Source organism: Tissierella praeacuta, assembly GCF_040396155.1.
Taxonomy (GTDB): Bacteria; Bacillota; Clostridia; order Tissierellales; family Tissierellaceae; genus Tissierella; species Tissierella praeacuta_A.
In genome coordinates, this window is sequence record NZ_JBEBOY010000020.1 from 1 (window position 1) to 57,671 (window position 57,671).

Consider the following 57,671-nt stretch of genomic DNA (forward strand, 5'->3'; position numbering starts at 1 on the left):
AATATGCTTAGAAGACTTAATAAAAAGTGCTTCTAAACATATTATACGAGGAGGGGTATTATGAAGAAAATAGTATTATTTTTACTTATACTCACACTAGTTTTTCCTAATATAGTCATGGCAGAGACTCAACTAGATAATAATGATGATGTGGATCTAAGATTGCTTTTAGAAGTATATGGCTACATAAAACAGGAATATCCTCTAGAATATAGTGATAGCCATATTATAGAGGGAGCATTGAAGGGTATGTTAGAATCATTAGATCCACATAGCTCTTATTATAATGTGGAAGAATCTGAGGATCTATTGAAACAACTGACAGGTAGTTTTAGTGGAATAGGGATTTATATAGAAGAAAAAGAAAGCTATATAAATGTACTAGATACTATAAAGGGGCAGCCAGCAGAATTAGCAGGAGTGAAAAAAGACGATTTAATTATTAAAGTAGACAATAAGGATATATCAAATATGCCATTGGATCAAGTATCTAAATTAATTCAAGGGCCAATAGGTACAACTGTTAGATTAAGTATAAAAAGAGGAACAAAGCTTCTGGATATAGATGTAAAAAGGGATGTTGTAAGTACGCCATCAGTGCAATATAAGATAATAGACGGGAAAATAGGATATATAGAGATTTCAGAATTTACGACAGATGTTACTAAAGAAGTAGAAAATGTTCTTAAAGAATTAGATAAAAAAGATATCAAGAAGATAATATTAGATGTAAGGGGTAATCCAGGTGGTTTACTAACAGAAGTAGTAGATATGGCTGATTTATTTATAGAGAAGGGACCAATAGTCCATATAAAACAAAATAATAAACCATTGATAACTCATGTTTCAACCTTGGAGAAACCAAAATATGAAATAGTAGTTTTGGTGAATAAAAAATCAGCTTCTGCATCAGAAATATTGGCAGGAGCAGTTAAAGAAAGAAATGCTGGTAAAGTAGTTGGCACAACTACCTATGGAAAAGGCACAGTTCAATCAATCATAACATTAGATAATGGCAGTATAATTAAGATGACAACAGCAGAATACTTATTACCAAATAAGACTTCGATTAACGGAAAAGGTGTTGAACCAGATATCAAGGTGGAAAACACAGAAAAAGAAGATTTGCAACTCAAAAAGGCAATAGAATTACTAAAATAAGTATCAAAAACGGTGCCTGGCACCGTTTTTGATACTTATGGTTGAACTTAACAAAAAAAGGAAGAAGGGATATAATTTGAAAAAAAAATCTATAAGTCTAATATTAGCCTTTATAATGCTGGCTACACCAATAATTTCTTTTGCAGAGGAAGCTAAGGATAGTATAAAAACAACACTTTCCCTAGAAGAAGCTATAGAAATAGGAATAAAAAATTCCCCAGAGATTAAAATAAATGAAGTGGAAATTGAGATAAAAAAAGTAGAACTAAATGAAGCAAACTATGATGAAAGAAAATATAGAAAAAGTGATATTGGCATAGGAGGAGTAGAGGGATTTCTATTAGACGAGAATATGCTATCAAAAAAAGCAGACTATGCTTTAGAAGAAGAAAAACTAAAAAAGAATTATATAATAGAAGATATAAAATATAATGTTGTAAATGCTTACTATGGAGCATTAAAGGCAAAGGAGCATGTAAAAGTAGTAAATAGCAATTTAGAAAATATCAATAGACATAAGGATATTATAGAGAAAAAACTTGATTTAGGTGTTGCTTCTAAGTCAGACTTTATAATTACAGAAATTGCTCTAAATGAAGCTAAGATAAATGCGGAAAAAGCTAAAGAAGATGAACAAATGGCATTAAGAGCATTGAATATGGTTTTAAACTATCCTTTAGATACAAAATTAAATTTAACTTCTGACTTTAAAGAAGAAAAGTTTTCTGCTAATTTAGATAAGGATATTGAAAGCTCATATGAAAAAAGATTTGAAATGATTCAAATGAAAAATAGTTATGACCTTGTGAAATTAGATTTAAAAACAAATGCCCTAGTATACCCTCCAAATACCTTTGTGTATAAATATAAAGAAGGTAGCATGTTAAGGGTAGAAAATCTACTTAACAATGCTAAACAGAATGCAGAATTTGATATTAGAGGAAAATATGATGCAATAAAGACAGCAGAAAAACAAATAAATTTGGCTAAAGCAAATGTAGAAAAGGCAGAAGAAGGTCTAAGACTTAGGGAAATTTCCTATAATGTAGGTATGGGAACTATATTAGAAGTAAAAGAGGCTATAACTCAGTTATATAATGCAGAATTAGCAGTATCAGATGCTATATCAAATTATAACTTAAGTATAATTGAATATAATAAAGCTGTAAATATAGGATCAGTTAGATAAAAATAATTACAATTTTAAAAAATAAATGCACCTTCAAAAGTTAGATAATAGATTTAACTTTTGAAGGTGCATTTTTTAATTTTAAAAAGATTAATGAATACTTGAATAAATATTCATATAACTATTGACATTTCAAAAATATGGTAATATAATAAAGGCATAATATATGAATGAATGCACATGCGTTCAAGTGATGTATTTTAAAAAGAGGTGATAATATGATTAAAAACCTTAATTCAATTGAAAGATGCGACTGCAATGTAATTCATGAAGATGTTGTGAATAAGGTGAAAGATAAAATGCCTGAAGAAGAAAATCTTTATGATTTGGCAGAATTATTTAAGGTATTTGGAGACTCAACGCGAATTGAGATATTATGGGCTCTAAATGAAGCTGAAATGTGTGTCTGTGACATTGCTGCCTTGTTGAACATGACTCAATCGGCAATTTCTCATCAACTAAGAGTTTTAAGACAGGCTACTCTAGTGAAAAATAGAAAAGAAGGTAAGGTAGTATATTATTCTTTAGATGATGAACACGTAAAACAGATATTTGATCAAGGCTTGATTCATATCAATGAGAAGCGGTAATCATCATAATGAAATATTTTTTTATACTTAATATGAACACATACTAATGTATTCATATTACTGCTCAATGATTTAAGAGAATTTCAAAGTCATACAGTAATAAGAAAAGCTTCTAAGAAAACATTTGACGCAGATTTTCTTGAAACTTAATGAGGTTATAACAATTTATAAAATAATAATATTTAAGGGGGAAGTAATAATGAAAAAGAAATTTGTACTTGAAGGTTTAGATTGTGCACATTGTGCATCAAAAATTGAAACAGCTATTAGTAAGCTTGATGGTGTTAAGGAAGCCAGTGTTAATTTTATGATTAAAAAACTTATTATTGATGGTGAAGATGAAAAGATATCCGAAATTATACAGGAAGCAGAAAGGATTATTAAAGACATGGAACCAGACGTTGTCATGAAAAAAGCGTAAGGAGTTGAGTGAGGATGAAAAGGCGTCTTTGGCGGATAATCATTGGTGCAGTAGTTTTTGTTGCAGCAGTGGCTATTGATTTAAATATTGAATGGTTGCAGATTGCTTTGTTTATAATTAGTTATATCATTGTAGGTAGAGATATAGTTAAAAAAGCTATTAGAAATATTTCTCGAGGTAAGGTTTTTGACGAAAACTTTTTAATGAGTATCGCTACCATTGGCGCATTTTTAATTGGTGAGTATCCTGAAGGTGTTGCGGTTATGTTATTCTATCAAGTAGGTGAGCTATTTCAAAGCTATGCTGTTGATAAGTCGAGAAGATCGATTTCAAATCTTATGGACATTCGACCAGATTATGCAAATTTAAAAAGAGGTGACGACATTATTAAAGTCGACCCTGATGAAGTACAAATTGGGGATATTATTGTAGTTAAGGCTGGAGAAAAGGTTCCTCTGGATGGTAAGATTATTGAGGGAAGTTCAATGCTAGATACTGTAGCCTTAACAGGAGAATCTATTCCTCGTGAAGTAGGAGTGGGAAGTGATATATTAAGTGGGTGTATTAATATAAACGGAGTTCTTACAGTAGAGGTTGATAAGGAGTTTGAAGAATCTACTGTAAGTAAGATTCTTGATTTAGTTGAAAATGCAAGTAGTAAAAAATCAAATTCAGAACAATTTATTACTAAATTTGCTAGATATTATACACCAGTGGTTGTAATTATTGCTGCTATTCTAGCTATTGTACCTCCTCTTATTATAGCAGAAGCCACCTTTAGTGACTGGATATACAGAGCCTTATCATTCCTTGTAGTATCCTGTCCCTGTGCTTTAGTTATTTCAATTCCTCTTAGTTTCTTTGGGGGGATAGGAGGGGCTTCTAGAAAGGGAGTTTTAATTAAAGGCAGTAACTATCTAGAAGCATTAGCGAAAACTGAAATCGTTGTATTTGATAAGACTGGAACATTGACGAAAGGTGTATTTAATGTACAGGAAATCAATCCTGAAGAAGTATCAAAAGAAGAGTTATTAGAATTAACTGCATATGCAGAAGGCTACTCTAATCATCCCATATCTTTGTCATTGAAACATGCTTATGGAAAAGAAATAGACAATAGGCGTATTAAAGATGTAGAAGAGATATCAGGTCATGGTGTTGTTGCAATAGTTGATGGAAAGAAAGTTATGGCTGGAAATACTAAACTCATGAAAAAAATGAAAATTCCTTATTTTGAGGGAGAAGTAATTGGCACAGTAGTTCATGTTGCAATTAATGATCAATATGCAGGTTATATTATAATTGCAGATGAGCTAAAGAAGGATTCAGCCCAAGCAATCAAAGAATTGAAGGGAGCTAATATTAAGAATACCGTTATGCTAACAGGTGATAATAAAAATATTGCTTTAAAGGTTGCTGAAAATGTAGGCATTGATAAAGTTTATGCAGAATTATTACCAGCTGATAAAGTGGGTAAACTAGAAGAACTGTTTTCTCAAAAATCTGATAAGGGGAAACTCGCTTTTGTAGGTGACGGAATTAATGATGCTCCTGTATTGGCTCGTGCAGATATTGGAATAGCAATGGGCGGATTAGGATCTGATGCAGCCATTGAAGCTGCAGATATTGTAATTATGACTGATGAACCGTCAAAGATTTCAACTGCAATGAGAATTTCTAAAAAAACATTAAAAATTGCATATCAGAATATAGCATTTGCAATTGGAATAAAAGTAATAGTTCTTATTCTCAGCGCTTTAGGTATAACTACTATGTGGGCGGCTATATTTGCAGATGTAGGTGTAACTATTATTGCAATATTAAATGCTTTTAGAGCGCTCAATGTACAAAATTTATAATACTATAGCCAAATGTTGTGTAACAAGAATTCTTTATGTTTAATACTGAACGTAAAGAATTTTGTTATATACATAAAATATATTAAGTTTCCAATAATGCTTTACCGCAAATATACTTAACATATTAAATATATCCTAATTAACTATTTACATATTGATATAAATCAGTTATACTAAAATTATTGTTAAAATATATATAGGTGGTGAGGAATTGGAGAGATTGGAAAAGTTATCCGAAAATTATAAGTGGATAGAAAAAATAGCTAGTAAAATAGCTATAGAACTTCTAAAAACTAAGGATATGCTGGAAGAAGTACATGATAGATTTTTCCAAGTATATGATTTATCCAATACAAAGTTTAATGTCTTAGTTATTATTTATAAAGGATGTAAAGAAAAAGAAGAAATGTATATGTCTAAGATAGGAGAGAGGATGCTTCTGTCCAATGCAAATATTACAGGCTTGATTGATAGATTAGAGGAGCAGTCCTTGGTGAAAAGAGTTAGAAGTGTAGAAGATAGAAGAAAAATAGTTATCAAAATAACCAAAGAGGGTATTGTATGTGTAGAAACGATTACGAAGGACTATATTATATGGTCTAAGAGATTGATGGAAATATTGAGTACTGAAGAAAACGATCAATTGATATGCCTACTAAAAACATTTCAGCAAGGGATTATTGAAATGGAAAGATAATATTTTAAACATAATAGAAAGGAGTTAAAAAATGAAAGGAATAAAGAGAATAATAATTTCTGCCCTTATATGTACAATGACTTTAGGGTCTGCTGTGGAAGTTTTTGCAGAAGATGATAAGGTGCTAAAGTTAACAATGGAAGAAGCTGTACTTATGGGTATAGACAATAGTTTAGCATTAGATCAAGTAGAATCAGAGATTAAACTAGCAGATATAACAAAACGAAGTGCTCATTATTCTACAAGAAAATTAAGGCGAGGAGATAAAAGCCTAAGAGATGCACAAAAGGAAATAAATCAGGCAGAGAGACTTTTAAATCAAGGAGTAGTTCCAGGCGATGTATCTTTAGGAAATGGTCAGACAATTAAAGCTGGAACTAAGATAGATAGTTTGCCTACTGAAATTCAAGACAGTATAAAAAATGGAATTAAAAAATCAATTGATGATTCAAGAGATAGGCTTAGTGATGGAAGTCTAAAGATAATCAATGCATTACAAGAAGCAGGAGGCACTATATCATCAACTCTTGATTTTGCAAGTTTAGATGCACTGAATGTTGATTCTACTTCTGATGTGCTAAACACCATGGCAGACATTGGTTTTGAAGTTACTCAAGCATCCTTCGATATATATAAAAATAGTATTGCATTATTGATACAAAAGAACTATTATGATGTACTTCAAGCTAAACAAATGGTAGAAGCAAAAGAGAAGGCAATGGAACGAGGCAGGATTCAGTATGAATTTGCAACTGCCAGCTATAATGAAGGGCTAAAAGCTAAAGATGATATGCTTGTAGCAAGCACATATTATAAATCTACCAAAATACAATATGAAAAAGCTAAAGGAGATTTAGAAAATGCAATAGTAGAATTGAAGAAAAATCTAAATATAGACTTTGATAAGGAACTAGTTTTAACAGATGTACTTGTGGAAAAAACAGAGGATTTTGATTTGGAAAAAGGATTAATTAATGGTATGAAACAAAGGCTGGAAATAAAAAAGGCTTTAGGAGAAGTAGTAGTATATAGTACAAACTTCGATGAAACTAAGAAAAAATATCCATCCAATACATTTCAATACCAAGAGTCTGAGGCATTAAAGGAAAAGTCTGTAATAAATTTCAATCAAGCAAAATTAGAAGTTGAAAGTTCAATACGTCAATCTTACAATAGTGTTAATACAGTAGCTTCCATGCTGTCATCTACTAAAGAGATGATAAAAGAAGCAGAAGGAAACTTAGAGATTGCAACATTAAAATACAAAGAAGGATTTGGAGTACAAACCAGTTTACTAAAGAATTTAAATCTAGAAGACTCAGCTGGAACTATAATAGAAGTTTTAGCTGCGGAAGAAAAACTAGCTGAAATTGAAGAAAATGTTGTGAAAATAACATATGCGTATAACTTAGCACGTATGCAGTATTTAAACAATACTGGAAACTTTATCTACTAAAATATCTTATATAATTTATATAACTGGAGGGGGAAAACATGAAATCACGCAAAACAAGTTTGTTAATACTATTAGTGATTTTAACAACCATGCTTTATGGTTGTAAAGAGAAAGATGTAGAAGTAGTGGCAGAGCCATTAAAACCTGTTCAAATACTGGAAGTAAAGACACAGGATTATTCTGATGATGTGGAAATCAGTGGTAATGTAAAGCCGGCACAATTAATTAAACAAGGCTTTAAGGTTGCAGGAGTTGTGGGAAATGTTCATGTAAAAGAAGGGGACCGTATATCAGAAGGCCAAGCACTTATGAGTTTAAATTCTCATGACTATGAACTAGGGGTAATAGCAGCTCAAGCTCAATATGATTCTTTAAATATGCAGCTTAGTTCTAAGATAGATTCTTCTATAAATCAAGCTAAGGCAAATTTGGATTTTATAAATACTCAATTAGATAGAGTAAGAAGATTACATGAAAAAGGAGCTGTAGCTACAAAAACAGTAGAAGAATTAGAAGTATCATTAGTAGTTGCAGAGAATAAATATCAGGAAGCCTTAGATGCAAAAGAAACTGCAGAGGCACAGCTTGCCCAAGCAGGTGCTGCCCTTGAGTTAGCCCAGTCCCAATTAAGTGATACTGTAATTCATAGTCCAATAAATGGAACAGTGGTGAAACAAATTTTTGAAGTAGGAGAAACTATAGCACCGGGATATCCAGCTTTTGTATTAGGACGATTAGATACATTGGAAGTAGAGATAGGTGTACCTGATAATTTAATAGATTATATAAAAATAGGTAAAAAAGTAAATCTGTTTGTCTATGGTGTAGATAAGGAAATGGAAGGAGTAATATCAAATATAGATACTACAGCGGATTTGGAAACGAGAACCTTTGGAGTAAAAATAGATATAGATAATAAAGATGGAGATATAAAACCTGGAATGATAGCTAATGTAATTTTAAATATGGATAAAGTAACTACAATAATGATGCCTATAGATGCAGTAGTAGATGATGCCAACAAATCTACAATATTTGTATATGACGAAAATACTAAAACTGTAACTAAGAGAGAAGTTGAAGTTGGAGCAGTATTCGGGGATAATATACAAATTGTAGAAGGACTAAAGGATGGTGAATTGGTAGTTGTACATGGACAATTCGGTCTTTTAGAAGGAGAAGAAGTAAACGCTAGGAGAGTTGAAGAAAATGACTAAATGGTGTATAGAGCATAGAAGCATTATAGCTATATTAGCAATTTTTACAATTTTATCAGGAGTATATGTATATATCCAAATGGAGAGACAGGAAAATCCAGATGTTGTATCTCCAGGTGCAAAAATACAGGCTATTTATCCAGGTGCTACTCCAGAGGATGTAGAAAGATTAGTTATAAAGCCATTGGAGGATAAAATAAATGAAGTTCCAAATATAAAACTTATGACTAGTTATTCTTTGGATAATGTAGGGGTTATAGTAGTTAGATTAGTGGATTTAACGGATGAGGAAATAACAGAAACATGGAATAAATTAAAGGATAAAGTAGATGAGGTAGAGTTACCAGAAGGTGTCTACGATCCAGAAGTAGATACTGAATTAGTAGATACCTATGGTATGCTGTTTACCATAAGTGGTGAAAAATATAAATATAAAGATTTAAAACTTGCAGCAGATGAATTGCAGGAAAGAATAGAGAAAATAGACGGAGTATCCAGGGTTGAAATAGATGGACATATAAAAAATGAAATACACATTGATTTAGATTTATTGAAGATGAGGAACTTTAAGATATCAATGACTACCATAGGTACAGTTCTAAAGGCTAGGAATATAAATATTCCGGGCGGCAGTCTTAAACTCCAAAAGTCTAATATACCTATTACAACTACAGGTGAATATAATGACATAAATGACATAAAAAATACAATAGTTGGAATGTCAGAGGCAGGTAATATCATATACTTAAAAGACATAGCTAATATAACGGAGCAAGAAGGAGAAAGAAATATTTATGTTAGTGCCAACGGAGAGAAGGCTCTTCTATTAACATTAAAATATTCTGAAGGAGAGAATATAGTTAAAATAGGGGAGAAAATAAGACAATCACTAAAGGAATATGAAAAAACACTTCCAAGTGGAATGCATTTAAATATAATAACGGATCAATCAGAATATGTAAATGATGCTATAAAGGATTTTGAAGAAAACCTAATATCAGCTATAGTATTGGTAGTTGTTGTAGTCCTTATAACCATGGGGCCAAGGTCGGCTTTAGTAGTATCATCTTCTATACCTATAACAGTTATGGCAACCTTTGTATTTATGAAATTCTTTGGCATCATACTTCACCAAGTATCCATTGCTTCATTAATAGTTTGTCTTGGGCTGTTAGTATCCAATGCAATAGTTGCCAATGATAATATGGATTTACATCTATCTCAAGGTAAGGAAAGAAAGCTTGCAGTTACAGAAGGAGTAAAGGAAGTAAGAATAGCAATCCTTACATCTACATTAACAACAGTTGCATCCTTCTTGCCACTGGCAATGATGAAAGGTGTTGCAGGAAAATTCGTCAAGGACTTACCTGTAATGGTTACAATAGCTTTGATGTGTTCATATTTAATATCATTAACAATAGTTCCAGCCATGGGATATACTTTCTTAAAGGAGAAGAAAGAAGAAACTTCAACAAAGAAAAGGCATATATTGACTAATAAACTTGGAGAAGCTTTTCTAAAATTTTATGAAATCTTCTTAGACCAAGCACTGGGAAAACCAAAGACCACTATATTAATTGCAGTTGGTGCATTGGCTTTAACTAGTTTACTTATACCAACTCTTGGACTTCAACTATTCCCATTTGTGGAAAGGGATCAATATGTAATTGACGTTACTCTTGCAGAAGGAACTACAGTGGAAAGAACCCATGAGGTTATACATGATATAGAATCATTACTTCAAGAAGAGGATTCTATAACTAATTTCCTTTCTAAAGTAGGAGATGGTATTCCTAAGTTCTATCCTTCATTCTTTGGAAATCAAATCGCAAGTAATAAGGGACAGTTTGTAGTAAATGGGGAAATAGCACAGATAGAAAATATTCAACGTAAACTAAATGAAAATATACCGGGAGCGAGAATTGAAGTAAAGCAGCTTGAGAATGCAATTCCAGTAGAATTACCTGTACAAGTTAGAGTATCAGGAAAAGATGTAGATGTATTAAAGGATATATCTACTCAAATAAAAGAAATATTATACACAGTAGAAGAAGGACAGCACGTTCAAGATGATTATGGTTCAAAAACACTTAAGATGACCATAGACGTAAATCAAGATAAGGCTAGTATGGTTGGACTTACTAACTATGATATATCTTCTACAGTAAGAATGGCAGTAAATGGAATAGAAATGACAAAGCTAAGACCAGATAATTCTGATGATGACGTACCAGTTATGCTGAGAATACCTTCTGAACAAAGAAGAAATGCAGATATGTTAAACAATATATTTATAACATCACGAATAACAGACAAGAATGTACCTATTAATCAAGTAGCAGATATAAAATCTGAATTTAATTTAAATAGAATAATAAGAAGAAACAGAGATCGTACTATAACAGTAGGTCTTCATCCAAAGGCAGGACATAGTGCAGCGGAAGTTCTAGATATAGTAGAAGAAAGAATGGAAGGATTTGAAGTACCAGAGGGATATACCTATGAATTTGGTGGGGAAAATGAAGATAGGGTAGAAGCCTTTGAATCTCTTATAGCACCTTCTATATTGGCTATAGTATTAGTTTACTTAATATTAATGTTCCAGTTCTTTGATTTGAGACAGCCACTTATAATCATGGGGACTATACCATTATCATTTATAGGGGTTATACTGGGGTTAAAGATAACAGGATATCCTCTAGGATTTATGGCATTAAACGGAGTAGTTAGTTTGATGGGTGTTGTAGTTAACAATGGTATCGTTCTTTTAGATTATATAAATATCTTAAAGAGAACAGGACTTGAAACATTAGAAGCAGTAAAGACTGCTTCTCTTGCTAGACTAAGACCTATTACAATAGGTATGGTTACAACAGTTATAGGATTAGTTCCTATGGGAATAAGGGGAGGAAGCCTTTGGGCACCATTAGCATATACCATAATATTTGGCCTTATGGTATCATCTGTACTGACAGTACTTGTAATACCAGCAGCCTTTATGATATTTGCAAGTAAGAAGGAAAATAAGAAACCTATAGAAGCACAATAAAGAAATTAAAATGTAACATAACTGTAATGGTATTTTGGAGAAAGACCATATATAATGTAATATAAAGAAGTTAAGACTCTGAATTATTACAATATTACAGTTATGTTACAACTTCTTATAATCATTGACCTTCAGAAAGGTTGATGCTATAATAATTAATATGATGTGGGGTAAGGGAAAACTTTGCAGTTAAACCAAGCCTTTACAAGTTTGGTGGATTTTGTGAAGAGTTTGCCATCAAGCTAAGAACAAAACTACTTCAAAAAAAGTAAATAAAAAAAAGGAGGAAATACAGCATGAATAAGATGAAAAGAATTTTTTCATTTTTACTAGTATTTGCTATGATACTAGGAAGCTTTGCATCTGTATTCACACCTGCTTATGCAGCAGATGTTGAAACAGCAGATAAAGCATTAAAGGAAGTTCCAAAAGACGTAGCTGGAACTGAATATGAAAAAGCAATATCAAGATTAGTTGCTTTTGGTATTATAGGAGGATATCCAGATGGAACCTTCAGACCAGAAAATGATGTTACAAGAGCAGAATTTGCTAAAATATTAGTTGAGGCTCTAGGATTAGGTTCAGCAGCAAATGCAGCTGTTGGTAGAACTAATTTCTCAGACGTTCCAGCAAGTCATTGGGCAGCAGGATATATCAATGTTGCTTCAGGACAAGGATTACTAAAAGGATATCCAAATGGATCATTCCAACCAAGTAAACAAGTATCACATGCAGAAGCATTAACTATGCTAGTTAGAGCATTAGGATATCAAGATAGTTTCCTAGGAATAGGTACACCAGGTGTAAACTGGGCAGAAGCTTATACAGCTAAAGCGGCTCAATTAGGTATCTCTACAGGAGTTAAATTTACACCAAATGCAGCATCAAAAAGAGGTACAGTTGGTATATTAATCAACAATACATTAGATTGTAAAGTTATAAAACAAGTTAAATATGGTAGTGCTTTCGAATGGGAAGAGCAAATGATTACTCTACTTGAAGAAAGACTAAAAATCAATAAACTAGATGAAGTAGTTGTAGTAGCTACTCCAAAAGTAGAAAAAATTGAAAAAGACCAAATAAGAGTAGAGTTTGAAAAAGACGTATACTACACAGATGCTATAAGAAAAGCAGACAAAGAAAAAAGATATGAAAAAGGCGATGACGAAACATTCGATATCGACGAAAGAGCAGTAGATGTAGAGGCAATAGGCGAAAAGTTAGGTGAATCATTAAATGTCTATATTAATGATAAAGATGAAATCGTTTACTTCGAATTAAGCGACAGACCATTTAAAGTATTCTATGATACTATTGATGGAACAGAATATGAAACATATGAAGACTACGAAATACTATTAGTAAACGAAGATAAAGCATATGATATTCAACATGGTGCAAAAGATGTTAACGATGCAGTTTTCTATATTGATAATACTTCAATTAAGAATTTCAAAGATTTCCATGAAACTGCATACAAGACAAGTGATAATAGCAAGCACTTATTTGCTAAAGTAGTATTAAATAGAAGAGGGAACGTTAAATTAATTGATGCTCATCAATGGGAAGGAAACCCAGGAGTAGTTCGTAAAGCAGATAAAGATGAAATCGTTTACTTCGACAATGACGAAGATGACGAAAAGAAAATTAAAGCAAAAGATTATGACAAAGTTCAAATCTTCGATAACAAAGGTCAATCAATGAAGATGGAAGACATCAAGAAAGATGATGTTGTTTATCTAAATGACAAATTCAATACAGGTTCAAAAGATGGAGATGCCTTAGAAGAAGCATCATCCAAAGACGAAGTTGCTTATGTATTAGTTGTAAGAAACAAACTTGAAGGTAAACTTGAGTCTTACAGAGAAGGTAAGAACGATAATGTAATAGACGTTGAACTTGATGGTAAGAAATATGATGTAACAAGTGGCAGAATAACAACAGTTTCTATTGATAGTGATGCAACTATTGAAATGGTTGATATGGCTAAAGATAAATTAGATGATTTATCAGCAGATAAAGCAGCAGTTACATTATTAATGGATGCTTCAGGTGACGTAAGACATATTAGAGGCGGAATCGAATCAGCTTCAGGTACTCTATATGGTGTTGTTACAGGTGTAGATAGAAAATATGGTGACATCTATGTTAAGTTATTAAACTACGAAGAAAAAACAGTAGAATATGAATTAGACTTAGATGACAACAAAGCATTCGGTTACAAAGGTAGAACTCATAAGACTCTAGCAGCAAATGATAATAAAGCTGATGGAAACGGAGTAGACGTAAGTAAAGGAGATATCGTAAGATACAAAGTTAACAGTAAAGGCGATATCAAAGAAATCGAATTAATTGCTTACTATAACGGATCAGACTTCAAGAAAGCAGAAGGCGAAGCAAGTAAGGATATGAGCATAGTATTAGCAAATGCTGACCAATCTTATGATATAGCTAAGAAAGGTATCAGATTAGAAAAAGATAGTAGCTATACTATGGTAAAAGATGACGTAGCAGTATTTAACTACTCACCAGCATTTGGTAAAGATGGTAAAACATTAGAAGATGCTGCAGATGTAGAATATGCAAAATGGACTGACATAGTTGACAAGAGCATAAAGAAAGAAACTCCAGTAGTAATAGCAAAAGATACTAGAAGAGATGCAGCAGAATTAGTAGTATTCTTAAAGAACTTCGAAGAAATCGGTGACGATTCATTCGTTGGATATGTAACTTCTATGAGAAAGAATGATGGAGACGGATTCGCAGATATCGTTTATGCTGGAAGCGACAAAGAAGTTAGAGTTGAATTAAGCAACAGCAGCGATTACGAAAAAGAAGGCGGATTTGAAAGAAGAAATATAGCTCTATTCGTTGAGAAATCAAATGGTAAAGTAGAAGCTAACTTCAAACATAAAGATTTACAATCAGTATCAGGTAAAGTAGATAAGATAGCAGGTAAATATATAACTCTTATCGATAGAGAAGATAGTAAAGATGCTAAGACAACTGTAGTAAGAGTAGATAATGAATCTGTATTCTACAGAAAAGGTACTAAATTAACTCTAAGTGATATCAACGAAGGCGATTACATCAGAGCAGGTATTAAAGAAGGTATCGCAGGTGTAGTTAAGAAATATGATATCAACGAAAAAGACGTTAAAGCAGGTACAGATACTGAAGTTAAATTATTCTTCAGAGACTTCAAGTTTGACAGTGGTAAGAACTGGTCAACAGATGGTGGAACAAAACCAACAGATGATAAAGGTAAAGTAACTTATATCAACATTGCTGAAAACTTAATAGAAGTAGATGGAAAAGTAGTAGAACTTCATAAGACAGTTAAACTTGTTGACAAAAACGGAACTGTTGCTATAGGTAAAGATGCAGTAGTTAAAGCTTTAAAGAAGGGTGACAAAGTAGAAGTTACTTTCGATAAAGAAGGATTAGCTACAGAAATCAAATTAGAAGAAGTTAAAGATCCAGTAGATCCAGTGGACCCAGTAGATCCAGTAGATCCAGAAAAAGTTACAGCTGAAGCTGTTGTTAGATCAATAGCAGGAAGAACAGCAGTTAAAATTACTTTAAGCAATGCTGAAAAAGTATCAGAAGTAAAAGCTGTAGAAGTTAATGGTGAAAAAGTAGATGGAGATAAACTTCAAGTTAAAGATGATATAAGATTTGCACTTGATCATGTAAATGAAATTGAAAAAGTAATAGTTGAATTAAAGGATGGAAGTACTATATCCGCAACTATCACTAAGTAAGATTTAAAGAATTAAGTAAATAAATAATTAGACATTTATCTCCATTCGGAGATAAATGTCTAATTATAAAACAATATGAGCGAAGATAAAATAGAATAAAGGGGGCAAAAGAATGAAACCTGTGAAACGAATAACCTCATTGGTTTTAGCATCATCAATAGTATTAAGTTCTGCATCTGCGCTTGCAGCTGATTTCGATTTAAAAGTTAAAGAAACGGGTACACAAAAAGAGTTTCTAGAATGGATATTTGATGATGAAATATTTTTAGATGTGGCTTTAGGAGAAGAAGGTAAATATTTAATCGAATATGATAACAAGTTTTACAAAGCAGAAGAAGTTGTTAAATCATCAACAGAAAATCCAAATGCGGGATTAGGAGAATTAGTTAAGGATTTAGCACCAGTAGAAGAAACAGAGGAAGAATTAAAAGTTGTAAAGGTAAGTGCTATTAGTAAAACAGTTGATAAAAATGGAACTTTAGAATTTGCTATAAATGGAAAATCAGAAGCAGCTAAATTACAAGATGTTATTGATGCTGGATATGAAGTTAAATTTATTGCAAGTGCTAAAGTATTTGGCAATTTATCAGAATCAATAGATGATGCAAAAGTTAACATTACAGGAGATGTAAAGAAGTTTGAATATCAAGTAGTAGTGTCTAAGGAAGGCAAAGAAGTTGCTAAATCCGAAAGAGTTTCTGTAGATGTACAAGAATATGCAAAAACAGTTACTTCAATAGAATCTATAAAAGTAGTTGCGGGAGGAGTAGAACTTGCAACTGGCACAATTGGATTAGGAACAGGTGCTAAATTCGAAATAAAAGGCAAAACTAAAGATATGAAAGCTGAAGATGAAGCTGTTAAATTAATCAATAGTATATTTGAATTTAAATCAAATAGACCAGGAGTTATATCAGTTGATGCTGATGGAAACTTAACAGCTAATGCTAAAGGCGAAGCTACAATAACAGTTAAATCTGGAGATTTTACAAAAGATGTAAAATTAAATGTTGGTGAAGCTGGACAAATAAGTGCAGAAAAGTCAACAGTAAGCACAAAAGCATTAGAGATATCCTCAGGAAAAGCTGCTAAATTTACAGTAGTATTAAAAGATCAAAATGGAAATCCTGTAACAGGAGTAGAAGATTCATTTGTTTTTGCTAATGAGACTGTTATAGCTAGTAAAACAGTTACAGAAGATGATGAAGTAAAAGGAACTTATGAAGTTGAAGTAACAGCAGCAGCTAAAGCAGCTAGTGCAGATGTTGAGTTAAAAGTAGATAATGTAGAAATAGCTAAAATTCGTGTATCAGTAAAAGAGCCAGGAGATATAGTTAACTATGAGCTTGAATTAACTGAGAAGAAACTAGATATAAAAGGTGTATCTAATGTAGCTGGAAACTTTAAGCTAAAAGGTTTAGATAAAAATGGTCTTGTTAAAGAAGAAGATTTAATTAAGGCTGATGAGTATGTTTTAGAAGTAGAAGGAGATAATAAGCAAAATGCAGTAGTAGCTAATAATAAAATAACTTTTGATAAAGCTGGAAGTTATGCAGTAGTAGCTAAAAAAGTAAATGGTTCATTTAAAGATGAAGTTGATAGAATGACAGTGGAAGTTATAGATACTACACCTTCTATTGAAAGTGCTAAGTTTACTACTGTTAAAAAAGTAGAAAAAGAAGAAGCTATTAAATTAGAAGATATCTTAACTATAGACGCAAAAGGTCCAGAAGGAAAAGTTGAAACAGAATTTGTGTTAAATAATGAAGATATTGTTGAAATAAAAGAAAAAACTTCTGATGGTACACCAAGTGTTGTAATAGGTAAAGTTAAATTAATCGCTGATAAAGGCGTAACTGCTGCATTTGATGATAAAGAAATTAGAATTACTGCAGGAGAAGGTAAGGTAAACTTAACTGTTGTAAATCATAATGATGATTTTATAGCAGATACAAACATTGAAGTTAAAATAGCTCAATAATAAAAGTGCGAAACGTTACTCAATAAGTTAATAAAACGAAATGAGTGGGGATAAACAGATCCCTAACTCCTTTACTAAATAGTTAGGTGAAAATCCTATCTAGGAAAACAGCTTTTAAGTCCTATGCCTAATCCTCCTGCATGTCTAGTAGAGCTGCTACTTTACAGATGTGAAGCCAGGTGAAGACGTAATAGGTGAAACTCCTGTGCGGGGCTCCTTAAAAGACTGCTATGGTCAAGATATCCTAATCCATGTAAAGGCGTTATAGAATTAGTTCATGCTGTTAAAATAAATACCAATACCTTGAGCTTGGCATGAACCAGTAGGAATGAGATATCCTGCTGAATTAGGAATAATTTAAGCTGTTAAACCTGATTTGTCTATATCGTTAGTGGAGATCTAAGGCAGTCAAAAGTAGGGATAAGTAAAGGGGAACGTTTGATGCTGTATAAGAGGAAGATTAGCAGATTTAATGATACTTATACAGGCTCAGCGGGTTCATAGTAGTGTAGATGGCTTGCCGATTGTATCTTTATGGTAACATAAAGAGAGGGTAAAACAAGTCGTAGCGAAGGAACCTAGTCGGTAATATATATGTGTAAAATTGGAATGAAATATATTTGAATGTATACCCCCATATACATTCGTTATGAAATTAAATTTAAATGATAATATAGTTAAGTAATATTATCTATAAGATAAAGGCTTCAGATGATGAAGGGAAACCATAAGTCACTGAAGTCTTTTTTTATTTTTTGAAATTATTATAGAAGATATCCATCGGTCAATTATAAGGTTTAGTATAAGTATAACATATAGTACTATTGATATATATAGATGAATTTAATTTAACACTAAAGTATAAGTATGATATGTTATAAAAGGACAGCTTAGTTGTTGGGGGACAATTAGACTACATATAATATTATCGATGGAACGCCGTATGCGATAAAAGTCGCATGTACGGTGTAGACCTGCCAAAATCCAACGGGATAGGTAAGGAATGGCATAGTAAAATGGGGAGTAAAAGATTTTACTTACTCAGGTACATCTATAACTGGTTTTTCCAATATAGGGAAAGAAAAGTTTAAGAGTAATAAAAATTTAATATTACCTTTAGTTAATGAAAAAGGAGAAGCAATAACAGAAATTGGAGATGGGGCATTTTTAATAGAAGATTTTAGCAATAAAGCAGATCCAAAAGTAGGTATAAACTCTGTAAAGTTACCAAGTACTATTAAAGTCATAGGAAAAGATGCATTTCGATACAATGCTTTAACATCTATAGATATTCCAGATAGTGTAACTACTATCAAAGGATCAGCATTCAATGGTAATAAACTACAATCTTTAGTTATACCAGATAGTGTAACAGAATTAGAAGGTGGGGCATTTACTCTTAATGAAATATCAGAGCTAAAGCTTTCTAGTGGACTTACAGTTATACCAACGACTTTTGGTTTTAACAAGTTAAAATATGTAGAAATCCCAGAGGGAGTAACTAGAATAGATGAAAAGGCTTTTAGTGATAATGAATTAGTTGAAGTTAAATTACCTAATACATTAAAATATTTATCTGGATTTAATAACAATGAGTTTAGAAATATAACAATTCCTGAAACTGTGGAAGAATTAGGCCCTCGTGCATTTGCTAGTAATAAAATAACATCAGTAACCATACCAGGAAATGTTAAAATCATAGGGAAAAGAGCTTTTAATAATACATGGCATGATCAACTTCTAAATTCAGTAATTATTGAAGAAGGTGTTGAAAAAATAGATGACTCTGCTTTTGCAAATAATCAATTAAAAGATGTAGAGATTCCAAGAAGTCTAAAAGAACTTCATAGTAATGGTTTTTTCAAGAACTTAGGACATGATGGCTTAGTTCATTTATTTACACCAAGTTATGATAATACAAATGAGTTACAAGAATCTAAATACCATGTAATTAATCCTGCAAATTTGATTATAAATTATGTGTTTGAAGGCAATGTTTTAAAAGAAGAAACTATGTTTAAAAATCCATCAACAGATGAATATTTACACATAGGAGATAAAGGTATAGAAATAATTCCTCAATATAGCGATAATCAATATGAGCCAAGTGATATAAATCCAATATCTATAGATTTAGACAATAAAGAGAACACACTAGCTATTCCATGTAAGAAGAAAGATATAGTGGAAGAAGTTACTATTAAATCTATAGGAAAAGTAAGTTCAATTGCAGTAAATTTTGGCACAGCTAAAGATATGGTGATTGATAGACTGGCTACAAAAACTTTTATAATTGACTCTAATAATAAGGAACATGAAGTAGAATTAAATTGGTCACTTGACAATTATAATGGAGAAATATCAGGTAGTTATACAGCAGTAGGTGTATTTGAACTACCAAATGGAATAATTCAATCAAATCCTGAAATAAAGCTTGAAGTAACAACAAACATAATAGTAAAAGAAGAGTCTGAAGATATACAAGATGATGTTTGGACAGTAGAAGACTTCACTTATGATGCAACAACTATAACAGGATTTTCTGAAGGTGGAATGGAAAAATTAGAAACTAATAAAGATTTAATTCTACCTAAGACAAATCCACAGGGGGAAAACATAACTCATATTGGAACGACAGCATTTGCAAATAAAGGATTAACTAGTCTTATAATTCCAGAAGGCTTAAATGGTCTAGTAATCGATGCAGGTGCATTTAGAGAAAACCAATTAAATAAAGTAAAAATTCCTGAAGGTGTAAGAGAAATATTGACTTATGCATTTTACAAAAACAATTTAAAATATGTAGATTTTCCAGGAACTTTACAAAAAGTAGGAAATCAAGGATTTGCTGATAATGAGCTAATATCCCTTACATTCCCTGAAGGAAATGAAAAATTATGTTTAGATAGTCTGTCATTTCATAACAATAAGTTGATATCTATAACTATACTAATGGAAGTAAATAAGATTCATGAAGAAGCTTTTAAATCTAACGAAGGATATGGAAATGATAATAATAAAGTTCATATATTTTTATCTAAAGTAGACCCAGAAAATAATGGTTTATTTCAAAACTCAAACTATCATAGAATAATTATGTTATCTGTGGAATCTATAAAAGAAATACAAACAATAGAGGTAGATTATGGAACTATAAAAGAAAGTATAAAGTTACCAGCAACTATAGAATTAAGACTAAACAATGGTGATACAGAGAAAGTAGAGGTAGAATGGTCAAATGATGATTATAATTCAGAAGAATCAGGAGAATACACTTTCATAGGTTCATATGATTTGCCAAAAGGAATGGCAGGAGAAAAGCTAGAAATAAAAGTTGAAGTCATTGTTAAAGAAAAACCTGACTTTGAATTTTCAAATGGTACAATTACTAAATACAATGGAACTGCAAAAGATGTAGTTATACCAGAGATGATTAATGGAGAAGTTGTTACTTCCATTGGGAAAAGTGTATTTGCAGGAAAGAAATTAACTTCTATAACAATTCCAGATACTGTAGAGACTATAGGTAAACAAGCATTTGCTAATAATCTCTTAACATCTGTTGAACTTCCACAAAATTTAGTGGATATAGGACCAGGAGCATTTTTAAAAAACCAAATAACTTCTATTATAATACCAGAAGGGGTAGAAAGTATAGGGCTAAGTGCATTTGCTAATAATCAGTTACAGTCCGTAGACATTCCTGATAGCGTTACTTTTATAGATGCCTATGCATTTGAAAAAAATAAATTGAAATCTATAAAGATTTCCGATAATCTTAAGACTATAAGCAAGTATTGTTTTAGAGAGAATGAACTATCGTTTGTGGAAATACCAAATAGTGTTACAAATATAGATGGGTCAGCATTTATGAATAACAGATTATCATCTGTAATACTTCATGAAGGCTTAACTAGAATAGGAGAACAAGCTTTTACAAATAACCAACTAGAATCTTTAGAAATTCCTCAAAGTTTAGAAACCTTTGTTTGGAATGCATTTTTGAATAATAAAGGTGAAAATGGAGGTATCAATTTAAATTTATCAAAAACAGTTGAAGTAGAGATTGGAACGAGTCAAGAGAATATTATTAAAAAATTAAATGAAGATATAAAAACTCGTGTGACTTATATGGAATATAAAGATATGAAAGAAATAGAATATCCAACAGATTTCTTAGAATGTGAAATTGAAGGATATGATGGCAGTAAAGCGGAGAGATATAAAGCTTATGCAACTTATAAACCGTTTTCAGAAGAGTTAGTTAACCCAACTTCAGATGCTAATAAAACCTTAAAGTCTATAAAGATATTTGTAGATTTATTAGTAAATGAAGGAATAAAGGAACCAGAGCTGCCTACAGATACTGAAGAACCGGAAGTTCCAGAAGAACATGGAACTTGGGAAACCATAGATTTCACATATGAAGGAACATCTATAATAGGATTTTCTGAAAGTGGAGAAGCAAAATTAGAAACTAATAAAAGTTTAATTTTGCCTAAAACAAATGAAAGTGGAGAAGAAATAACAAAGATAGGTGCAGAAGCTTTTAAAGGGAAAGAGTTAATTTCTGTAGTGATTCCGGATACGGTAACTGATATAGGAGACCAAGCATTCAATAGTAATAATATTGAAAATTTAATAATACCGGACAGTGTTAAGAATATTGGAAAAGGTTCATTTAGTAATAATAGTGCTATGACAAGTGTAAAACTTTCTAAGAATATAGAAATTATAGAAAATGGTGCATTTTCTCTTAATAATATACAAGAATTAGATATTCCAGAAGGTGTAAAAGAAATAAGTGGGGCAGCATTTTCTACTAATAAGAATCTAAAAAAATTAACGCTTCCTAATACTGTTACCATAATAGGTAATCGTGCATTTTGGTCTCATGGCTTGAAATCTGTAACAATTCCTGGAAGTGTAAAGACAATAGAAAAAGAGGCATTTTATAACGGTACATTAACTAGTTTAATACTTGAAGAAGGTATAGAGTTTATAGATAAAAGTGCATTTAAAACTAATAGATTAGAATTTGTAACAATTCCAAGAAGCATAAAAACTATTGGGAAGGGTGCTTTTGATAAAAATGAGAATATAAAATTAATATATTCTATATTAATTGAAGCTATCGAAAGAGCAGAGAAAGCAGGTATAGAAGGAAAATCAGAAGATAAAGTACAAACATTGCAAGAAGCAATTAAAGCTGCAAAAGAATTAAATGAAAAGCCTGATGCTACCTTAGAAGAAGTAAAGACTGCTGTGGAAAATATCAACAGTGCTATAGAAACTTTATCAGAAGCAGTAGAAGAATCAAGTACTGACTTAGAAGCAGTGGAAGAGTCAAAGACCGACTCAGAAGCAGTAGAGGAACCAGGTACTGTTTCAGAAGAAGTGGAAGAAACTGAAACTGATTCTGAAGCAATAGAAGAAGTAATAGATAATCCAGCTGCATAGGTTAATAAATTAATTTCTATTATGATTATTCATAAATAGATAAAGAAAGGTCTAGGAATACTTATGTTATAATATTTCTAGACCTTTTATGCTATAATTTATAAGAGATTAATTTATAAATTACTTCTATAAAATAATCGAAAACGAACAAATGTTGAATGATGTCGAATAAATTTAATTATATAGTATAGACTTTGGATACAAAATCTGTTAATATATAACCATAGGTAAAAATTGGAATATAATAAGCAAAAGAATAATAGAATTATTAGAGACATAAATTAATTTATTCAACAAAAAATCATAGTGGTATTAACATTGACTTAATATTGGGGGATATTATAGTCAATGATTATATATATAAAACACATATATTATCGAGGAATCGCTGTATGCCATGAAAGTGGCACGTATGGTGAGGACCGGTCGAAATCTTTCTGGGGATAGACACGGAATGGTGAAGAACCAGAAGTAAAATATCCTATTGCAAAAATGGATGGCAAAATAGTAGATGTAGATAATAATACAGTAGTGATAGAATATACTCAAGGTCAAACTATAAAAGAAGTTGAAGTAGAATTTGAAAAAGCTGTTATAATTAAAAGCGTAAAAGTTGGTAACTTTGTAATTGCCCAAGAAGACTTAAAAGAAAAACTTAAAAAACATGGTATTACATTAGTAGAAGAAGATAATGTTATCAGACTTACAACTAATAAGGAAATAACTAAAGATTACGGCAATGAGGTAGAAGTTACTGTAGAAGAAGACGGTACAGAAAATAAGTTTAGTGTAAGATTTGAAGAAATCTAACTAACAAACATAAAAAGGTTTATGGATTAATCCATAAATCTTTTTTTATATATTTATTTAATTAAATTATTATGACAATTAAGATATCAAATAGACTTTATTGTACTCCAATGGTATAATTATTTTATGTATAGATTACCATAAATAACAGGAAAAGGGAGGAACTTATATGAAAAAGATATTGTCGTTATTCATTGTTTTGACAATAGTTGTTTCAACTGGAACTATATCATTTGGACAAGCCAGTGATTATGAAAATAGTTGGGCAAAGAATGAGATCAACTATATGAGAGAAAAGGGTATTATAGGTGGATATCAAGATGGAACTTTTAGACCTACTAACAATATGAGTAAATCAGAATTCTATAAGGTAATAAATGGTTTAATGGGTTATACTGAAAAAGATGAAATTAAATTTAAAGATGTAACCACAGCAGATTGGTATTATGAAGAAGTTCAAAAGGGATTAAAGGCTAAATACATATTATCTAGTGAAAAGTTAAATGCTAGAGAGAATATTACTAGAGAAGAAGTTGCTAGAATACTTAGTGTAGTTTTTAATATTGAAGAAGATACTTCGGCAGCGGTAGAGTTTACTGATAATGCATTATTTTCAAAAGAACTTAGGGGAGTTATTGGTGGATTAAAGAAGAATAACTTCATTAATGGATTACCAGATGGAAGCTTTAATCCAAAGGGAGATATTACAAGGGCTGAAGTTGTAAAGATTCTTCATAATATTTCAGGCGAAATAGTCAATGCAGCAGGTACTATATCTAAAAATATAAATACAAATCTTGTAATTAATGCATCTGATGTAATATTAAAAGATATAACCATAGAAGGCAATCTTTATTTGACTGAAGGTATAGGTGAAGGAAATATAACTTTAGATAATGTAGTGGTGAAAGGTGAGGTAAGGATTAACGGAGGAGGAACTAATGGAATAGTCATTAAGAACTCCAAACTTAATAAAGTTGTTGCAGATAAACAACAAGGATTAGTAAGAGTATCATTTGAAAATACAACAGCTAAGGAAATTAAGACTGCAAATAAAGTGAAACTAGAGTTAACAAATGGGACGCAAATAGAATCAGTAGAATTAGATGGGAAGGTGGAAATTTCTTTAGAAAAAGGAGTATCTATAAATAGACTTGATATAGTAAGCAAAGATGTAACTGTTGAATCTAAAGGAATAATCGAAACTGTAGCAGCCAAGGAAAAAATAAAATTAAATGGAGAAACTATAGAGGCTAATACTAAGGTTAAAGTAAAAGATGGTAAGATAGAGAAATTAAAATCTGATTCAACCAAATCCGATGATTCATCTAAATCAGGATCATCAGATAATAAAACTAAACCAGAGGTACCAAGTGAAGAATCAATAGTATCAAAATATAGAACTAAGCTAGAAGAATTACAAGCTAATGTTAATAAAGAATTAGATTCACTTGTATCACAAGCTCAAAAAGAAATAAAAGAGGGAAAATCTCTTAAACAAATATATAAAACTTATGAACCTAAAGCAAGGGCTTTAGAATCCAACACAGATACTGCTGTTTCTTCAATTGTATCTGATCTAGAATCAGAATTAAAATCAAATGGATATGATCCTAAATCATTACCTGATTTATATGCAGAATATGAAAAAGCTAAAGGGGAATATGAAATAAAAATAGAATTGTAAAAAAACTATATAGATGACAACAGGCTTATTCTCCAAATGAGAATAAGCCTGTCTTTATTTTACACGTTTCATGCCTCGAGCAATTAAATCCATTTTCTTAGCATTTTTAAAGCTAGTATAATATTCTTTTATATCTTTTACAATAGAAGTATCATGTCCATTATTTTTAAGCTCTTTTTCCATTTCTTTTAATATTTTATTGAACTTCTCATCACTAGATTTTTCTAGGTCAGATCCAATAGATAAATATTTATTTGCTAATTTAGAATTGGATGTTTCACCCTTGGAATATTCTTTAATACTTTCTTTAATGAGAGCATTTAATTCAGATTCAAAAGTAGATTTTAAATCTTCAAATATAATATTATATTCATTAATTATGCTGATATAGGATTTCTTAGTATCCTTGTTAGTTATTTCTTTCTTTTCCTCATTTACAGTATCAACCTTATCCACAGTACCATTCGTTCCGTCTTCAGTATTTTCAGGTTTATCCACATTATCTACAGAATTTAATATATTTTTAATTGGATTATCAACAACGGGTATGTTATTCTCAATATTAGTATCATCCTCTATTGAAGATTCAATTTTTTTCTCTTTACCATATAAGCGTAGGAGGCTTAATGCGAATCTAATTTTATGAAAGTTTACAGCAATTATAATATAAATAATGGCTAATATTCCTATTAAAATCAATTTGTTTTTTCTGCTTTTCTTCACTACATCAACTCCTATAATATAATAAAAACATTATATCATAGAAATGAATAAATCTACAATCTAACTTTGTAAATTGTAACGTATATGTTATAATTATTAAATTTTGTAAATATATGGCATACAATGGGAAAATTTGTTATTATATAAATAGGAATTAATACCTAGTTATAGGTGAAAGGAGATTAAAATGGAAGATAAAAGACATATGAGAGAGATTTCTTTAAGAAAATTAATAGAAACTTATTTAAAGGAAAAAGACTAACATAACAATAGACGTTATTAGAGGAAATCTAGCCATTATGTCAATAATACATGTACATATATTAAAGGAAAAAAAGATAGAAATTAATAAGTATTATAATTAATAAATTAAGAGTATGGGTCGATATTAACAAAGGAGTTATTATTTGAATGAGATAGAAAAATTTGGGATTACGCTGTAGATAAGAAAATCAAACAGAACATACAAAAGGATGTATTTAAATTTTCTGATACTATTAATGTAAAGTTCATAAGATCAATAAATGTGTAGTATTTTTAAAGAATATCGGAGAAACACCAAACTAAATGAGGATAGTACTAAACTCATAAAAAGTACTAAATATAAAAGGATAAAGAGTGATGAGGATGAGAAATAGACGAGCCATTTTTTTAATGTTTATTGATATTATTGCCGTAAATGTTTCTTATATATTGGCATTTTATATTAAATTTGACGAGCTTACTCCTATTCTTGAAAAGAGAAACATACTGATAAAATACATGGTTATAATCACTATAATTAAAATCGTGATATTCTGTCTTTTCAAACTGTATAAGAGTTTATGGGAATATGCCAGTATCGATGAAATGATAGAAGTAGTAAGCGCTACTATTATTGCAAATGCATTATCTATAATATTTTTGATTATTGTTAATGCAGAAATACCTAGGAGTATTTATCTTACAACTCCTATAATGGATATGGCATTAGTAGGTGGAAGCAGATTTTTTTATAGAATAATTAGGAGAATAAAATATGGTATAAGTAGTATAGGGGATGGGAAGAAGATACTTATAATTGGAGCAGGAGCTGCAGGGGTTATGGTATTAAAGGAATTAAGAAACCATGACAACCTTAGAAGTAAGCCAATAGCCTTTATAGATGATAATCCAAAGAAAAAGGGAAAGCATATAAATGGTATTCCGGTAGTAGGGAATAGAAAAGATATAGCAAAAGTATGTAAGAAGTATAGTATAGATGAAATAATTATAGCGATGCCTTCAGCTAAGGCGGAGGATAGAAAAGAGATACTAAATGAATGTAAAGATACTAAATGTAAAACTAGAATCTTACCAGGAGTGTATGAACTTATAGATGGGAAGATAGATGGCACAAAAATACGTGATGTTCAGATAGAAGACTTACTTGGCAGAGATGAAGTCAAACTTGATTTAGAGGGATTATCATCTTTTATTAGTGGCAAGAGAATATTGGTTACTGGCGGAGGAGGGTCCATAGGTTCTGAGCTATGTAGACAAATTGCTAAGTTTAAACCTAGTGAACTAATGATATTAGAAATTTATGAAAATAACGCATATGATATTCAAAATGAACTCTTAAAAATGTATAAGGATTTAAAACTAACTGTACTTATTTCATCTGTAAGAGATAAGAAGCGAATTGAGGAAATATTTGATGAAAAAAGGCCGCATGTTGTATTTCATGCTGCAGCACATAAACATGTACCTCTAATGGAAGATAATCCAAAGGCAGCTATAAAAAATAATATCTTTGGCACATTAAATGTAGTACAAGCTGCAGATAAATATGGGGTAAATAGATTTGTTATGATATCTACAGATAAAGCAGTAAACCCTACAAATGTAATGGGTGCCACTAAAAGGGTTTGTGAGATGATTATACAAACTTATAATGATATTAGCAAAACAGAATACGTAGCAGTTAGATTTGGTAATGTACTAGGTAGCAATGGTAGTGTAATACCTTTATTTAAAAAGCAAATAGCAGAAGGCGGACCAGTTACTGTAACGGATGAGAGAGTTATTAGGTATTTTATGACTATACCGGAAGCTTGTCAATTAGTACTACAGGCTGGATCTATGGCCAGTGGAGGAGAAATTTTCATTTTAGATATGGGTGAACCAGTTAAGATTATTGATTTAGCTAGGGATCTAATTAAACTTTCAGGACTAGAACCAGATATAGACATTAAAATAGAAATTATAGGCCTTAGACCTGGAGAGAAATTGTATGAGGAGATTCTCTTAAATAAAGAGGAAATGACTAAGACAAGATTTGAAAAGATATATATCGAAAGACCAATGGAGTTTAGATATAGTGAACTTGAAAGACATTTAGCAATATTACAAAAGGTAATAAAAGATTCAAATGATGGGAAAATAAAGGAAGCCTTAGCATATATAGTTCCTAGCTATAAACCATATATACCTAATGTATCTAGTATTTCTGAGAAGAACTTATTATTGAGATATAAAGAAGTAGCAGCTACCGCTCATACTAATTAAATAAAAAGAGGATAGCTGCAATGAATATTGGGAAAAGAACTATAAATCCACTAGTTAAAAGAACTTGTTTTTCTTTTGCAGTCAATATGTAATCTGAATTGTAATAAGATTTAGAGCACTTTCTTTTATATAATTTTTTAACTGCAGTACATAAAGTAGCCATAAAAAACCTCCTTAATATGTAGAAATGTGTCGAAATACTCGAACTAATAAATATTATACTACAATTTAAGAGGATGTAAATAGTAATATAGGTCTATTGTAGCAAATATAACAAATGCTGATAATGCTGATAGAAATATTTAATATATTCTGCTATAATGGTATTAAATGTTTTTTACGGAAGGAAGAGGAATCATGGAAGAAATCAGTTTACGAGAGTTGTTTTTTATTCTACGAAAATGGATGATGCTGATAATAAGTTTGTTTACAATAGCCGTAGTTGTATCAGGTATAGTTAGTTACTATATCTTAAATCCAGAGTACCAAACCTTTACTACTTTAATGGTAGGAAAACCAAAGGATTATCAGATGGAAAACAAGATTGACTATAATGACCTTATATTAAATCAAAAGCTTGTATCTACATATGGTGAAATAGTAAAGAGTAGAATAGTTACGGATAAAGTAATTGAAAACTTGGGACTAGATTTGTCATATAATACTTTTAGAGATAAAGTAAGTGTCAATTTAGTTAAGGATACAGAAATAATTAAAATTCAGGTAACAGACCAAGAGCCTACTTTAGCTGCCGATATTGCTAATGAAACTGCTAAAGTTTTCATGGATAGTGTAAAGTCTATTATGAAAGTAGAAAATATACAGGTAATAGATGAGGCACAAATACCCGACAGTCCAGTTAAACCAAGGCCAATGTTAAATATGGCTATAGCAGGTGTACTGGGATTAATGTCTGGAATATTTTTAGCATTCTTACTTGAATTTTTAGATAATACTATAAAAACTTCGGATGATGTGGAAAAGCATTTAGAGTTACCAGTATTAGGTGCTATTCCGATAGTTAGAAATGAAGAATCTCAACTAATTTCTATAACAAATCCAAAATCTCCAGTTTCAGAGGCGTTTAGGACATTGAGGACTAATATTCAATTTTCAAGTATTGATAGGGAATTAAAGACAATAATAGTTACATCATCATCGCCTACTGAGGGAAAGAGTACTATTTCTGCTAATCTAGCTTCTATACTAGCCCAAAGTGATAGAAAGGTACTTTTGATAGATTGTGATTTTAGAAAGCCTAAAGTTCACCAAAATTTTGGATTGAGTAATTTACAAGGGATTACCAATGTATTAATGGGAGATAAAAATATATCCGATGTAGTACATAAATACGAATCTTTAGATAATTTTAATATACTTACTTCAGGGCCTATACCCCCAAATCCAGCAGAACTACTAGGCTCTAAAAAGATGAGAAATCTTTTGGAGAGTCTAAAGGAAGATTATGATACGATCATATTAGATACTCCACCTGTGGGACTAGTAACAGATAGTGCTGTTTTATCAACTATAGCTGATGGATTAATATATGTTACAGCAGTTGGTCAAATTGATGTGGAAGTCATAAAACGAGCAAAAGAATTACTTGATAAAGTTAGTGCAAATATAATTGGTGTAGTGTTAAATAAAGTACCTATAGAGGGTAGATCCTATTACAAATATCAATATTATAATTATTATGGTGAGGATGATAATGGCGGAAAGAAGAAAAGGAGTGCTAAAGCATGATAGATATTCATTCTCATATATTGCCTTGCGTAGATGATGGCTCTAAAGATATGGAGATGTCTATTGAAATGGCTAGGATGTATATAGAAAGTGGTATAAAAACAGTAATAGCTACACCTCACTATATCGAAGGAAGTGTCGATACTTCTTTAGAAAATAATAGGATAGTTTTAGAAGAGTTGAGAAAAGAATTAGATAAAGAAAAGTTAGATATTGATATCCTTCTAGGGAATGAAGCCTATATATCTATGGATTTACTAAAGGCTATTGAAGAAGGAAAAGTATCCACATTGAATGGAACGAGATATATTTTAATAGAGTTACCTATGTTTGATATACCACTATACGTAGAAAATGTAATTTACGAGTTACTTATAAAAGGATATATTCCAATAATAGCTCATCCAGAGAGGAATGCTAAAATAATAGAAGATCCTAATATTTTATATAATTATATAGATAAGGGGGCATTGGCCCAACTAAATCTACCTAGTTTAGAAGGTAAGTATGGAGAGAAACCCAAAATTACAGCTGAAATACTTCTTAAACATAATATGATTCATTTTTTAGGTACAGATGCACATACAAATAGAGGAAGATCACCTAGAGTAAAAAATGCTTTAACTAAATTAGAATCAATTATCTCTGATGAAGATATAGAGTGTCTAACTTATAAGAATCCAAAATTTTTATTGGAAGATAAGGCTATTGATATAAAAACACCTATGAAGTACGTTGCAAAAAGACATTTATTTTGGCCAGCACAATTATTAAAAAAAATTTCAAGCATTATTTCTTAAAGTCGCCATTTTGGCGGCTTTAACTTTTAAACTAAACTTAAATATGTTGTCGATACATGTCGATAAATAGATTATTATTATCTTTCAGGATTTGACAAAATATGGTATAATATAATCGTTCGTTCAACGAATGATTATAAGAAAGGTGATATACATGAACTTTATAAAGGATATTAAGTTCTTTACGCCAACATCAGAACTGAAAGAACTTACAATACTTCAACATATAGAGAATAATGAGGATACTACACAAAAAGAACTAGCAGAGGTCGTCAATGCAGCACCTTCTATGATCAATGTATATATAAATGACTATGAAGAAAAGGGATATATTAAAAGACAATACATATCTCAAAAGATAGTGAAATACAAAATAACGTCAGATGGAATAAGGAGAAAAAATTTTCTACTAATTACTTATCTACATGAACTAATGAAGCTCTATAAATTAGCTAAGGAGAATATTGAAAGATTTATTAGGGATTTAGAGAATAGAGGATATATAAATATACTGTTATACGGAGCGGGAGAAGTCGCAGGGACTATTCTTAGTGTAATAAGAGATAGAGAAAGCATTAAATTAAACATAGTGGGGCTAATAGATGATAATAAATCACTACAAGGCAAGATGATGATGGGATATAGGATTATTTCATTGGAAGAAGTACAAAGCCATAACCATGACGCCATAGTTATCACTAGCTATGCCTATGAAGATAGTATAAGAAAGAGACTTGAAGAAGCAGGATATGATTGTAATAAAGTGATAAGATTTTTTGGATAGGAGGTAAGGCAATGGGAGAAAAAATTTATCTTGCATCACCCCATATGAGTGATGAAGGATATGAAATGGAATATATACAAGAAGCTTTTGATACTAATTGGATTGCACCACTTGGTAAAAACGTAAATGAATTTGAAAAAGAATTAGCTGAGAAGGTAGGAAGTGGACATGCTGCAGCATTATCTTCAGGAACAGCAGCTATACATATGGCTCTAAAGGCAGCTGGAGTAGGAGAAGGAGACATTGTATTTTGTCAGAGTCTTACTTTTTCAGCTACAGCTAATCCTATTATATATGAGAAAGCCATACCAGTATTTATAGACAGTGATTATGAAACTTGGAATATCTGTCCTAATGCCTTAGAAGAAGCTTTTGAAAAATATCCTAATGTTAAGGCAGTAATAGTAGTTCATCTTTATGGACTATCTGCTGACATGGATAAAATAGTAGAACTTTGCAAGAAACATAATGTAATTTTAATAGAGGATGCAGCTGAAAGCCTTGGTACTACATATAAGGGTAAACATACTGGAACATTTGGAGATTATGGAATATTTTCTTTTAATGGCAACAAGATTATTACTACCTCTGGTGGTGGAATGTTAGTATCTGATAATGAAGAAAGAATTGCCAAAGTTAGATTCTGGGCAACTCAATCTAGAGATCAAGCAAGACATTATCAACATAGTGAGTTAGGATTTAATTATCGTATGAGTAATATAGTTGCTGGGATTGGTAGAGGTCAGCTTAAGGTATTAGATAAAAGAATAGAGAAGAAGAAATATATATTTGAGTTTTATAAAAGGGAATTAGGTGAACTTGATGGTGTAGAATTCATGCCTATTAATGAATGGAATAAACCTAATTATTGGCTATCATGTATGGTACTTAGTGGACAAGTTAGACCTATTGATATAATGGAGGCTTTGGAGAAGGAAAATATTGAGTCTAGACCAATTTGGAAGCCAATGCATATGCAGCCGTTTTTTGAGAAATATGATTATGTTGGTGGGGATATTAGTCAGAAATTTTTTGAGAATGGGGTTTGCTTGCCTAGTGATACCAAGATGACGGATGAGGATTTGAGTAGGGTAGTAAAAACAATAAAAAAACTTTGGAAACAGATTGGATGATAATACGGTGAGAAGTTTAAATTTATTTTTAAAAAGATTAGTTGATTTTTGTGGAAGTTTAGTAGGGACTATTATTCTTTTACCAGTTTTGCTTATTATTGCTTTGTCTATAAAGCTAACATCAAAAGGTCCAGTATTTTTTAAACAAGAAAGGCTTGGAAGAAATGGGAAGATTTTTAAAATATTTAAATTTAGAACCATGGTTCTAAATGCTGAAAATATCGGTGATGGTCTTACAGTGAAGAGCGAATCAGATAGTCGTATAACAAAAGTTGGTAGGATTTTACGTAAAACTAGTTTGGATGAACTTCCACAGCTTTTAAATGTGTTGATGGGCGAGATGAGTTTAGTAGGACCAAGACCACCAGTAACATACTTTCCTTATAAAGGATATGAAAATTATCCAGATTGGTCAAAAAATAGATTTTCAATGAGACCAGGAATAACAGGGCTAACTCAAGTAACAGTTAGAAATTCTGTTACTTGGGATGAAAGAATTGTTGTGGATAATCATTATGTAGATACATTTAATATTTGGGTTGACATCAAGATTTTATTTAAAACTTTTATTAAAATCTTCAAGCCTGAAAATATTTATTTAGAGAAGAGCCAAAGAGACAAAGAATCTACATTATCTAATTAACAATTTTATTCATTTAAATTTCAAGAGGTGAGAATGTGAATATATCTATTCGTAAATTTGAACAAAAGGATATACCAAATAAAATAAAGTGGATTAATGATAAGAATAATAATCAATTTCTTCATTACGATTTACCTTTAGAATATGATAAAACATTGAATTGGTTTATTAGAAATAAAGATATAGCAGATAGATATGATGCAGTAATAGAAGTTGATGGAGTTTCGGTAGGGTTAATTGGATTATTATCTATTGATAAGAAGAATTGTAAAGCAGAATACTATATTGTTTTGGGAGAGGCAGAATACAAAGGTAAAGGAATTGCGAAATTAGCCTCTAACGTACTCTTGAAATATGCTTTTATAGAACTAGGAATTAATAAAATATATTTATTTACTGAAACAGGAAATATAAAAGCACAAAAACTATTTGAAAAAATTGGGTTTAAAAGAGAAGGTTTATTGCGAGAAGATATTAAAAATGGTAATAAACTTGTTAATAGATATGTATATGGAATTTGCAAAAAAGATTATTTAAATAAAGAGCAAATTAATATTGATTATTTTGGTTTAAGTCAGATAATGAAATTAAAAAGCCGTTTAAACAGTAATAGTTTCTATATAAAAAGAGATGATCTCATTCCTATATCTTTTGGAGGTAATAAAGCAAGAAAAGCGTTTCTATTTTTTGAAGATATAAGTAAAACTAATTCAGATTGTGTAGTTACATATGGTAGTAGCAGTTCGAATCATTGTAGGATTATAGCCAATATAGCATCTTCAAAAGGTTTGCCATGTTACATAATATCGCCATTAGAAATAAATAAAGTAACAGCTAATAGTAGGATGATAGAGTTATTTGGAGGTAAAGTTACAAAGTGTCCTATATCTGAAGTAAAAGAAACAATTAATAGAAAGATAGAAGAATTAAAGAAAAAAGGATATAAACCTTATTTTATACAAGGAGGAGGACATGGGAATATAGGAACTCAGGCATATGTAGATGCATATGAAGAAATTATATATTATGAGAAGGAAAATGGAATTAATTTTGATTATATATTTCATGCATCTGGAACAGGAACTACTCAAGCTGGATTAATATGTGGAAAAATATTGAATAATGACAATAAAAGTATTATAGGAGTAAGTATAGCAAGAAAAAACCCTTACGGTGGTCAAGTTGTGCTAAATAGTGTGAATAATTATTTAGAAGGCATAAAGAAAGGTATTTTAAATATAAATGAAATTAAGTTTGTAGATGATTATATACTGGATGGATATAGTGCCTATAATGATGAGATATTGGCAACTATTAGAGAAGTATTTATTGATGATGGAATTCCACTTGATACAACTTATACAGGAAAAGCCTTTTGGGGAATGAAAGAGTATATTACGAAAAATAGAATTGTAGGTAAAAACATTTTATTTATACATACAGGTGGTACACCGTTGTTCTTTGATGATTTGGAGGAAATAGCTAATGAAAGACTATATTAACATACTAATACTAAGTTGTGGAACAAGAAATAAAATAGTTCAATACTTTAGGAAGGAATTAGCAGGAAAGGGACAAGTTATGGCAACGGATTGCAGTGAACTTGCACCAGCTTTATATGATGCAGATAAATACTTCATTGTTCCAAGAATGGATGAAGAAGGATATTTAGATATAATTCTTACAATTTGCAAAGAAAATAATATCAATGGAGTCTTATCATTAATTGATCCAGAACTTAGTTTATTAGCCAAACATAGACAAGAATTTCTAGATATAGGAGTAATACCTATTGTTTCAGATTATGAAATTGTAGAATTATGCTTTGATAAGTATGCTATGTACAAGTTTTTAGTTGATAATGACTTTGCGACTATAAGGAGCTACATAAATAAAGAAGAGTTTTACAATGATATTGAATCTGGTATATTAAGTTATCCTGTGTTCGTAAAGCCAGTTAAAGGTAGTGCCAGTATTAATATAAACAAGGTTAATTCAAAAGAAGAAGTTGAGATTCTATTTAATCAGTTTGATAATTTAATGATACAAGAGTTTATAGATGGAACTGAATATGGTGCTGATGTTTATATAGATATGATATCCAGTGAACCAGTAGCTATATTTATAAAAGAAAAGATAAAGATGAGGGCTGGTGAAACGGATAAGTCGGTATCTGTAAAAGATGGTAAACTCTTTGAACTAATTAAGAAATTTGTGAAGAAAGCTGGATTTAAAGGTATTATCGATATTGATATATTTAAAATTAATGGGGAGTATTATATTTCTGAAGTAAATCCTCGCTTTGGTGGTGGTTATCCTCATGGATATGAGAGCGGAGTCAATATTCCTAAGATGATTATTGAAAATATAAGTGGGGATGTAAATAAAAATGTAATTGGTGAGTATGAGGAAGGAATTTATATGATGAAGTTTAATGAAGTGAAGGTTAAAAAAGACTAAGGACTGAATTAATAGTGAGGTGTAATTCAATGAGAAGTAATGCGAGGAAAGGATTGGATACTTTATTTGGGATAATTGAATCAAATTATCGAGCGATACAATATAGACGTGCGGCAAGGAAAAGATTACGTCGAATGAATGGAGGTTATAAGTGTAGTGTAGAATATAAATCAGTAGTATTGCCTTATTGGAGGCAATTTAATGTGAAGCCTAAGGAATACTGGTATAGCTTATATAGTGCAGATTCAAGAAAGGTAGATCCTAGATATATCCCTGATGATTTGTGGTTCGGAAAAATAATTCCTTACTTTAGTAATATGCAATTTCGTCGTGCTTGTGAAGATAAGTGTATGCATAGTATTTGGTTTTCGGAACTAAAAAGGCCAAGAACTTTTGTAATGAATATAGCAGGCATATTCTATGATGAAAATTATAATATAATTTCCAAAGATGATGCAGTTGATATATGCTTAAACAATAAGAAATTCCTCATTAAACCATCAATTGATAGTGGAGAAGGACGATTAATCAGTTTTTTTGACGATGAGACTGTTACTGATAGTAAAATTCTTAGTGTATTTGACTCTTTGAATAGTAACTTCATTGCACAAGAAATTATTAACCAACATTCCGCACTTGCGAAGATAAATGAAAAGTCTTTGAACACAATAAGAGTAGTTTCATTGTTGTTTAAAGGTGAGGTTCATATACTATCAGCAATATTAAGGATGGGTGGAAGTGAATCAAGAGTTGATAATGTTGGTGCTGGAGGTTATGCTTGTAAAATTAATGATGATGGAAAATTGAATCAGTTTGGTGTTAATAGAAAATCGGAATGGAGTTCAAAACATCCAAATGGTACCCTGTTTTCTGATGTAAGTGTACCATCGTATAAAAAAATTATAGAGACTATAAAAAGAGAACACATTAAGTTAGCACACTTTAAAATAATAGGTTGGGATTTTGGGGTGGATATCGATAATGATCCTGTTTTTATAGAATATAATACTTGTCCAGGACAAAATCAAATGACTTGTGGACCAACTTTCGGAAATTTGACAGAAGATGTTTTAGAAGATGTGTTTATTAAGAAGACATTAGAGGGAAGTAAAAATTAAGGAAATAAAGTTGTTCTACGAAATGTTTTATAAAAATGATATAGGAGGATGAAATATAATGAAAATAGCAATTTTAGGAGCAGGTAATGGTGGTTGTGCAGTGGCAGCAGATTTATCTCTAAGAGGGCATGAAGTAACACTTATAAAAACATCTAATGCAATGCATAATGAAAATTTTGAGTATTTAGTAGAAAACAATGGGAAAATTAGAATCTTTGAAAAAAATGAAACCAAAGAAACATATATACAAAAGGTTACCACTGATTTATCACAATTAGCTAATGCAGAAATTGTCATTATTTATATTCAAACTAATTATCACGAAGCTTTAGTTAAACGTATGGTTCCATATATTAAAGATGAACAAATTATTGTATTTAATCCTGGATATCTATCAACAGCATATATGCTAAAATATTGTAACAATAAAAATATTACTATTGTAGAGGCACAAAGTTCATTTATAGATTGTCGTATTGTAGAACCAGGCTTTATTAAGGTTGGATTCAGAAATGTACGAAATCCTCTAGGAGTTTACCCTGTAAAATATACTGATAGAGCTAGGGAAAAACTTGATCAAATGGGATTTCCATTAACATATTTATCTTCTGTTGTTGAAGCTGCACTTCATAATCCAAACTTGATTGTACATACTGTTGGGGCAGTTATGAGTATACCGCGTATTGAAAAAACAAAAGGGGATTACATAATGTATCATGAAGTTTTTACTCCAAGTGTTTGGAATGTTCTTGAGAAACTTGATAGCGAAAAGATGGATGTATTAGAAGCTTTGGGATTTGAGAAACTTCCATATGTTGAAGCGTGTAAATTTCGAAATAGCCTTGATGATACTCAGAATGCTAAAGAAGTTTTCTTTTGGTATGCTGCAATGCCTACTAGGGCTAAGGGACCTACGACTGTAGATTCTAGGTATATAACAGAAGATGTTCCACAAGGAATTGTTATGTTAGAGGCTCTTGGTAAACAGCTAAATATTGAAACACCAATTTGCACAGCCTTAATAGAAATTGCAAGTGCAGCATTAGAACGAGATTTGCGTAAAGAGGGTAGAACTCCAGAAAGATTGGGAGAGGAAAACATTAATAAAATCTTAAGTGAATAGTGGTAAAAGGGTATGAACAAAGATAATTAGGTATGAAAATGTATGAATTAACAGGGAAAATTAAAATAATAAATTATAAGATCTTAAGAATCACGTGTATAGACATTCTGGGCAATTTATCAAAACTAGATTTGTATTTTGAGTGGCACTATAATTAAAAATTTAAAATCAAATATAATTTGTTCACAATTCCCCTATTATTTTAGAAACTTTAAAATAGTACTATATTATCTATGAACGTAAACTAAATACTAAAACAAATTTAGTTAAAGTATGGAGTGATTATATATGAAAATTCTATATGTAGCAACAGTATCTGGAACAATAAACGCTTTTTTAATACCACATATCAAAATGATTTTAGATGCAGGACATACTGTAGATGTAGCTTGTAGCATAACGAGTCCAATAAGTTATAAAATCTACGATTATGGATGTAATGTTCATGAAATAAATTTTTGCCGTTCACCTTTGAGTAGAAAAAATATTCAAGCCTATAAAGACTTAAAGAAATTAATTATTAATGGACAATATGATTTAGTACATACTCATACACCTGTTGCATCAACTTGTGTGAGGATCGGATGTAGAAAAATGAAAAATGTAAAGATAGTTTATACAGCACATGGATTTCATTTTTATAAAGGATCATTATTAAAAAACTGGCTCATTTATTATCCAATAGAAAAATGGTTATCAAGATATACAGATTGTTTAATTACTATTAATGAAGAAGATTATAATATTGCTATTCAAAAGAACTTTAAAGCCAATGAAATAAAAAAGGTTCATGGAGTGGGGGTTGATTTAAATAAGCTTGAATTCCAAAATACAGAGGAAAAATTAAAAATTCGAAAAGAATATGGATATTTAGAAGAAGATTTTATTTTATTTTATGCTGCTGAATTAAATTACAATAAACACCAAGATTTATTAATTAATTCAATTAGTATCTTAAGAGAAAAAATTCCTAATATTAAATTATTGCTGGCAGGAAGTGGAATAATGGAAAGCCAATACAAGGCACAGGCTGAAAAGTTAGCAATACATAACAATATAGAATTCCTAGGACACCGGAAAGATGTACCCAAATTATTAAAGTTATCTGATATTGTAGTTGCATCATCAAGAAGAGAAGGGTTACCAGTTAATGTAATGGAAGCAATGGTAACTGGATTACCACTTGTAGTTACAAATGTAAGAGGACATCGTGATTTAGTTAAAGATGGAGAAAATGGATATATTATTGAGCTTGATGATGTGGAAGACTTTGCTAACTCTATAGAAAAGCTTTATAGAGATGATAAATTAAGAATTGAATTTGGTAAAAGAGGGATTAAGCTAGTCCAAAAGTATTCACTAGAAAATGTTCTTAAGGAGATGCAAGGTATATATAAGCTGTAATTGGGGGGAAGTAATAATGGCAATTTTAGTAACAGGAGGTACCGGTTATATAGGAAGTCATACTTGTGTAGAATTACTTTCAAAAAATTATAATGTTATTATTATAGATAATTTTTCAAACAGCAAACCAGAAATATTAGATAAGATAAAAATTATAACCAATAAAACTTTTATTGACTATAATATAGATTTATTAAATAAGGATGCTCTCAAAAAGGTTTTTATTGAAAATAAAATAGAGGCTGTAATACACTTTGCAGGTTATAAAGCTGTAGGAGAATCTGTAGAAAACCCATTGAAATATTATAAAAATAACTTGATAGGTACTCTTAATCTAATAGAGGCTATGAGTTGTTATAATGTTAAAAACATTGTATTTAGCTCTTCGGCCACAGTCTATGGAAATCCAAAGGAGTTACCTATAAAAGAAGATTTTCCATTATCAGTTATAAATCCATATGGAAGAACTAAGCTAATGATTGAGGAAATATTACGAGATTTATATAAATCTGATAATGGATGGAATATGGTAATCCTCAGATATTTCAACCCAATAGGTGCACATGATAGCGGATTAATAGGTGAAGAACCAAATGGAATACCTAATAATCTTATGCCATATATAATACAAGTAGCAGCAGGTAAGAGAGAATATCTAAATATATATGGTAATGATTATTCAACTCATGATGGAACAGGAATTAGAGATTATCTTCATGTAGTAGACTTAGCCAAGGGGCATTTGAAAGCATTAAAACGATTAAATGATAATAAAGGTCTTGATATATATAACCTTGGTACGGGTAAAGGCTATAGCGTATTAGAGGTAGTTAGAGCATTTGAAGATGCTGTAAATATAAAAATTCCCTTTAATATTGTTGGGAGAAGATTGGGAGATATAGCAGAATGTTATGCAGATGTTAACAAGGCTAAAAAGGAACTTGACTGGATGGCAAAAAAGAGTCTTAGAACGATGTGCCAAGATTCTTGGAAATTTCAATTAGTTAATTCGAATTACTGATTTGATAGGGTTAGATACTATGTATAATTAATTATAATGAAATCTATGAGGTTAATGGTGCCAATGAGATAATATTATGCCATACAAGATATAATAAATAAAAATTTGATATGTTTTTAAAGAATATATCAAAATTAATATATAAAAGTTTATGTGCTGATTATAATGAATAGACCTAATAATATGTGATATGATTGATAAATGAAGAAATATTTTATATAGAAATAAGAACAAAATAGAATATATATAATTCATATATAACACTCTGTTGATAGATGAAGGAGGAAATATAATGATACCTAAAATAATCCATTATTGCTGGTTTGGACATGGGGAGATGCCAGAATTAACAAAAAAATGTATAAAATCATGGAAAAAATATCTACCAAACTATGAGCTAATGCTATGGGATGAAAATAATTTTGATATAAACTTAAATCAATATGTAAAAGGGGCATACGAGCAGAAAAGATATGCTTTTGTAACGGATTATGTTAGACTATATGCTCTTTATCACCATGGAGGTATATATATGGATACTGATGTAGAAGTCTTGAAACCATTAGATAGATTTCTTGTTCATGGTGCTTTTACGGGAAATGAAGGAGATAAATCATGTGTTACTGGCACTATGGGGGCGGAAAAAAATCATCCATGGATAAAAAGTTTACTAGATGAGTATAGGGATAGAAAGTTTATACTAGACAATGGTAAGATTAATATAGTTACTAATACAATACTTATAACTAAACTTACAATTAATAATTATAACTGGAAGCCTAAGGATAGTCTGCAGACATTGAGAGATGAGCTATATATATATCCTACTAACTATTTCTGTGCAAAAAGTTTATATACTGGTTCTATCAATATCACGGAAGATACTTATACAATCCATCATTTTTCTGGATCTTGGCTTAGCGATAAAGATAGAAATAGAGTAAAGCGAAGAAGAAAAATAAAACAATTTATTGAAAAAATAATTGGAAGAAAAGGGCTAAATTTTTTATTAGGAATTGTATATTATATAAGACATAAAAATGCATAAAATTTTTATGTGATTTTACTAATTTAATAAAAACAAAAATTATTTTAAAGTGGGGTAAATCAATGTTTTGGTATGTAGCTTTGTATGGTTATTCTGCCATAAATGCAATATTTGATTTTTTAAATTCCAATAAAAAGATAGCAAGAATTTTGAATAAGTTCTTAGTCTTTTTATTAATTTTTTTCTCTGGTACTAGATATTATTTAGGTGGGGAAGATTATTACATATATAGCGCTGCTTTTAATAGTATACCTAAAATTCCAGAGTTTATTAGCAATTTTAACAATATACATGAATTATATTATGTATTTGGATTTGAGAAAGGTTATTTATTTCTAAATTCATTAATAAAAACAATAGGATTTAACTTTCAAGGATTTACATTAATTCATTCTATATTATTTTACGTCATACTATTCAAAGCTCTTTCTCGATATAATAATAAGAATGGACTAATAATAGTAATTTTTCTATACAAAATGTTTTTTTATAATACATTTATAAGCTTGAGACAGTCATTAACTATAGCATTATTTTTATATTCTATTAAATATATAGAAGAGAAAAAAGTGATTAAATATTTTACTTGTTGTTTTGTATCATTACAAATACATAGTGCTTCGATTATTTTATTTCCATTATATTTCTTAAATAAATTAAAACTATCTAAAAAAAATATAATTATTATAAATTTGATATTTATACCTTTTATACTTTTAAGCTTATTTAATGTTAAGATTTTATATATTTTTTCTCCGATAATAAAATTAATAAATAATCCTGTTATTATGGAAAAGACTGTAAGATTAATTAACAGATCTTCAGTTTCAAGTCTTAGTATACTGCATACAGTTGAATATTTTATAATAATGCTTTTTTTATTAATCTCATATGATAAATATATGGAGAAGTTTCCTCAAAATAAAGTGTTTATAAAATTATTTATTGTATTAATACCACTTTTTACATTATTAAGAAACTATGAAGTATTAACTCGTCTTAAGGATTATTTTACTATTAGCTATGGGGTTATTTTATCTGGATTATTATCAAAGCGTACAAAACAAAATCTAATATTTTATTGTATTTTAATAATTTATTGTGCTTTTGGTTTTTTTAGGTTTTTAAATTTATTTGATAGTGGATCTTTAATTCCATATAGAAGTTACATATTTAATTAAAGGTACCTGTATAGAAATTATAATAAAGTATTGTAAATTATATATTAATAATCGAGTGGATATAAAGATATGTAATGATGCATAATAATCCCCTTTTTATGTTATTGGAGGAAATCATGACTAAATTGAAAAAAACAGCTAAATCAGCTTTAATAATAATAATATTTTCTCTAGGAAGTAAGTTCCTGGGATTTATTAGGGAAGTTCTTATAGCCTCAAAGTTTGGATCTGGTATGGAAACTGACACATTTTTTGTTGCATTAACTGCTACAGGAATAGTAACCGGATTTCTTAGTAATGCTATTAGTACAACTTTCATTCCAATTCTTTCAGAAATAGATTCTAAAGAAGGCAAAAAAGGCAAAATTAAACATACTAATAACATAATTAATATAATATTTGTGATTTCAGCTATTTTAGTAATCATAGGATGGTTAAGCACACCTATTATAGTAAAACTATTAGCAAAAGGATTCCAAGGAAAACAGTTTAATTTAGCAGTTAAATTAACTAGAATAGGTTTACCAATGATTTTATTTAGTGGAGTTATCGGTGTATTAACTGGATATTTGCAATCTGAACAAAGATTTACTTCTTCAGCTGTTATTGGATTTCCTTTTAACTTTATTTATATCTTTTTCTTATTATTCTTATCTAATAAATTTGGTATAACAGGATTAATGGTAGCCGCTGTATTAGCTGTAGCTTCTCAATTTCTAATTCAAATACCTGAGGCTCGAGTTTCAGAATATAGATACAAATTCAAATTTGATTTAAAAGATAAGTATGTTAAAAAAGTTATTTTACTTAGCTTACCCGTTCTTGTAGGTGTAGCCATAAATGATCTAAATGCTATAGTTGATAAAACTTTAGCATCTAGCCTGATTTCTGGCAGTATATCAGCATTAAACTACGCAAATAAATTAAATGGTCTTATATTAGGTGTATTCATTTCAGCTATTACTACTGTCATCTTTCCTTTATTATCAAAAGAATCAAATAGTGATAATATACCTGGTATGAAAAAGATAATGGGTCATGGAATTAATCTTATCTTACTAATCACTGTACCAGCTACTGTAGGACTTATAGTATTGGCTACTCCTATTGTAGAGATTGCTTTTCAAAGAGGGGCATTTGATAGTACTGCAACTATTATGACATCACAAGCTTTAATATTTTATTCTATAGGTCTTGTGGCTATGGCACTTAGATTATTACTCAATAGAGTATACTATTCTTTACAGGATACTAAAACTCCAATGATTAATGGAGCTATATCTGTAATATTTAATGTAATCCTAAATTTAATCTTAGTTAAATTCATGGCTCATTCAGGCCTTGCATTAGCTACTAGTATAGCTACAACAATAGCTACTCTTATGTTACTATATGGATTAAAAAAGAAAATAGGTTCATTAGGTACTAAGGGGTATATTGTTATTTTTATTAAAACTGGACTAGCTTCAGTTATAATGGGGATAGCTGTTTATTTAATTTATCATGGATTATATGGAATCTTGGGAGTATCTAAATTATATAATTTAATATCATTGTTGATATCTGTAGGAGTGGGAGTAGTTTTATATGGAATTTTATGTTATTTGTTTGGAATTGAAGAAATAAGGTATATTGTAGATAAAGTTAAAGCAAGATTAATAGCTAAGGCTTAAATGTGACAGCGGGATAGTTGCTGTCATATTTTATTTTAAAAAACTATTTTATCATTGAACAATATGATATAATACAATAAATAAAAAACTATACTAAAGGAAATAGTCATGAAAAAATTTAAGGTTAATCATAATTATAAGAAGATACTATCTTATTCAGTTGTCATCCTTTGGATGACATTAATATTCTACTTATCATCTCAACCAGTTCATCAATCTAATGGTTTAAGTAAAAAGGTTACCAAAGTTATTGTAGAGACTGCAGAAAAAGTAGCACCTACAGTAAAGATAAATCATGGAAAAGCTAATCATATTATAAGAAAAAATGCTCATTTCTTTACCTATTTAGTTTTAGGAATATTGATTATGTATATATTGAGGTTAAGTAAAATGAATATGGTTAAATGTACCATACTTGCTCTAATATTTTGTATTCTTTATGCAATATCAGATGAAGTACATCAACTATTTGTACCAGGAAGAGGCGCTCAACTGAAAGATGTAGTTATTGATACTGCTGGGGCAATGACTGGGATAATACTTTATAGGTTAAAGAATTAGGCTATAGAATGTTTCTATAGCCTAATTCACTTATTAGTAAAGAAATTCATCTATTGAGAATACTACTAATATAATAGAAATACAATCAAAGTAGATATTAAATTGCTAGTAAGGTTTACAATATCATTATTTATAATAGAAAAACCCTTAACAAGTTTATTAGCTTTGTTTTCATATAATTTCTTTTCTGTAAAGGACTCTATTGCTTCACAATAATATTGAGCTTGTATAGAGGCTCCTAGTACACTATCTATAATTGAACCTATAAATCCCATAATTAAACATATTAAAGAGTAATTAAGTCCCTGCGGTATATCATTGTATATTCTAATATATGCAATGAGAAAAATTAAAGATATGAATGCAGAACCTAAAAAAGCGAAGATAGTTCCTAATACACTTATGCCACCGGACATTCCTTTCTCTATAGGTTTTAGATTCAATATGGATAAAGGTTCATATTTACTTAAGACACCTATTTCAGAAGCCCAGGTATCTGATGTTGCTACTCCAAAGGATACAGAATAAGCCAATAAGAATACAGGATTATCATAAAGATAGTATAAAAAAACTAAAACAAGACCTATTCCTCCATTGACAAGAACTTGAATATGGTCACGTTTTCCATCTTTTTCATTTAATTTATCAAGTTCATTCTTATCTATCCCTTTAAATTTAGTTAACAAACTTGAAGATATAAAAAATGCTATCATTATATTAAAAAACCATATGCCTCCAAAGGAATATATGGCAGTACCTAATGCTGTAGCAGCTAAAAATCCTTTTATATTTAATGAGGATTTTTTATAAGCTACAAAGGAAACTAAAAAAGAAGAAAACAGTCCTATTGTAAAATCTAACATTTAATCACTTCCTAAATTTGTAATAGTAAAATAATATAAAGAAACATAGCAGAGCCTAATGGAACAGTAAGATTGTCTAATCCAAGAGGAGAAAACAGTTCTAAAGCTGTACTAAGTAAGGCTAATAAAAAGCTAGATAATAATATATTAACAGGATTGAATATATAAAGTATTGTTATAGAAACTATGAATGAGAAAATAAACATGACTAAACTTCCCTCTATACTTTTATCATTTCCCAATATTTTGAATTTGTGCTTTCCAAGGCTTACTCCTATTATTGCAGCGAAACCATCACCATACCCCATGATTAATATGCCTAAAGCACCTATGTAAGATAGTTCTTTATCCTTGAAAGTCATCAAGGATAGAATTAGTAAAGATAATGCATAGTATACAGTTCCTAAGTCTTTTTTTGAGCCATCTCTTTCCATAGCATTAAAAATCTGTTTTTTATAAGAGATATAATTAATAATAACAAAAAATCCTGGCACAATGGCTGCGCTTATATTATTATCAAAAAAGGCCATTGCAATAATCCACCAATTAGAAACACCTATATGAATAAATTTTCTACTTCCTTCTTTAGATAAAATATTTGATTTTTTCATTAAAGAAGCCATTCCTATGATTAAAAATACAAAAATTATAGAGACTAATATTCCAACTATATTATTCAAATTGAACCCCCCTATCTTTTCTAATTAAACATAACTTTATATTTAAATTTAATTTTATGATTGCTATCTAAATTGCTTTGTCTATAATTGGCATAATTTAGAAAAATAAGGTCCATATAATATAATACCATTAATATATAAAAATTAAATAATAAATTGTAGAAAAGTGTATTTTATAAATTTCAAAGGTATTAAAGTCATTTGATATTATTTCAAAATAACATATAGTAAATTCTCCAACCTTATTCTATCTATATTATATAAATAATATAGGAGGATGATATTATGGCTAGATTATGCTTTGACTATGGACATGGAGGACATGACTCTGGTGCCATATATAATGGAAGAAAAGAATCTATGGATAATTTAAGTATTGGGATGGAAGTAGCAAAGAAAGTTAGGTTATCTGATATATATGTGGATGAGACTAGAATATCCGATATAACATTAGGATTAAAGGAAAGAGCTGATTTTTATGTTCTCAGGAAAACTAAGATGCCTGCAGTTTTAATAGAAATAGGATTTATTGATAATGCTTTAGACAACGATTTATTTGATAGGAAATGAAAGGAAATAATAGACGAGCTTTCAAGGGCCATTATACTTGGAATTGGCTTGTAAAAGAACCCATAAAATGTTAAAATTTAATTGTATAAAATTATCTGAATTAATAAAAAATGGAGGGGATGTTATGAGAAAGGTAAAATTAAAAGTTTTAATGTTTATGATGATATTAACACTATTAATCACAGGCATACCATTAAATGGATTTGCAGAAGAAGATAGTTTAAACAAAAATATTCAGAAGATAAAAACTCTATTTAAAATAGGGGATGAGTATGATCGTTTTGATAAACATCAATATAATGGCCTTTATGGAAAGGAAATTATAAGTCTATATTGGAGTAATAGAGATAAAAATATAGGTGTAGATATTGATGAACAGGGGAATATAATAGGTTATTGGAAAAATGAATATAGTACCAATAGAAATGCTGAGCCTAATAAGTTTCCGAAGATAACTAAAAAACAAGGAGAAAAAATTGCTAAAGATTTTATAAAAAAATTATATCCGGATATATTAGATGAAATCATATATCAAGAGGATGCATATCTTAGAAATGATTTGAAAGAATATAGTTATGGTTTTATAAGGATAGAAAAGGATATATTATTTAATGGAAATAATGTATATATCAGTGTAGATACTCAAACAGGAGAAGTAAATAGATTTAGTATAAATTGGGAAAAAGATTTAAAGTTTGAGGATGCAGAAAACATTATATCAAAAGATGAGGCAAAAAAAATATATAAGGATAGTATAGATTTAGAACTATTATATAAATTAAAAAAAATAGATAAAAATGCAAAATCATATTTAGGATATAGCTTGATAGATACAGATAAGACAGTTGATGCTAAGACAAAGAATATGATAAGTACTTCATATAAATCGACATATCCTATATATGGAGACATGTCCCATAGGGATATGGAAAAGATATCAGTAGAAGAAGAAAATAAATTAATAAATTCTAAGAAGATAATAAATAGGAAAGAATCAGGTGAAAAGATAATAAATACTTTTAAATTAGGAAAAGAATATGAAATAAAACGCCATAAATTATTAGGTAATAAAGAAAAAGATATTTATATATGGGAAGTAATGGTTATGAAACATGTTGGAGATCATGGAAGTGGCACTGGGGTAAGAATAAATGCTAAAACAGGGGAAGTTATAAACTTTTCTGATCCTGGCTTCCGGGATGAAGATGAGGAAGAGCCAAAATATAGTAAAGAGGAGTTATTAGAAAAGGCAAAGGAATTAATAAAGAATAGTAATCCTGAAAAATATAAAAAAGTAGAGTATATAGAGTATGAAGATGAAGATTTAATTTATAATGAAAAGAATATATCTAGTTTTCTATTCGTAAGAAAAGAAAATGATATTAAAGTTGAAAATGATGGTTTTAGAATAAGTTTAAGCAATATTACAGGTAATGTACAATCATATGATTATAACTGGAGTGATTTAGAATTTGAATCCCCAAATGATATAATGCAAAAAGATGAAGCCAAAGAAATACTATTAAAAGATAGAGAATTAGTTCTAGAATATCAAGTAGAAAATAATGAAAAAGAAAAAAAGAATGTTAAGCTAGTATATGATTTTAAAGATAAGTATTTAGCGGTAGATACTAAAAAGGCAGAAGTAATAGATAATGGAAAAGAGTTAATGGAAAAAACAACTATAAAAAGATATAAGGATATAGAAAATAGTTTTGCTAAGAATCAGATGAATAAATTACAAGAGTATATTATTTTATTTGAGGGAGAAGAATTTAAACCAAAACAAGAAATAACCCAGAAAGAATTTTTCCAGTTACTTTCCCAAATCCAATATAGATATTCTTTGTATGAAGATCTAGATTATATGTATGAAAGATTTATTGATGAAGGTATTCTAAAAGAAGAAGAAAAAAGTATGGGGGCAAAAGTAACTAGGGAAGAAGCTATAAAATATATAGTTAGAGCTTTTGGACAGGAACCACTAAAGGATTTAAAAGATATATATAAATTAAAATATGATGATGCAGATAAAATATCGGCTGATTTAAAAGGACATATAGCAATTGCTGAAGGCTTGGGAATTATAAGTGGGGAAGGAAATTTTAGACCAAAAGATAATTTAACAAGAGAAGAGGCAGCTGTTCTAATATACAATATCTTAAATAGGGATATTTAAAATTAAAAAAGAACATCTAATAAATTTAGCAATCCATTAGATGTTCTTTTTATAATATGATGGTGTAATTAATTTATATCCTCAGGCAGACTAAGGTGTCTGTTATAGTTGATGGAAATAGGATTCATTGATAATACACATTATCAAACAGTCCAAAAGTAATGGTAAAAAGCTAAATCCATTATTTGGAAATTCGTTGTAATTATGCTATAATTAACTAGGAAAATATTAAATAAATATAGGGGAGGATTTTTTTATGTTTAAATCTAAGGTACATAATCTTAAAAAATTAACAAGTCTTTTTCTTGCATTTGTATTAGCTTTTTCAATTGTTAGTCTTTCCTTTACTAATAAAGCTGAAGCAGCTGGTAATCAATCAGCATTAGTATTTTTAACGGATTTTGGTTTAAAGGACGGGGCAGTTTCTGCTATGAAAGGGGTTTCTTTTGGAGTTAGTTCTGAACTTAAAATGTTTGATGTAACTCATGATATACCAAGTTTTGATATTTGGGAAGGAGCATATAGATTTAAACAAACTTGCGGTTACTGGCCAAAGGGTACAGTATTTGTAGGAGTTGTTGACCCAGGTGTTGGTACAGAAAGAGCATCAATAGTATTAAAAACCAAATCAGGACATTATTTTGTAGGACCAGATAATGGATTATTTGGATTAGTTGCAGAAGATATGGGCATTGAAGAAATAAGACAAATTGATGAAACTAAAAATAGACTTAAAGGCTCAGAAAAATCTTATACATTCCATGGTAGAGATATATTTGCTTATGTAGGAGCAAGACTTGCATCAGGCCAACTTAAGTTTGAAGATGTAGGACCAAAGCTTGAAGATGAAATCGTAACAATATCTTATCAAAAAGCTACTATTAAAGATAATACTGTAATGGGTAATATTCCTGTATTAGATATTCAATATGGAAATATTTGGTCAAATATTCCTGATGAATTATTTGAAAAATTAGATCCAAAGTATGGAGATATGTTTAAAGTTGAGATATTTAATGAAGGAAAATTAGTTTACACAGGAAACATGCCATATGTTGAAAGTTTTGGAGAGGTAGCTGAAGGTAAACCTATGATATATTTTAACAGTTTATTAAATGTATCTGCTGCTATTAATATGGGTAGTTTTGCAGAGCAATATAAAGTTAGTTCAGGTGCTGAATGGACTATTAAATTAACAAAAGTAAAATAAATTAAAATAAGAGGAAAGACCTAGGATTTTGTCCTAGGTCTTTTTAAAAGTTGCACAGGTAAGTGCTATTTACCCTGTGATAGTCAACATCATTTTGTTAACTAGTATTAGTTTACACAAAAAATATTTAGACTTCAATATTAGGTTTATGGAATACTGGCCATTAGTAGGGGCTAATGGTTATTTTTGTAATAAAATGAGAATCATTTCATTAATTTTCTCAAGTTATCCAAGGCTTTAGCCTTTGTGTTTACTACAGTTCTATAGCTTATACCAAGATTAGTACTGATTTCTTCCATGCTCAAATTCTTTACATAATAAAGGATTACTATCTCTCTTTGCCTTTCTGTTAATTTTTCTAATGCTTTTTTAAGTTTGAAATTCATTTCATTTTCCAATATTATATCTAATGCTTGTTTATTATCTGATATTAGAGTATCTATTATTTCTTGCTCTCCATCTCCTATAGTTTCATTTAGAGAAAGATGGATTTTTCTTTTATGTTTATTTAGATATAGATATTTGAGATTTAATTTTATATATCCTAAGAAATGGACACCTTTATCAGGATTATAATTATTTAGACTTTCTAAAATCATTAGATTACCTTCCTGTATTAAATCCTTATATTCATTTGCGATATTATAATATTTTCTAATAGAACTTATAATTAATGGCTGTAGTCGATCTATTATTTCTTTAATGGATTCTTTATTTCCTTCTTTAGCTAATTTAATTAATTCATCCCACATATTAATTCACTCCTCCTTTAACAAATAATAATTGTTTAACTTCAATATACAGTTTTGTAATTAAAATATAAAAGTGGGAATTAAGATAAGTCATGGAGGGAGTTAGTTAAAATAATGGGGACTAATTACAAGTCCTTAATTATTTAAAATGACTTGCATTTAAACATACGTTCTGATATTATAAGTTTAAGAGTTCTACTAAGGAGGGGTGTAATGGAAAGTATACTTAGTAAAGAAATAATGGCTATTTTGCCGCAGTACGTAGATAACAGGGGGAATTGTACTAAGATCTATACTATGGATACAGAGCCATTAATATTAGAAAAAAGTATAAAAACTGCTATGCGTCTTATAGGGAAGCATTATATGATTGACTTAATGGAATTAAAGAAAAGATATAGGGATTTAGTATCATCACCTAATTTAGTACCTATTCCATTAAGTAAGAGAGATGTTTTTATACCTTTTAAGACTAGAGTGCCTATGTACAAAAATGATGGAGCTTTTGGATACATTAATATGAGGTATATTAAAAAGATTAAAGAAGAAAAGGACTCTAACTTTGTATGCTTATCTAATGGAATAAATATTCCATGTTTATGTAGTCTATCTACAATAGATAAACATATGAGAAATGGAAATATAGTAAGCAGATGCTATGAAGATAGGTCAATGAAAGTAAGTGAAGAGGAGACTATCTATAATGCAAAGATAATCATTACTAGATAATGAACTTATGATGAGTTTATCTTTTCTTGACAAAGGAGGATAGTATTAAGTACAATTACTATAACTATAGTACAAAGCATAACAAAAAATTAATTAAAATGACATCTATAAGGAGTTAATATGACAGGAAAAACACATGTAGCAATAGGAATTACAGCAGCATTGGCTATGTCTTCTAATCAGCCAGTGGAAAATCAGTTAGTATTAGTATTAGTTTCAGCAATTTCTTCTTTAATTCCAGATTTGGACCATCCCAAGGGTAAGCTAAATCAAAAGATATTATTAGTTAATAATAATTTCCATAGAATACTATTTTACTTATCCTTGGGCTGTGTATTTACATATTTTTATTATTCAATGGAAATAAAGGTTCTATTATATCTAGGAATTATATCTTTTCTAATAGGTATATCTCGTCATAGAGGTTTTACCCATAGTATAGTAGGATTTCTTATATCTATGTCCATAGTTAAACTATGCACAGTGAAATATGAATTGGATTATATACACACTGGATTTGCTATAGGATATGGATTTCATATTATAGCGGATTTATTTACCACAAAAGGAGTGCAGTTATTTTATCCTTTAAAAAATAATATATCATTTCCAATTAAGATTAGGACTAGTAGCAAGGTTGAAGATATAATATTTACATTATTGGGTATATCTTCTGTTTGTTTGTTGTTTGGGAAGTATTTATATATAGTTTAAATTTTAATTTAGAGCAGTCACAGGACTGCTCTAATAATTTTTATTTCTGATAAATTAATTTCTGATAAATTAATTTATCTAAAAACTTGGTGGTGTCATAGCCCAAATGGATTCACAAACTTCATCACCAATATTAATATATCTATGTGGAATAGTGCTATCAAAATAAATACTGTCTCCTTTTTCTAAGATATGTTCTTCATTTTCCATTTTGACCATTAACTTTCCTTTAATCACAAGACCACATTCTTCTCCTTCATGTGTCACAAAATCCTTAGAAGAATGATCTCCTGCTTTAATTGTAATATATAAAAATTCAATACTTCTATTCAAGTCCACAGATAACAGCTCATAAATTGCATTGTTATTGGAAGCAATTATACGTTTCCTATTACTTTTTTTAACCACTGGGCTAATATGTTTTTTATTTTCTTCTTCAAAAAAGTATCCTACAGAAACATCAAGGGATTTAGCAATTTTCCATAGGGAGACTATAGAAGGTGTGACTAAATTTCTTTCTATTTGGCTGATTAATCCAGTACTCAACTCTGATTTATTTGCTAAATCAGATATATTCATATTTTTTTCTTTTCTTAATTTTTTAATTTTTTCCCCTATATTTATATCTATGTCCAAAGTATAAGACCTCCGTTGTTGATTTTATATATATTTTAACACAAAAAGATTAATAATTGAATTCAATATATTTAAAAAATATTTAATATATTGAAATTATTCCGAATATATTGTATTATATTGATAATAAATTATTTCCAATGTAAAATTAAAGGGGGATTAATATGAGTACATTAATTAGTGCAGACAACACCTGGGCATTGTGGACAATATTAGTCGGAGTAGCAGCAATTAGTATTTATCTTGAACAAACTTATAAGTGGGCATCTAAAGTAACAGGAGCAATTATTGGATTAATAGGGGCTATGATATTAGCTAATCTTAATATAATTCCTACAGATGCACCAACATATGATGCAGTATGGGGATATGTGGTTCCATTAGGTATACCTTTACTATTATTTAATGCTAATATAAAAAAGATTTGGCGTGAAAGTGGTAGAGTTTTGGTTATATTTTTAATAGGCTCTATGGGGACTCTTTTAGGAACTTTTGTATCTTTTATTCTTCTAAGAAATCATATACCGGATTTATATAAGATGGCTGCAATGATGACAGGCTCTTATATTGGCGGAGGAGTAAATTTTGCAGCAATGGCTGAATCCTTTGGAACATCTGGAGATTGGATATCTGCATTAGTAGTTGCAGATAATTTATTGATGGCATTATATTTCTTTGTTTTATTAGCAATACCTTCAATTAAATTTTTTCAAGAAAAGTTTAAACATCCCTATATCGATGAGGTAGAAGGTAATGTAGATACTGATGAAGGAGAGACTTTAGCATCTAAATACTGGGGAAGAAAAGAAATATCATTGAAGGATATAGCCTTTGCAATAGCTATTTCATTTACTATAGTATGGGTCTCTACTGAAATAGCAAGTTTTTTAGGAAGAATAATACCAACTGGAAATTTTGTTTATAATTTATTTAATGGGCTATTGGGTAATAAATATTTACTCATAACAACTTTAACTATGCTATTAGCTACATATATGCCTAATTTTATGGCTAATATTCATGGCGCTCAAGAAATAGGTACATTTCTAATCTATATTTTCCTAGTTGTCATAGGAGTACCTGCATCACTCAAACTTATTCTTACTAGATCCCCACTACTTCTTGTATTCACTGGGATTATAGTTCTTATAAATATGATATTTACCTTATCATTGGGAAAATTATTTAAATTTAATTTAGAAGAGATTCTTCTTGCATCTAATGCAAATATTGGAGGACCTACTACAGCAGTTGCTATGGCAATTGCCAAAGGATGGAATAAACTAATAGGACCTATTATGTTGGCAGGCGTATTTGGATATATTATTGGGAACTACTTTGGAATATTCATGGGGAATTTATTACAATATTTATAAATTAATACACAGGATATCCTGTGTATTGTCTTAGGAGGGAGTTTATGTTATTCGACATACATGGAGATATATGGACTGATGTAACTGTAAAAAGAGAGAAAGGATTAAAAAATATTATTAGGGATTATCATTTAGAAAGGTTTAAAAAGGGTAATATGGCAGGGGGTATTTTTGTTATATGGATAGATCCTCCCCATGATGAGAACCCAAAGGAAAGATGTCTTGAGAGCATCAAATCCATGAGCAAGGAGATTTGGGAAAGCAGAGATATATTGAAAATACTCTATAGTAGCAATGATTTCTATCAGGCAGTAGGAGAAAACAAACTTGGTGTACTGCTTGGACTAGAAGGATTAAGCGCCATAGGAGAGGATATTGATTATATATATACTTTATATAGGCTAGGTTTTAGACATGCAAGTTTGACATGGAATGAAGAAAATGCTTTAGCAACTGGTATTAGAGGAGATGCAAACAGAGGACTTACTTCATTAGGTAAAGATGCTATTAAAATTATTGAAAATTTAGGAATCATATTAGATGTTTCTCATGCTAATGATAAGACATTTTGGGATATTTATAATGTTGCGACAAAACCTTTCATTGCATCACATTCAAATTCAAGGGCATTATGTAATGTTCCTAGAAATTTAACTGATGACCAAATAAAAGCTATTGGAGAAAGGGATGGACTTATAGGTATAAATGCTTTCAACGAGTTTATCCATAGGGAACATAATAAGAGGACTATCGATTATTTAATAAATCATATAGAGCATATTGTGGACCTTATAGGAATTGACCATGTGGCTTTAGGGTTTGATTTTTTTGAATATATTGGAAGTGATACTTCTAATACTTTTACTGAAGACTCTTATGTAGGTACTTCAGGCATAGAGGATATCTCTAAAGGAAATAATTTGGTATTAAAGCTTAGAGAAAGAGGATTTTCAAGAGAAGATATAGAAAAGATAGGCTATAAGAATTTCTTGAATTTAATGGACAAGGTGTTATAAAATTAGCAGCAATATCAAAGGCAATTAATTTTTAATACTCATAATCCAATATTCTTAAATTCAAACTTATTCAGACGAGATGAAATTAAATTTGTTGAAAGAGATGAGGATGCTCATAATAGTGTAGTATATGCTTTATCCGATTTTGGAACTACTGGTGAAAAAGGAGTGCGTAAGCATGAAGATTATATGAAAAACTATTTTATTAGTCAATATGGAGCTATTAAAGATATTAATTTTACACCAATTTTTGAGGAATTGATTTCTCAAGAAAGAGAGGTGTAGTAATGGCGAAATTGAAGTCAACTAAAAAATATTATTTTAGTGTAGAAGGTGAAACGGAGAGTGGTATCTTAAGTGGCTACAAGGTGAAATCAATGATTCTTCAGAAGCCACTTTTAAACGTATCTTGAATAAATTAACGTTGACAGATGTAGTAACTGCTGTTAACTGTGCAATAGTCATTATGCAACGTAATAAAGATAATGGATATATACTACATGAATATAAAGGGTTCAGATATTACAAAGAGAATCCCTCATTAGGAATATGGGAGGTTATTGAAAAAATATTAAAAGACTGTGAATTAGTCTAATGATTTAAATGCAATTGTGGGTAGAACATTAGCACCTAGTTTAGGGACATGGAGTATTTCAACTTTGGACTATGCTAACAAATTAAATAGAATTATAAGGATTAACTCCAGAGACAATCTGGAGTTTTTTAATTGTTATTTATTTAAAAATTTATGGAAAATGCGATAAAAAGATAAAGATTTCTGAGATTTCTTATAGAATACCCAGAAAGGTACAGAGGTATCGTACCGGGTACCACCTCGACTTTTATCTAAAGTTAGAAATTAATAAAAGGGGATCAATCCTAGAGATTGGTTTCCTTTTTTAGTACCAACATGATATAATATAACTAATAATCGAAATAATTGTGCAAATTGATGAGAAGGATGATATAATGCCCACTATAAGTATGTTTTATGGAATAATAATTAGAATGTATTGTGCACCTGAGGAACATAATCCGCCACACTTTCATGCTTATGATGGAGAACATAGGGCTATTATTGATATAAGAACCTGTGAACTGAAAGATGGAAATTTACCTAAGAAGCAACTTAAACTCGTTGTAGCTTGGGCTGAGTTAAGACAGGAGGAATTATTAGCAAACTGAGTTTTAGCAATGAACAGTGAACTTCCTTTTAAAATTGATCCGCTAAAATAGGGGAGGTGTAATTTATGTATTTGTCTATTAAAGATGTAAAGCCTTTGAGTGATTATCAGTTACTATTAACTTTTGAAAATGGCGAGAAGAGAATATTTGATATGAAACCATATTTAAATAAAGGTATATTTAAGGAATTGAAGGACGAAAAAAAATTTAGGTCTGTAAGGGTAAGCTTTGATAGCATTGAATGGAGTAATCAAGCAGACATTGATCCGGAAACCCTATACGAAAAAAGTAAGATATATCAATAAGCAAACAAAAGTACCAGGTACGCCTCGACTTTTGTGGGTGCTTTAGTTTGCTTAGCTTTCGACAAATGTCGGGGCATACTCGCTATCTTTACTGAGTAAATAATAGTTTTCCATAACTTAATATATGCTCTAGAAATCCACTTTTATCATTATTTTGTTCTATTA

General features: G+C 30.0%; 46 protein-coding genes. 40 read left to right on the forward strand and 6 right to left on the reverse strand.

All coding sequences use genetic code 11. From position 1 onward, the window contains the following. The first annotated feature begins 60 nt into the window (after nt 1–60). The 14 genes from ABWP20_RS10730 (at nt 61) to ABWP20_RS10795 (ending at nt 25,341) form a co-directional block, all read left to right on the forward strand. Nucleotides 61–1,161 (forward strand): S41 family peptidase, encoded by a 1,101-nt coding sequence (locus tag ABWP20_RS10730; protein WP_353095799.1) that lies wholly within the window; start codon nt 61–63, stop codon nt 1,159–1,161. A 76-nt stretch (nt 1,162–1,237) separates the two neighbouring features. Further along, nucleotides 1,238–2,350, forward strand: coding sequence for a TolC family protein (locus ABWP20_RS10735; RefSeq protein ID WP_353095800.1), 1,113 nt, complete (start codon nt 1,238–1,240; stop codon nt 2,348–2,350). A 218-nt stretch (nt 2,351–2,568) separates the two neighbouring features. After that, nucleotides 2,569–2,940: an ArsR/SmtB family transcription factor gene (locus ABWP20_RS10740; RefSeq protein WP_353095801.1), complete on the forward strand. Its 372-nt coding sequence runs from the start codon at nt 2,569–2,571 to the stop codon at nt 2,938–2,940. Nucleotides 2,941–3,139: 199 nt separating this feature from the next. Then, nucleotides 3,140–3,361 (forward strand): cation transporter, encoded by a 222-nt coding sequence (locus ABWP20_RS10745; RefSeq protein ID WP_353095802.1) that lies wholly within the window; start codon nt 3,140–3,142, stop codon nt 3,359–3,361. A 14-nt stretch (nt 3,362–3,375) separates the two neighbouring features. Next, on the forward strand, nt 3,376–5,220 hold the full coding sequence (locus ABWP20_RS10750; protein ID WP_353095803.1) for a heavy metal translocating P-type ATPase: 1,845 nt from the start codon (nt 3,376–3,378) through the stop codon (nt 5,218–5,220). Nucleotides 5,221–5,431: 211 nt separating this feature from the next. Beyond that, nucleotides 5,432–5,917: a MarR family winged helix-turn-helix transcriptional regulator gene (locus ABWP20_RS10755; protein ID WP_353095804.1), complete on the forward strand. Its 486-nt coding sequence runs from the start codon at nt 5,432–5,434 to the stop codon at nt 5,915–5,917. A gap of 31 nt (nt 5,918–5,948) precedes the next feature. Then, a complete protein-coding gene (locus tag ABWP20_RS10760) occupies nt 5,949–7,373 on the forward strand; it encodes a TolC family protein (protein ID WP_353095805.1) in 1,425 nt (474 codons plus the stop codon). Nucleotides 7,374–7,411: 38 nt separating this feature from the next. Further along, on the forward strand, nt 7,412–8,590 hold the full coding sequence (locus ABWP20_RS10765) for an efflux RND transporter periplasmic adaptor subunit (protein WP_353095806.1): 1,179 nt from the start codon (nt 7,412–7,414) through the stop codon (nt 8,588–8,590). Then, complete coding sequence (locus tag ABWP20_RS10770) at nt 8,583–11,639, forward strand: efflux RND transporter permease subunit (RefSeq protein WP_353095807.1); 3,057 nt, start codon at nt 8,583–8,585, stop codon at nt 11,637–11,639. Before ABWP20_RS10765 ends, ABWP20_RS10770 begins: the two co-directional genes overlap by 8 nt. Before the next feature lie 296 nt (nt 11,640–11,935). Continuing rightward, nucleotides 11,936–15,403: an S-layer homology domain-containing protein gene (locus ABWP20_RS10775; protein WP_353095808.1), complete on the forward strand. Its 3,468-nt coding sequence runs from the start codon at nt 11,936–11,938 to the stop codon at nt 15,401–15,403. A gap of 112 nt (nt 15,404–15,515) precedes the next feature. Continuing rightward, nucleotides 15,516–17,384, forward strand: a complete 1,869-nt coding sequence (locus tag ABWP20_RS10780) for an invasin domain 3-containing protein (protein ID WP_353095809.1) — start codon at nt 15,516–15,518, stop codon at nt 17,382–17,384. A gap of 1,245 nt (nt 17,385–18,629) precedes the next feature. Then, nucleotides 18,630–22,844: a leucine-rich repeat protein gene (locus ABWP20_RS10785; protein ID WP_353095847.1), complete on the forward strand. Its 4,215-nt coding sequence runs from the start codon at nt 18,630–18,632 to the stop codon at nt 22,842–22,844. Between the two features lie 492 nt (nt 22,845–23,336). Next, nucleotides 23,337–23,654: a hypothetical protein gene (locus ABWP20_RS10790; RefSeq protein WP_353095810.1), complete on the forward strand. Its 318-nt coding sequence runs from the start codon at nt 23,337–23,339 to the stop codon at nt 23,652–23,654. A 169-nt stretch (nt 23,655–23,823) separates the two neighbouring features. Next, complete coding sequence (locus ABWP20_RS10795; RefSeq protein WP_353095811.1) at nt 23,824–25,341, forward strand: S-layer homology domain-containing protein; 1,518 nt, start codon at nt 23,824–23,826, stop codon at nt 25,339–25,341. A 54-nt stretch (nt 25,342–25,395) separates the two neighbouring features. Here ABWP20_RS10795 and ABWP20_RS10800 read toward each other — a convergent pair whose 3' ends face one another. Next, nucleotides 25,396–26,064, reverse strand: a complete 669-nt coding sequence (locus tag ABWP20_RS10800; protein WP_353095812.1) for a hypothetical protein — start codon at nt 26,062–26,064, stop codon at nt 25,396–25,398. Nucleotides 26,065–26,691: 627 nt separating this feature from the next. Between ABWP20_RS10800 and ABWP20_RS10805 the strand changes: the two genes are divergently transcribed. Beyond that, nucleotides 26,692–28,593 (forward strand): polysaccharide biosynthesis protein, encoded by a 1,902-nt coding sequence (locus ABWP20_RS10805; RefSeq protein WP_353095813.1) that lies wholly within the window; start codon nt 26,692–26,694, stop codon nt 28,591–28,593. On the opposite strand, the gene ABWP20_RS10810 is transcribed toward ABWP20_RS10805, so the two are convergent. Then, the gene (locus tag ABWP20_RS10810) at nt 28,586–28,756 is read right to left on the reverse strand and encodes a hypothetical protein (RefSeq protein ID WP_353095814.1); all 171 of its coding nucleotides are present in this window, start codon (nt 28,754–28,756) and stop codon (nt 28,586–28,588) included. The genes ABWP20_RS10805 and ABWP20_RS10810 overlap by 8 nt on opposite strands. Before the next feature lie 194 nt (nt 28,757–28,950). Here ABWP20_RS10810 and ABWP20_RS10815 point away from each other — a divergent pair, with 194 nt between their 5' ends. The 15 genes from ABWP20_RS10815 (at nt 28,951) to ABWP20_RS10885 (ending at nt 45,291) form a co-directional block, all read left to right on the forward strand. Further along, nucleotides 28,951–30,342 (forward strand): tyrosine-protein kinase domain-containing protein, encoded by a 1,392-nt coding sequence (locus ABWP20_RS10815; RefSeq protein ID WP_353095815.1) that lies wholly within the window; start codon nt 28,951–28,953, stop codon nt 30,340–30,342. Continuing rightward, nucleotides 30,339–31,142: a tyrosine-protein phosphatase gene (locus ABWP20_RS10820; protein ID WP_353095816.1), complete on the forward strand. Its 804-nt coding sequence runs from the start codon at nt 30,339–30,341 to the stop codon at nt 31,140–31,142. The genes ABWP20_RS10815 and ABWP20_RS10820 overlap by 4 nt, the downstream gene beginning before the upstream one ends. A 154-nt stretch (nt 31,143–31,296) precedes the next feature. Next, complete coding sequence (locus ABWP20_RS10825; RefSeq protein WP_353095817.1) at nt 31,297–31,926, forward strand: winged helix-turn-helix transcriptional regulator; 630 nt, start codon at nt 31,297–31,299, stop codon at nt 31,924–31,926. Nucleotides 31,927–31,937: 11 nt separating this feature from the next. Continuing rightward, the gene (locus ABWP20_RS10830) at nt 31,938–33,059 is read left to right on the forward strand and encodes a DegT/DnrJ/EryC1/StrS family aminotransferase (protein WP_353095818.1); all 1,122 of its coding nucleotides are present in this window, start codon (nt 31,938–31,940) and stop codon (nt 33,057–33,059) included. A 7-nt stretch (nt 33,060–33,066) separates the two neighbouring features. After that, complete coding sequence (locus ABWP20_RS10835) at nt 33,067–33,702, forward strand: sugar transferase (RefSeq protein ID WP_353095819.1); 636 nt, start codon at nt 33,067–33,069, stop codon at nt 33,700–33,702. Nucleotides 33,703–33,737: 35 nt separating this feature from the next. Beyond that, complete coding sequence (locus tag ABWP20_RS10840; RefSeq protein ID WP_353095820.1) at nt 33,738–35,204, forward strand: pyridoxal-phosphate dependent enzyme; 1,467 nt, start codon at nt 33,738–33,740, stop codon at nt 35,202–35,204. Continuing rightward, entirely contained in the window at nt 35,188–36,162 is a 975-nt protein-coding gene (locus ABWP20_RS10845) for an ATP-grasp domain-containing protein (protein ID WP_353095821.1), read from the forward strand. The genes ABWP20_RS10840 and ABWP20_RS10845 overlap by 17 nt, the downstream gene beginning before the upstream one ends. Nucleotides 36,163–36,191: 29 nt before the next feature. Next, nucleotides 36,192–37,280 carry a sugar-transfer associated ATP-grasp domain-containing protein gene (locus tag ABWP20_RS10850; RefSeq protein WP_353095822.1) on the forward strand — a complete coding sequence of 363 codons (1,089 nt, stop codon included), beginning with the start codon at nt 36,192–36,194 and terminating at the stop codon, nt 37,278–37,280. 58 nt (nt 37,281–37,338) lie between these two features. Further along, a complete protein-coding gene (locus tag ABWP20_RS10855) occupies nt 37,339–38,403 on the forward strand; it encodes an NAD/NADP octopine/nopaline dehydrogenase family protein (protein ID WP_353095823.1) in 1,065 nt (354 codons plus the stop codon). A gap of 288 nt (nt 38,404–38,691) precedes the next feature. Beyond that, the gene (locus tag ABWP20_RS10860; RefSeq protein WP_353095824.1) at nt 38,692–39,807 is read left to right on the forward strand and encodes a glycosyltransferase family 4 protein; all 1,116 of its coding nucleotides are present in this window, start codon (nt 38,692–38,694) and stop codon (nt 39,805–39,807) included. 13 nt (nt 39,808–39,820) lie between these two features. Then, nucleotides 39,821–40,828: a UDP-glucose 4-epimerase GalE gene (gene galE / locus ABWP20_RS10865; RefSeq protein WP_503012535.1), complete on the forward strand. Its 1,008-nt coding sequence runs from the start codon at nt 39,821–39,823 to the stop codon at nt 40,826–40,828. A gap of 292 nt (nt 40,829–41,120) precedes the next feature. Next, nucleotides 41,121–41,876: a glycosyltransferase family 32 protein gene (locus ABWP20_RS10870; RefSeq protein WP_353095826.1), complete on the forward strand. Its 756-nt coding sequence runs from the start codon at nt 41,121–41,123 to the stop codon at nt 41,874–41,876. A 62-nt stretch (nt 41,877–41,938) separates the two neighbouring features. Next, nucleotides 41,939–43,057, forward strand: coding sequence for an EpsG family protein (locus tag ABWP20_RS10875; protein WP_353095827.1), 1,119 nt, complete (start codon nt 41,939–41,941; stop codon nt 43,055–43,057). A 116-nt stretch (nt 43,058–43,173) separates the two neighbouring features. Then, complete coding sequence (gene murJ, locus ABWP20_RS10880; RefSeq protein ID WP_353095828.1) at nt 43,174–44,730, forward strand: murein biosynthesis integral membrane protein MurJ; 1,557 nt, start codon at nt 43,174–43,176, stop codon at nt 44,728–44,730. A 108-nt stretch (nt 44,731–44,838) separates the two neighbouring features. Continuing rightward, entirely contained in the window at nt 44,839–45,291 is a 453-nt protein-coding gene (locus ABWP20_RS10885; protein ID WP_353095829.1) for a VanZ family protein, read from the forward strand. Nucleotides 45,292–45,356: 65 nt separating this feature from the next. Here the strand turns inward: ABWP20_RS10885 and ABWP20_RS10890 are convergent, their stop codons facing one another. Further along, nucleotides 45,357–46,154 (reverse strand): DUF92 domain-containing protein, encoded by a 798-nt coding sequence (locus ABWP20_RS10890; protein ID WP_353095830.1) that lies wholly within the window; start codon nt 46,152–46,154, stop codon nt 45,357–45,359. Between the two features lie 11 nt (nt 46,155–46,165). Next, complete coding sequence (locus tag ABWP20_RS10895; protein WP_353095831.1) at nt 46,166–46,834, reverse strand: diacylglycerol/polyprenol kinase family protein; 669 nt, start codon at nt 46,832–46,834, stop codon at nt 46,166–46,168. Between the two features lie 285 nt (nt 46,835–47,119). On the opposite strand from ABWP20_RS10895, the gene ABWP20_RS10900 reads away from it, so the two are divergent. The 3 genes from ABWP20_RS10900 to ABWP20_RS10910 all read left to right on the forward strand — a co-directional run bounded on the left by ABWP20_RS10900 (nt 47,120) and on the right by ABWP20_RS10910 (nt 50,793). After that, on the forward strand, nt 47,120–47,404 hold the full coding sequence (locus ABWP20_RS10900) for an N-acetylmuramoyl-L-alanine amidase family protein (RefSeq protein ID WP_353095832.1): 285 nt from the start codon (nt 47,120–47,122) through the stop codon (nt 47,402–47,404). Between the two features lie 124 nt (nt 47,405–47,528). Continuing rightward, the gene (locus tag ABWP20_RS10905) at nt 47,529–49,583 is read left to right on the forward strand and encodes an S-layer homology domain-containing protein (protein ID WP_353095833.1); all 2,055 of its coding nucleotides are present in this window, start codon (nt 47,529–47,531) and stop codon (nt 49,581–49,583) included. Nucleotides 49,584–49,839: 256 nt separating this feature from the next. After that, on the forward strand, nt 49,840–50,793 hold the full coding sequence (locus ABWP20_RS10910) for an SAM hydrolase/SAM-dependent halogenase family protein (protein WP_353095834.1): 954 nt from the start codon (nt 49,840–49,842) through the stop codon (nt 50,791–50,793). A 203-nt stretch (nt 50,794–50,996) separates the two neighbouring features. Here the strand turns inward: ABWP20_RS10910 and ABWP20_RS10915 are convergent, their stop codons facing one another. Next, complete coding sequence (locus ABWP20_RS10915; protein ID WP_353095835.1) at nt 50,997–51,545, reverse strand: RNA polymerase sigma factor; 549 nt, start codon at nt 51,543–51,545, stop codon at nt 50,997–50,999. Nucleotides 51,546–51,758: 213 nt separating this feature from the next. On the opposite strand from ABWP20_RS10915, the gene ABWP20_RS10920 reads away from it, so the two are divergent. Beyond that, complete coding sequence (locus ABWP20_RS10920) at nt 51,759–52,274, forward strand: competence protein ComK (RefSeq protein ID WP_353095836.1); 516 nt, start codon at nt 51,759–51,761, stop codon at nt 52,272–52,274. 120 nt (nt 52,275–52,394) lie between these two features. Next, a complete protein-coding gene (locus tag ABWP20_RS10925; RefSeq protein ID WP_353095837.1) occupies nt 52,395–52,988 on the forward strand; it encodes a metal-dependent hydrolase in 594 nt (197 codons plus the stop codon). 78 nt (nt 52,989–53,066) lie between these two features. Here the strand turns inward: ABWP20_RS10925 and ABWP20_RS10930 are convergent, their stop codons facing one another. Beyond that, nucleotides 53,067–53,624, reverse strand: a complete 558-nt coding sequence (locus tag ABWP20_RS10930; protein WP_353095838.1) for a cupin domain-containing protein — start codon at nt 53,622–53,624, stop codon at nt 53,067–53,069. A gap of 164 nt (nt 53,625–53,788) precedes the next feature. Between ABWP20_RS10930 and ABWP20_RS10935 the strand changes: the two genes are divergently transcribed. The 5 genes from ABWP20_RS10935 (at nt 53,789) to ABWP20_RS10955 (ending at nt 57,506) form a co-directional block, all read left to right on the forward strand. After that, a complete protein-coding gene (locus ABWP20_RS10935; RefSeq protein ID WP_353095839.1) occupies nt 53,789–55,000 on the forward strand; it encodes a DUF819 family protein in 1,212 nt (403 codons plus the stop codon). A 20-nt stretch (nt 55,001–55,020) separates the two neighbouring features. Continuing rightward, entirely contained in the window at nt 55,021–56,016 is a 996-nt protein-coding gene (locus tag ABWP20_RS10940; protein WP_503012534.1) for a dipeptidase, read from the forward strand. Between the two features lie 287 nt (nt 56,017–56,303). Further along, entirely contained in the window at nt 56,304–56,429 is a 126-nt protein-coding gene (locus ABWP20_RS10945) for a hypothetical protein (RefSeq protein ID WP_353095841.1), read from the forward strand. 556 nt (nt 56,430–56,985) lie between these two features. Further along, a complete protein-coding gene (locus ABWP20_RS10950; RefSeq protein WP_353095842.1) occupies nt 56,986–57,201 on the forward strand; it encodes a DUF4160 domain-containing protein in 216 nt (71 codons plus the stop codon). 65 nt (nt 57,202–57,266) lie between these two features. Further along, nucleotides 57,267–57,506, forward strand: a complete 240-nt coding sequence (locus ABWP20_RS10955) for a DUF2442 domain-containing protein (protein ID WP_353095843.1) — start codon at nt 57,267–57,269, stop codon at nt 57,504–57,506. The last annotated feature ends 165 nt before the right edge of the window (nt 57,507–57,671 follow it).

Bases quoted from the DNA above. Each gene is read 5' to 3' on its own strand.
- ABWP20_RS10820 (WP_353095816.1), top strand. From the start codon at position 30,339: ATGATAGATATTCATTCTCATATATTGCCTTGCGTAGATGATGGCTCT.
- ABWP20_RS10825 (WP_353095817.1), top strand. From the start codon at position 31,297: ATGAACTTTATAAAGGATATTAAGTTCTTTACGCCAACATCAGAACTG.
- ABWP20_RS10935 (WP_353095839.1), top strand. From the start codon at position 53,789: ATGAGTACATTAATTAGTGCAGACAACACCTGGGCATTGTGGACAATA.
- ABWP20_RS10955 (WP_353095843.1), top strand. From the start codon at position 57,267: ATGTATTTGTCTATTAAAGATGTAAAGCCTTTGAGTGATTATCAGTTA.
- ABWP20_RS10875 (WP_353095827.1), top strand. From the start codon at position 41,939: ATGTTTTGGTATGTAGCTTTGTATGGTTATTCTGCCATAAATGCAATA.
- ABWP20_RS10945 (WP_353095841.1), top strand. From the start codon at position 56,304: ATGGCGAAATTGAAGTCAACTAAAAAATATTATTTTAGTGTAGAAGGT.
- ABWP20_RS10885 (WP_353095829.1), top strand. From the start codon at position 44,839: ATGAAAAAATTTAAGGTTAATCATAATTATAAGAAGATACTATCTTAT.
- ABWP20_RS10925 (WP_353095837.1), top strand. From the start codon at position 52,395: ATGACAGGAAAAACACATGTAGCAATAGGAATTACAGCAGCATTGGCT.
- ABWP20_RS10850 (WP_353095822.1), top strand. From the start codon at position 36,192: ATGAGAAGTAATGCGAGGAAAGGATTGGATACTTTATTTGGGATAATT.
- ABWP20_RS10845 (WP_353095821.1), top strand. From the start codon at position 35,188: ATGAAAGACTATATTAACATACTAATACTAAGTTGTGGAACAAGAAAT.
- ABWP20_RS10760 (WP_353095805.1), top strand. From the start codon at position 5,949: ATGAAAGGAATAAAGAGAATAATAATTTCTGCCCTTATATGTACAATG.
- ABWP20_RS10905 (WP_353095833.1), top strand. From the start codon at position 47,529: ATGAGAAAGGTAAAATTAAAAGTTTTAATGTTTATGATGATATTAACA.
- ABWP20_RS10730 (WP_353095799.1), top strand. From the start codon at position 61: ATGAAGAAAATAGTATTATTTTTACTTATACTCACACTAGTTTTTCCT.
- ABWP20_RS10900 (WP_353095832.1), top strand. From the start codon at position 47,120: ATGGCTAGATTATGCTTTGACTATGGACATGGAGGACATGACTCTGGT.
- ABWP20_RS10870 (WP_353095826.1), top strand. From the start codon at position 41,121: ATGATACCTAAAATAATCCATTATTGCTGGTTTGGACATGGGGAGATG.
- ABWP20_RS10745 (WP_353095802.1), top strand. From the start codon at position 3,140: ATGAAAAAGAAATTTGTACTTGAAGGTTTAGATTGTGCACATTGTGCA.
- ABWP20_RS10910 (WP_353095834.1), top strand. From the start codon at position 49,840: ATGTTTAAATCTAAGGTACATAATCTTAAAAAATTAACAAGTCTTTTT.
- ABWP20_RS10805 (WP_353095813.1), top strand. From the start codon at position 26,692: ATGAGAAATAGACGAGCCATTTTTTTAATGTTTATTGATATTATTGCC.
- ABWP20_RS10775 (WP_353095808.1), top strand. From the start codon at position 11,936: ATGAATAAGATGAAAAGAATTTTTTCATTTTTACTAGTATTTGCTATG.
- ABWP20_RS10795 (WP_353095811.1), top strand. From the start codon at position 23,824: ATGAAAAAGATATTGTCGTTATTCATTGTTTTGACAATAGTTGTTTCA.
- ABWP20_RS10765 (WP_353095806.1), top strand. From the start codon at position 7,412: ATGAAATCACGCAAAACAAGTTTGTTAATACTATTAGTGATTTTAACA.
- ABWP20_RS10780 (WP_353095809.1), top strand. From the start codon at position 15,516: ATGAAACCTGTGAAACGAATAACCTCATTGGTTTTAGCATCATCAATA.
- ABWP20_RS10770 (WP_353095807.1), top strand. From the start codon at position 8,583: ATGACTAAATGGTGTATAGAGCATAGAAGCATTATAGCTATATTAGCA.
- ABWP20_RS10830 (WP_353095818.1), top strand. From the start codon at position 31,938: ATGGGAGAAAAAATTTATCTTGCATCACCCCATATGAGTGATGAAGGA.
- ABWP20_RS10815 (WP_353095815.1), top strand. From the start codon at position 28,951: ATGGAAGAAATCAGTTTACGAGAGTTGTTTTTTATTCTACGAAAATGG.
- ABWP20_RS10790 (WP_353095810.1), top strand. From the start codon at position 23,337: ATGGATGGCAAAATAGTAGATGTAGATAATAATACAGTAGTGATAGAA.
- ABWP20_RS10810 (WP_353095814.1), bottom strand. From the start codon at position 28,756: ATGGCTACTTTATGTACTGCAGTTAAAAAATTATATAAAAGAAAGTGC.
- ABWP20_RS10860 (WP_353095824.1), top strand. From the start codon at position 38,692: ATGAAAATTCTATATGTAGCAACAGTATCTGGAACAATAAACGCTTTT.
- ABWP20_RS10920 (WP_353095836.1), top strand. From the start codon at position 51,759: ATGGAAAGTATACTTAGTAAAGAAATAATGGCTATTTTGCCGCAGTAC.
- ABWP20_RS10915 (WP_353095835.1), bottom strand. From the start codon at position 51,545: ATGTGGGATGAATTAATTAAATTAGCTAAAGAAGGAAATAAAGAATCC.
- ABWP20_RS10890 (WP_353095830.1), bottom strand. From the start codon at position 46,154: ATGTTAGATTTTACAATAGGACTGTTTTCTTCTTTTTTAGTTTCCTTT.
- ABWP20_RS10950 (WP_353095842.1), top strand. From the start codon at position 56,986: ATGCCCACTATAAGTATGTTTTATGGAATAATAATTAGAATGTATTGT.
- ABWP20_RS10740 (WP_353095801.1), top strand. From the start codon at position 2,569: ATGATTAAAAACCTTAATTCAATTGAAAGATGCGACTGCAATGTAATT.
- ABWP20_RS10750 (WP_353095803.1), top strand. From the start codon at position 3,376: ATGAAAAGGCGTCTTTGGCGGATAATCATTGGTGCAGTAGTTTTTGTT.
- ABWP20_RS10855 (WP_353095823.1), top strand. From the start codon at position 37,339: ATGAAAATAGCAATTTTAGGAGCAGGTAATGGTGGTTGTGCAGTGGCA.
- murJ (WP_353095828.1), top strand. From the start codon at position 43,174: ATGACTAAATTGAAAAAAACAGCTAAATCAGCTTTAATAATAATAATA.